Origin of the sequence: Enterobacter sp. ENT03, from assembly GCF_019218745.1 — a bacterium.
Taxonomy (GTDB): Bacteria; Pseudomonadota; Gammaproteobacteria; order Enterobacterales; family Enterobacteriaceae; genus Enterobacter_D.
In genome coordinates this window covers 1-57,671 of record NZ_JAHUXA010000013.1, presented here as the reverse complement: position 1 = coordinate 57,671, position 57,671 = coordinate 1, and the positions used below count along the sequence as shown (strand labels likewise).

Annotated in this window: 40 protein-coding genes and 2 pseudogenes (1 of these 42 running past the window's edge); 27 read left to right on the top strand and 15 right to left on the bottom strand. The window is 54.0% G+C overall.

What is annotated here, in order from left to right:
- The 8 genes from KW828_RS15900 to KW828_RS15865 all read left to right on the top strand — a co-directional run.
- Positions 1–4,174, top strand: partial view of an autotransporter outer membrane beta-barrel domain-containing protein gene (locus tag KW828_RS15900; RefSeq protein ID WP_256350215.1) — the 3' portion only. Its footprint begins 485 nt before the window's first position; 4,174 of the gene's 4,659 nt are visible here — the last part of the coding sequence; the start codon falls outside the window, past its left edge; the stop codon is at positions 4,172–4,174.
- A 177-nt stretch (positions 4,175–4,351) separates the two neighbouring features.
- Positions 4,352–5,644: an isochorismate synthase MenF gene (gene menF, locus KW828_RS15895; RefSeq protein WP_371316135.1), complete on the top strand. Its 1,293-nt coding sequence runs from the start codon at positions 4,352–4,354 to the stop codon at positions 5,642–5,644.
- An 88-nt stretch (positions 5,645–5,732) separates the two neighbouring features.
- Positions 5,733–7,403, top strand: coding sequence for a 2-succinyl-5-enolpyruvyl-6-hydroxy-3-cyclohexene-1-carboxylic-acid synthase (gene menD / locus KW828_RS15890; protein WP_218337280.1), 1,671 nt, complete (start codon positions 5,733–5,735; stop codon positions 7,401–7,403).
- Positions 7,400–8,161 (top strand): 2-succinyl-6-hydroxy-2,4-cyclohexadiene-1-carboxylate synthase, encoded by a 762-nt coding sequence (menH, locus tag KW828_RS15885; protein WP_218337279.1) that lies wholly within the window; start codon positions 7,400–7,402, stop codon positions 8,159–8,161. Before menD ends, menH begins: the two co-directional genes overlap by 4 nt.
- Positions 8,162–8,170: 9 nt before the next feature.
- Positions 8,171–9,028 carry a 1,4-dihydroxy-2-naphthoyl-CoA synthase gene (menB, locus tag KW828_RS15880; protein ID WP_218337277.1) on the top strand — a complete coding sequence of 286 codons (858 nt, stop codon included), beginning with the start codon at positions 8,171–8,173 and terminating at the stop codon, positions 9,026–9,028.
- Positions 9,028–9,993 carry an o-succinylbenzoate synthase gene (gene menC, locus KW828_RS15875; protein WP_218337276.1) on the top strand — a complete coding sequence of 322 codons (966 nt, stop codon included), beginning with the start codon at positions 9,028–9,030 and terminating at the stop codon, positions 9,991–9,993. The genes menB and menC overlap by 1 nt, the downstream gene beginning before the upstream one ends.
- A complete protein-coding gene (gene menE / locus KW828_RS15870) occupies positions 9,990–11,348 on the top strand; it encodes an o-succinylbenzoate--CoA ligase (RefSeq protein WP_218337275.1) in 1,359 nt (452 codons plus the stop codon). The genes menC and menE overlap by 4 nt, the downstream gene beginning before the upstream one ends.
- A 99-nt stretch (positions 11,349–11,447) precedes the next feature.
- Entirely contained in the window at positions 11,448–12,374 is a 927-nt protein-coding gene (locus tag KW828_RS15865) for an Rpn family recombination-promoting nuclease/putative transposase (protein WP_218337274.1), read from the top strand.
- Positions 12,375–12,418: 44 nt separating this feature from the next.
- On the opposite strand, the gene katA is transcribed toward KW828_RS15865, so the two are convergent.
- Positions 12,419–13,870: a catalase KatA gene (gene katA / locus KW828_RS15860; protein ID WP_371316133.1), complete on the bottom strand. Its 1,452-nt coding sequence runs from the start codon at positions 13,868–13,870 to the stop codon at positions 12,419–12,421.
- A gap of 249 nt (positions 13,871–14,119) precedes the next feature.
- On the opposite strand from katA, the gene KW828_RS15855 reads away from it, so the two are divergent.
- Together KW828_RS15855 and KW828_RS15850 are read left to right on the top strand one after the other, a co-directional pair.
- Positions 14,120–14,662: a YfaZ family outer membrane protein gene (locus KW828_RS15855; protein WP_218337272.1), complete on the top strand. Its 543-nt coding sequence runs from the start codon at positions 14,120–14,122 to the stop codon at positions 14,660–14,662.
- 92 nt (positions 14,663–14,754) lie between these two features.
- Positions 14,755–15,957 (top strand): nicotinamide mononucleotide deamidase-related protein YfaY, encoded by a 1,203-nt coding sequence (locus KW828_RS15850; RefSeq protein ID WP_218337368.1) that lies wholly within the window; start codon positions 14,755–14,757, stop codon positions 15,955–15,957.
- 192 nt (positions 15,958–16,149) lie between these two features.
- Here the strand turns inward: KW828_RS15850 and glpC are convergent, their stop codons facing one another.
- From glpC to glpA, 3 genes are read right to left on the bottom strand one after another with little or no spacing between them, the layout of a single operon-like run.
- On the bottom strand, positions 16,150–17,340 hold the full coding sequence (glpC, locus tag KW828_RS15845; protein WP_218337270.1) for an anaerobic glycerol-3-phosphate dehydrogenase subunit GlpC: 1,191 nt from the start codon (positions 17,338–17,340) through the stop codon (positions 16,150–16,152).
- Positions 17,337–18,593, bottom strand: coding sequence for a glycerol-3-phosphate dehydrogenase subunit GlpB (glpB, locus tag KW828_RS15840; protein WP_218337269.1), 1,257 nt, complete (start codon positions 18,591–18,593; stop codon positions 17,337–17,339). The genes glpC and glpB overlap by 4 nt, the downstream gene beginning before the upstream one ends.
- Complete coding sequence (gene glpA, locus KW828_RS15835) at positions 18,583–20,205, bottom strand: anaerobic glycerol-3-phosphate dehydrogenase subunit A (protein ID WP_218337268.1); 1,623 nt, start codon at positions 20,203–20,205, stop codon at positions 18,583–18,585. Before glpA ends, glpB begins: the two co-directional genes overlap by 11 nt.
- 262 nt (positions 20,206–20,467) lie before the next feature.
- Here glpA and glpT point away from each other — a divergent pair, with 262 nt between their 5' ends.
- The gene (glpT, locus tag KW828_RS15830) at positions 20,468–21,820 is read left to right on the top strand and encodes a glycerol-3-phosphate transporter (RefSeq protein ID WP_218337267.1); all 1,353 of its coding nucleotides are present in this window, start codon (positions 20,468–20,470) and stop codon (positions 21,818–21,820) included.
- Between the two features lie 342 nt (positions 21,821–22,162).
- Positions 22,163–22,600, top strand: a complete 438-nt coding sequence (locus KW828_RS15825) for a helix-turn-helix domain-containing protein (protein ID WP_256350213.1) — start codon at positions 22,163–22,165, stop codon at positions 22,598–22,600.
- Between the two features lie 150 nt (positions 22,601–22,750).
- Here KW828_RS15825 and yfaE read toward each other — a convergent pair whose 3' ends face one another.
- The 4 genes from yfaE to ubiG form a co-directional block, all read right to left on the bottom strand.
- Positions 22,751–23,005 (bottom strand): class I ribonucleotide reductase maintenance protein YfaE, encoded by a 255-nt coding sequence (gene yfaE, locus KW828_RS15820; RefSeq protein WP_218337266.1) that lies wholly within the window; start codon positions 23,003–23,005, stop codon positions 22,751–22,753.
- Positions 23,005–24,135 (bottom strand): class Ia ribonucleoside-diphosphate reductase subunit beta, encoded by a 1,131-nt coding sequence (nrdB, locus tag KW828_RS15815; RefSeq protein ID WP_088219240.1) that lies wholly within the window; start codon positions 24,133–24,135, stop codon positions 23,005–23,007. The genes yfaE and nrdB overlap by 1 nt, the downstream gene beginning before the upstream one ends.
- 106 nt (positions 24,136–24,241) lie before the next feature.
- A complete protein-coding gene (nrdA, locus tag KW828_RS15810) occupies positions 24,242–26,527 on the bottom strand; it encodes a class 1a ribonucleoside-diphosphate reductase subunit alpha (RefSeq protein ID WP_218337265.1) in 2,286 nt (761 codons plus the stop codon).
- Between the two features lie 349 nt (positions 26,528–26,876).
- Positions 26,877–27,605, bottom strand: a complete 729-nt coding sequence (gene ubiG, locus KW828_RS15805; RefSeq protein WP_218337264.1) for a bifunctional 2-polyprenyl-6-hydroxyphenol methylase/3-demethylubiquinol 3-O-methyltransferase UbiG — start codon at positions 27,603–27,605, stop codon at positions 26,877–26,879.
- 146 nt (positions 27,606–27,751) lie between these two features.
- On the opposite strand from ubiG, the gene gyrA reads away from it, so the two are divergent.
- Positions 27,752–30,388 carry a DNA topoisomerase (ATP-hydrolyzing) subunit A gene (gyrA, locus tag KW828_RS15800; protein ID WP_218337262.1) on the top strand — a complete coding sequence of 879 codons (2,637 nt, stop codon included), beginning with the start codon at positions 27,752–27,754 and terminating at the stop codon, positions 30,386–30,388.
- 113 nt (positions 30,389–30,501) lie between these two features.
- Here the strand turns inward: gyrA and KW828_RS15795 are convergent, their stop codons facing one another.
- The gene (locus KW828_RS15795; RefSeq protein ID WP_218337260.1) at positions 30,502–32,091 is read right to left on the bottom strand and encodes a PTS transporter subunit EIIC; all 1,590 of its coding nucleotides are present in this window, start codon (positions 32,089–32,091) and stop codon (positions 30,502–30,504) included.
- Positions 32,092–32,261: 170 nt separating this feature from the next.
- Between KW828_RS15795 and KW828_RS15790 the strand changes: the two genes are divergently transcribed.
- The 4 genes from KW828_RS15790 to rcsC all read left to right on the top strand — a co-directional run bounded on the left by KW828_RS15790 (position 32,262) and on the right by rcsC (position 38,561).
- On the top strand, positions 32,262–32,960 hold the full coding sequence (locus KW828_RS15790; protein ID WP_218337259.1) for a GntR family transcriptional regulator: 699 nt from the start codon (positions 32,262–32,264) through the stop codon (positions 32,958–32,960).
- A gap of 185 nt (positions 32,961–33,145) precedes the next feature.
- On the top strand, positions 33,146–34,498 hold the full coding sequence (locus tag KW828_RS15785; protein ID WP_218337257.1) for a 6-phospho-alpha-glucosidase: 1,353 nt from the start codon (positions 33,146–33,148) through the stop codon (positions 34,496–34,498).
- Positions 34,495–35,475, top strand: coding sequence for an aldo/keto reductase (locus tag KW828_RS15780; RefSeq protein WP_218337255.1), 981 nt, complete (start codon positions 34,495–34,497; stop codon positions 35,473–35,475). Before KW828_RS15785 ends, KW828_RS15780 begins: the two co-directional genes overlap by 4 nt.
- 239 nt (positions 35,476–35,714) lie before the next feature.
- Positions 35,715–38,561, top strand: a complete 2,847-nt coding sequence (rcsC, locus tag KW828_RS15775; protein WP_218337254.1) for a two-component system sensor histidine kinase RcsC — start codon at positions 35,715–35,717, stop codon at positions 38,559–38,561.
- A gap of 48 nt (positions 38,562–38,609) precedes the next feature.
- Here rcsC and rcsB read toward each other — a convergent pair whose 3' ends face one another.
- Both rcsB and rcsD read right to left on the bottom strand, forming a co-directional pair.
- Entirely contained in the window at positions 38,610–39,263 is a 654-nt protein-coding gene (gene rcsB / locus KW828_RS15770) for a response regulator transcription factor RcsB (protein WP_072569170.1), read from the bottom strand.
- 17 nt (positions 39,264–39,280) lie between these two features.
- Positions 39,281–41,947: a phosphotransferase RcsD gene (rcsD, locus tag KW828_RS15765; protein ID WP_218337253.1), complete on the bottom strand. Its 2,667-nt coding sequence runs from the start codon at positions 41,945–41,947 to the stop codon at positions 39,281–39,283.
- A gap of 841 nt (positions 41,948–42,788) precedes the next feature.
- On the opposite strand from rcsD, the gene KW828_RS15760 reads away from it, so the two are divergent.
- The 6 genes from KW828_RS15760 to mgtE all read left to right on the top strand — a co-directional run bounded on the left by KW828_RS15760 (position 42,789) and on the right by mgtE (position 50,124).
- Positions 42,789–43,919 (top strand): porin OmpC, encoded by a 1,131-nt coding sequence (locus KW828_RS15760; protein ID WP_218337252.1) that lies wholly within the window; start codon positions 42,789–42,791, stop codon positions 43,917–43,919.
- Positions 43,920–44,025: 106 nt separating this feature from the next.
- The gene (gene apbE / locus KW828_RS15755; RefSeq protein WP_218337251.1) at positions 44,026–45,078 is read left to right on the top strand and encodes an FAD:protein FMN transferase ApbE; all 1,053 of its coding nucleotides are present in this window, start codon (positions 44,026–44,028) and stop codon (positions 45,076–45,078) included.
- Positions 45,079–45,150: 72 nt separating this feature from the next.
- Positions 45,151–46,215, top strand: coding sequence for a bifunctional DNA-binding transcriptional regulator/O6-methylguanine-DNA methyltransferase Ada (gene ada / locus KW828_RS15750; RefSeq protein WP_218337250.1), 1,065 nt, complete (start codon positions 45,151–45,153; stop codon positions 46,213–46,215).
- Positions 46,215–46,862: a DNA oxidative demethylase AlkB gene (gene alkB, locus KW828_RS15745; protein ID WP_218337249.1), complete on the top strand. Its 648-nt coding sequence runs from the start codon at positions 46,215–46,217 to the stop codon at positions 46,860–46,862. The genes ada and alkB overlap by 1 nt, the downstream gene beginning before the upstream one ends.
- 70 nt (positions 46,863–46,932) lie before the next feature.
- Positions 46,933–48,576, top strand: coding sequence for a multidrug ABC transporter permease/ATP-binding protein (locus KW828_RS15740; protein WP_218337248.1), 1,644 nt, complete (start codon positions 46,933–46,935; stop codon positions 48,574–48,576).
- A 111-nt stretch (positions 48,577–48,687) separates the two neighbouring features.
- Positions 48,688–50,124, top strand: coding sequence for a magnesium transporter (gene mgtE / locus KW828_RS15735; protein WP_218337246.1), 1,437 nt, complete (start codon positions 48,688–48,690; stop codon positions 50,122–50,124).
- Here mgtE and KW828_RS15730 read toward each other — a convergent pair.
- Complete coding sequence (locus KW828_RS15730; protein ID WP_218337245.1) at positions 50,087–51,334, bottom strand: SulP family inorganic anion transporter; 1,248 nt, start codon at positions 51,332–51,334, stop codon at positions 50,087–50,089. The two genes, mgtE and KW828_RS15730, sit on opposite strands and share 38 nt — an antisense overlap.
- 215 nt (positions 51,335–51,549) lie before the next feature.
- Here KW828_RS15730 and KW828_RS15725 point away from each other — a divergent pair, with 215 nt between their 5' ends.
- The 3 genes from KW828_RS15725 (at position 51,550) to KW828_RS15715 (ending at position 54,841) form a co-directional block, all read left to right on the top strand.
- Positions 51,550–52,251 carry a GNAT family N-acetyltransferase gene (locus KW828_RS15725; RefSeq protein ID WP_218337244.1) on the top strand — a complete coding sequence of 234 codons (702 nt, stop codon included), beginning with the start codon at positions 51,550–51,552 and terminating at the stop codon, positions 52,249–52,251.
- A gap of 255 nt (positions 52,252–52,506) precedes the next feature.
- A complete protein-coding gene (locus KW828_RS15720) occupies positions 52,507–53,352 on the top strand; it encodes a DUF6387 family protein (protein WP_218337366.1) in 846 nt (281 codons plus the stop codon).
- A gap of 157 nt (positions 53,353–53,509) precedes the next feature.
- Positions 53,510–54,841, top strand: coding sequence for a DUF4062 domain-containing protein (locus KW828_RS15715; RefSeq protein ID WP_218337243.1), 1,332 nt, complete (start codon positions 53,510–53,512; stop codon positions 54,839–54,841).
- A gap of 167 nt (positions 54,842–55,008) precedes the next feature.
- Here KW828_RS15715 and KW828_RS15710 read toward each other — a convergent pair whose 3' ends face one another.
- The 3 genes and pseudogenes from KW828_RS15710 to KW828_RS21950 all read right to left on the bottom strand — a co-directional run.
- Positions 55,009–55,563 (bottom strand): SLATT domain-containing protein, encoded by a 555-nt coding sequence (locus KW828_RS15710; RefSeq protein WP_218337242.1) that lies wholly within the window; start codon positions 55,561–55,563, stop codon positions 55,009–55,011.
- Positions 55,556–56,413, bottom strand: a complete 858-nt coding sequence (locus tag KW828_RS21955; protein ID WP_371316134.1) for a hypothetical protein — start codon at positions 56,411–56,413, stop codon at positions 55,556–55,558. Before KW828_RS21955 ends, KW828_RS15710 begins: the two co-directional genes overlap by 8 nt.
- Positions 56,408–56,749, bottom strand: a pseudogene (locus KW828_RS21950) (nucleotidyltransferase); the annotation flags it as partial. The gene KW828_RS21955 and the pseudogene KW828_RS21950, both read right to left, overlap by 6 nt.
- Positions 56,750–57,348: 599 nt before the next feature.
- Here KW828_RS21950 and KW828_RS15700 point away from each other — a divergent pair.
- A pseudogene (locus tag KW828_RS15700) lies at positions 57,349–57,552 on the top strand (ISNCY family transposase); the annotation flags it as partial.
- Between the last annotated feature and the right edge of the window lie 119 nt (positions 57,553–57,671).

Below are 57,671 nucleotides of genomic sequence, written 5' to 3'. Positions count from 1 at the left end.
TACCGGCACGAAAGTGAATGGCGACGGCAACATCATTAATAATAAAGGTAACACTACCGCTGAGGGCACCGGCTCCACTGGCACCACCGTGACTGGTAACGACAACATCATCAATAACAGTGGGGCGAGCAGCATTACTGATGGTGCAACCGGAACGGACGTCAGCGGTAATAACAATACCCTTAACCAGAGCGGTAAAATGACGGTGGGTGATTTCGCCACCGGGGTTAATGTCACCGGGGATGCGAACAAACTCAACCTTACCTCAGAAGAAATGAACATCACCGGCCAGCAGGCGACCGGTGTTAATATCGCCGGGAATGCCAACACCGTAACCCTGAACGGGGATATGGTGGTGGATAAAGATCAGAAATCACCGCTGGCAAAAGACTATTTTTACACCCCTTCCACCGGTATTAACGTAGCAGGTAATAATAATACGGTGGTGCTGGACGGTCATCTGCAGGTTGTGATCGACGCCGAAATGGCGGACAGTTACATCTATGGACACGCGGATGGTTCACAGGAAATGATCAATGGCCTGATTGTCGAGGGGGATAATAATCGTGTCGATATTATGGGCGGCATAGAATCAACCGGGGAAATAAACCAGACTGGTGACAGTGATACAGCAAATAAGCGCACCGGTATGAGTGGTTCCAGCGTAATTAGCGTGAGCGGGAAATCATCCGTATATCTGCATGGTACATCATCTATAAATGGAGATCTGGGTCAGCCTTTCAATGGGATGTTTCAGGTTTTTGATGGTGGTTACCTTGAAATTGCGTCCGATGCAATTATTGATACTAATATAAATAGTCTGGATAGTTACCTGTATACAGCCAATTATTTGGGTATGTTAAATGGCAACAGCACTATGGTTAATAAGGGAAGTGTCAACCTGACCGACATGTCTTTTGGAATCGCATACTCAGGCTCTCATTTAATTAATGAGGCTGATCTTACTCTTGAAAAGAGCATGGTTTCAGGAGGAGATAATGGGGCGATCATAGAGGGATTAGCATCGCAGGGTACTGGCTCTGAAGTTCGCAACGAAGGTAATATTACTGGTCGCGTGCTTAACCGGGGCAGTGTCCTGCCATCCAATGGTCTCGTACCTTTAGGTAGGTTCAATAATAGAGTACGGTCAATCATATTAATGGGCTCTGTATCCGGTGCGAGCGCTGTTAATAATGGCACGCTGTCGCTGTATGGCCGGGGGGAAGTCATGCATACTGCCAGTGCAACGGCAGATAATTATGGTCAAATTACTACCGACGCACTGTGGGTGGCGGAAGATGATGAGACGACTTACGTGGAAGGGATTCCGTCACGGCGAGACGTCGATTTCGCCATTGGCATGGGTGTGGGCAACGAGTATTCCTCTGGAAGTAATGGCACTGCTATAAACCATGAAGGGGGTACCATCACCATTAATAACGCCGGGGTAGGTATGGCCGCGACGGGTAGCAGTAATACCGTGATTAACCAGGGCACCATTAACCTCAATAAAAACGAAAATTACACTGGTAATGAACCTTTAGTCGGGATGGCCGTATATAATGGTGGTCTTGCCATTAACGACACCACCGGCGTGATTAATATCAATGCTGAAAACGGGATGGCATTTTATTCAGACGGTAATGCGAATAACCGTATTATCAACCGCGGTCAGATTACTCTCGGTAGCGGTGTGCCGGAGAGCGCAGATAACAGTGATACCCTTGTGACGCCTGATTTTGCCAATGGCACTATCCTGAGCGGTATCACCACACTAAATGAAAACACGTTAATATTAGCCGGAAACACAGTCAGTAATACCGGCACAATTAATGGTAAAGGCGCTCTGGATGTCGATGGTACCTTTATTAACCAGAGCACGGGGATCATTGATACAGCGGTTACGGTTAGCGGGACAATGACGAACAGCGGCACCATTAACAGTAATGTGCAGTTAAACAATGGCGGCAGTATGACGAATACCGGCACCATGACTCACGGTACTGCGCTGAAAAACAGTGCTCGCCTTACTAACAGCGGCGAATTCACGCTGGGCAGTTCATCAGATAAATCGAATGCCAGCATGCTGGAGCTGATAAATAACAGCGTGTTTGAAAATGCCGCTGGCGGCGTACTGACGGGTGACAACAATAAAAATGCCATTCATCTGAATGACAACGCCACCCTGAAGAATGACAAGGGCGCGACCATGAATTTCACCGCCAGCAGTCATGCGTCGGCGATTAATCTGTGGAATCACGGGGTTGATTTTATTAATGATGGTACGGCCAACGCCACCGGCGTTACCCTGGTGGGTTCAGCCGGAAATGCTGATACCGGCAAAGCCTTCTTCTGGAACCAGGATGACGGGGTGGTGAACTTTACCGCCACCCACTCCGGCCAGAGCGCGGTCAGTCTGACCCACAGTAACTTTGCTGGTATCAATGATGGCACCATGAACGTCAGCGGCAACGGTGCCATCGGCATGAAGGGCAGCCAGAACGCCCAACTGGTCAACAACGGCACCATTAACCTTGGCAGCGAAGGCACCAGCGAGAGCGGCATGGTTGCCATGGAGCTGGATGCGAAGGCCACTGCCAACGCGGTGATTGAGAATAACGGCGCGATCAACATTTACGCCAAAGACTCCTACGCTTTCAGCAGGCTGGGCGCGAACGGGCGCATCGTTAACAACGGTACGGTAAATCTGGAAGGTACTGGCAGCGGGCTGGTGAAAGAGTCCGGTGTGGATGTGGCCGGGGTCGATGGCAATACGGCAGACAAGAGCGAGGTGCATTACGCAACTTACACCCTGCCGACCGATCCGACCGCACCGGTACAAAGCAGCGGCCTGCGCAGCAGCATCAGCCAGTACACCATCGGTACCAGCGCCGATGGCCGTGCCGGTACGCTCACGGCAAGTCATGCAGATATTAACGACGTGAATATCGACACCGGCTTTAGCGCCGGAACCGCCGACACCACAAAAACTTTCGACAACGTGTTTGTCGGGGAAGACATTCAGGGCGAGCAGAACATCACCTCCACCAGCGTGGTGTGGATGGCAGAAGGTCAGAAGGACGCGAACGGTAACGTCGACGTCACCATGACCAAAAACGCCTATGCGGATGTGGCGGGTGATGCGAGTGTGAACAGCGTAGCGAATGCGCTGGACGCGGCGTACACCAGTAACGAGCTGTACAACAGCCTGAACCTGAAAACCAGCGCCGAGCTGAACAGCGCCATGAAGCAGATTTCCGGAAGTAAAGCGACCGGGGTGTCCCGCGATGCGCGAATTCTGAGCAACCGCTTCGACATGCTGGCCGATACGGCACCGGAGCTGAACAACGGTCTGGCGTTCAACGTGGTGGCGAAGGGCGACAAACGTGCGGAACTGGGTAACGACACAAGCTACGACATGCTGGCGCTGCGTCAGAGCCTGGCGTTCGGTGACAACCAGACGCTGAGCATGGAGTACGGTATCGCGCGTCTGGACGGCAACGGCAATGTGACCACGGCGGGGGACAACGGTGTGACCGGCGGTTACAGCCAGTTCTTTGGTCTGAAGCACAGCCTGCCGCTGTCGGAAGACGGTCTGAGCTGGGATAACGCCCTGCGGTATGACGTGCATAACTTCGACAGCAACCGCGCGGTCCGTTACGGCGACGTGAACAAAACGGCGAATGCCGACACCCGCCAGCAATACCTGGAGTTCCGCACCGAAGGATCAAAAGCCTTTAAGGTGCAGGAAGCCCTGACGGTCACGCCGTTTGCCGGTCTGAAAATGCGTCACACCCTGGAGGACGGCTACCGCGAGCAAGGCGCGGGCGACTTCAACCTGAACATGAGCAGCAGCAGCGAAACGGCAGTGGACGCGGTGGTGGGCCTGAAGCTGAACTACGCCGGAGAAAACGGCTGGGCGGCGACGGTGTCGCTGGAAGGCGGGCCGAACCTGAGTTACGCGAAGAGCATCCGCACCGCGTCGCTGGCCGGGGCGAAAGGCCAGACGTTCAGCGTGGACGATGACCAGCAGGGCGGCGGCGTGAACAGCCAGGCGATGGCGGGCGTGAAGTACAGCGCCGGTAACATGCAGTTCACGGCGGATGCGTACCAGTGGCAGGAAGACGGCGTGAAGGATAAGGGCCTGATGGTCAACTACAAATATACGTTCTGATGGTTTGCCGGGTGGCGGCTGCGCCTTACCCGGCGGTTATAACCCTGTAGGCCCGTGCAAGCGAAGCGCCGCCGGGCAAATAACCTACCCATCAACACCTCGCTCCGGCGGGGTGTCTTTTTTTAAACAAACAACCACGTATAATGTCAGGGTTTTGGCAAACAGATGAGATCATTCGTGGCGTTTATCGATGAAGGGTTATGGCAGCTCAAAAAACAACTGGCGTATCTGCTGCCGGAGCTGCCCGGCCTGCGCCGTCTGTCGGTTCCGGTTGCATCCCCTGAGGCCCACGATCCCCTGGCCTGGCTTGCCGCTCAGCCCCATTTTCCGCAGTTTTACTGGCAGCAGCGTGGCCATGAAGACGAGGCTGCGGCGCTTGGCACGCTTCGTCGTTTTAGCTCGCTTGCCGATGCACAAACCTTTCTTCGGCACAGCGGTGATCCACAGTTGCGCATCTGGGGGCTGAACGCTTTCGATCCGCAGCACGGCGATCTGTTTCTGCCGCGCCTCGAATGGCGCCGCGAGGGTGCACAGACCTGGCTTTGTCTCACGCTGTGGAGTGACACCTCCCTGCGTGAAGATGCGCGTCACGCGGCGACATTTCTCGACCAGCTCCATCCCGCCACGCCGTTCTCCCCCTTGCCGCTGCAACTGACCAGCGAACAGCACAGCCCGGATCACGCCGGCTGGTGCCAGCGGGTGCGGCTTGCTACTCAGGCCATTGAACGGCAGGACATGGATAAAGTGGTGCTGGCGCGCGCCAGCGATTTACGCTTTAGCCAGCCGGTGAATGCCGCAGCGTTGATGGCTGCCAGTCGGCGGGTCAATTTCAGCTGTTATCACTTTTATATGGCCTTCAGTCCGCAGGATGCGTTTCTGGGATCGACCCCCGAACGGCTGTGGCGGCGCATTGGACCGGCACTGCGCACCGAAGCGCTGGCAGGTACCGTTGAAAACCATACCGACGATCATCGCGCCCGTGCACTCGGCCAGTGGTTGCTGGAAGATGATAAAAACCAGCGTGAAAATCAGCTGGTGGTGGACGACATCTGCCAGCGGCTTGAGCCGCTCGGCAACGGCTACGACATCCTCCCCGCGCAGGTGCTGCGCCTGAGAAAAGTGCAGCATCTGCGGCGCTGCATCTGGATGACGTTAAACACGCCCGATGACGCCCAGTGTCTGCGCCAGCTGCAACCCACGGCGGCGGTGGCGGGTCTGCCTCGCGAAGCGGCGCGTGAATTTATCCGCCAGCACGAACCCTTCTCCCGCGACTGGTATGCCGGATCCGCAGGTTATCTCTCTCTAAAGCAGACGGAATTTTGCGTGGCGCTACGTTCGGCGCGGGTCACGGGCGATACGGTGCGGCTGTATGCCGGCGCGGGGATTGTGGCGGGGTCCGATCCGCAACGGGAGTGGCAGGAGATCGAAAACAAAGCGGCCGGTTTGCGCTCCGTACTCCTGATGGATTAACACAGATTCGTGCATTACCGATTCATATCAAAAACTCATCGTTCAGGGTTCTTTATACTGTGTCGCAATATTGATACCGGACAAATTTATGTCAGTAAGCTCATTCAACCGACGCTGGGCAGAGGTCATTCTCGAAGCCTTAACCCGCCACGGCGTCAGACACGTCTGCATCGCGCCGGGCTCACGTTCGACGCCGCTGACGCTGGCCGCCGCTGCAAATAAAGCCTTTGTTCACCACACCCATTTCGACGAGCGGGGCCTCGGCCATCTGGCGCTGGGGCTGGCGAAGGTCAGCGGCGAGCCGGTGGCGGTGATCGTCACGTCCGGTACCGCGGTAGCCAACCTTTATCCGGCGCTGATTGAAGCGGGGCTGACCGGTGAGAAGCTGATCCTGCTGACGGCCGATCGCCCTCCGGAGCTGATCGACTGCGGCGCCAACCAGGCGATCCGTCAGCCCGGTATCTTTGCTTCCCATCCCTCACAGGCGCTGTCGCTCCCGCGCCCGACGCAGGACATACCCGCCCGCTGGCTGGTCAGCACGATTGATAATCTGCTCGGCTCCTTGCAGGGCGGCGCGGTACACATCAATTGCCCCTTTGCCGAACCGCTGTATGGCGAACTTGACGCGACTGGCCTCGACTGGCAGCGGCAGCTGGGCGACTGGTGGCGCAGCGATAAACCCTGGCTGCGGGAGAGCACCCCCCTGCAAAGCATCCGGCAACGGGACTGGTATTTCTGGCGGCAAAAGCGCGGCGTCGTGATCGCCGGGCGGATGAGCGCCGCCGAAGGTAAACAGGCCGCGGAATGGGCGCAGACGCTCGGCTGGCCGCTGATAGGCGATGTACTGTCGCAGACCGGACAACCGCTACCCTGCGCCGATCTGTGGCTGAGTAACGCCCGCGCGGTAACGGAACTGTCGCAGGCGCAGATTGTTATTCAGCTCGGCAGCAGCCTGACCGGAAAACGGCTGCTCCAGTGGCAGGCCGCCTGCGAGCCGGAAGAGTACTGGCTGGTGGACCGCCTGCCAGGACGCCTCGATCCGGCGCATCATCGTGGACGGCGGCTGGTTTCAAACATCGCCGACTGGCTGGATGCGCATCCGGCAGAATACCGTGCGGCCTGGTGCAGTGAGGTCCCGGCGCTGGCGCAACAGGCGTGGCAGGCGGTGGAGGCGCAGCGCGCATCCTTCGGTGAAGCACAGCTGGCGCACCGCCTGGCAGACTATCTGCCGGAGCAGGGGCAACTCTTTTTAGGCAACAGCCTGGTGGTGCGTCTGGTGGATGCGCTCGGGCAGCTACCTGCGGGTTATCCGGTGTACAGCAACCGCGGGGCGAGCGGTATCGACGGTTTACTCTCCACCGCCGCGGGCGTGCAGCGGGCCAGCGGTAAACCGACGCTCGCCATCGTCGGCGATCTCTCTGCACTCTACGATCTCAACAGCATGGCATTACTACGCCAGGTATCCGCGCCCTTCGTGCTGATCGTGGTGAACAACAATGGCGGGCAGATTTTCTCCCTGCTGCCCACGCCGCCGTCTGAGCGCGAACGTTTTTATCAGATGCCGCAAAACGTTTACTTTGAACATGCCGCCGCCATGTTTGGTCTGCATTACCATCGCCCGGAAAGCTGGCAGGTGCTGGATGACGCGCTGGCGGGGGCATGGCGCCTGCCGCAGACGACGGTGATCGAGCTGGTGGTCAGTGAAACCGAGGGGGCGCAGGCACTTCAGCAGCTGTTGGCCGGAGTCAGCCAGTTATGATCCTGCACGCGCGGGCCGAAACCGCCAACCCGGACCAGCCCTGGCTGGTCTTCCTGCACGGTTTTTCCGGCGATCACCGCGAATGGCAGCCAGTGGGCGAGCATTTCCGCGACTATTCCCGCTTGTATGTAGATTTGCCGGGGCACGGCGGCTCGGCAGAAATTCCGGCCACTGATTTTGCGCAGGTCAGCGTGCTGCTCAGTAATACGCTTCATAGTTACAACATACTCAGCTACTGGCTCATCGGCTACTCCCTCGGCGGTCGCCTCGGGATGTATCACGCCTGTGCGCAACCGCAGGGTCTGGCAGGGCTTATTGTCGAAGGGGCGCATCCGGGGTTGACCGATGCCGAAGCCCGTCGGCAGCGCGCGGAAAACGACGCCCGCTGGGCCGCCCGTTTTCACGATGAACCCCTTGAGGCGGTATTCCGCGACTGGTATCAGCAGCCGGTATTCGCGTCACTTAACGCCGACGCACGTCGCGCGCTGGTGACGCTGCGTGAGCACAATAATGGCGCGGCCCTTGCCGCGATGCTCAATGCCACCTCGCTGTCGCGCCAGCCGGATCTGCGTGCGGCGCTGCACGCCCGGACATTCCCGTTTTATTACCTGTGTGGCGAGCACGACGCGAAATTCCGCGCCATCGGCGATGAGCTCGCCGCGCCTTGCCTGTTAATTGCCGCCGCCGGACATAACGCCCACCGGGAAAATCCCGCTGCTGTGGCTGACCGTCTGGCGCATATTCTGCGTCTTCACTAAGGACACATTATGATCTATCCAGATGAAACAATGCTTTACGCCCCGGTTGAATGGCTCGACTGCTCTGAAGGCTACGCCGATATTCGCTATCACAAATCGACCGATGGCATTGCCAAAATCACCATCAACCGCCCCCAGGTGCGTAACGCGTTTCGTCCGCTGACGGTGAAAGAGATGATGCAGGCGCTGGCTGATGCGCGCTACGACGACAACGTCGGCGTGATCATCCTGACCGGCGAAGGCGACAAAGCGTTCTGTTCCGGCGGCGACCAGAAAGTGCGCGGCGACTACGGCGGCTACCAGGATGACTCCGGCGTACATCACCTCAACGTGCTGGATTTCCAGCGCCAGATCCGCACCTGTCCGAAGCCGGTGGTGGCGATGGTAGCGGGCTATTCCATCGGCGGCGGCCATGTACTGCATATGATGTGCGATCTGACTATCGCCGCAGAAAACGCCATCTTCGGCCAGACCGGTCCGAAAGTTGGCTCTTTCGACGGCGGCTGGGGGGCCTCCTACATGGCGCGCATCGTCGGGCAGAAAAAAGCGCGTGAGATCTGGTTCCTGTGCCGTCAGTACGACGCGAAAGCCGCGCTGGAGATGGGGCTGGTCAACACCGTGGTGCCGGTTGCCGATCTGGAAAAAGAGACCGTGCGCTGGTGTCGCGAAATGCTGCAAAACAGTCCGATGGCGCTGCGCTGCCTGAAAGCGGCGCTGAACGCCGACTGCGACGGTCAGGCGGGTTTACAAGAGCTGGCGGGCAACGCCACCATGCTGTTCTACATGACCGAAGAAGGTCAGGAAGGCCGCAACGCGTTTAACGAAAAACGCCAGCCGGACTTCAGCAAATACAAACGGAATCCGTAATGCGTCAGGCGCAGGTTTACCGCTGGCAGCTGCCGATGGATGCGGGCGTCGTGCTGCGTGAACAGCGTCTGAAAACCCGCGACGGGCTGCTGGTGCAGCTGCGTGACGGCGAGCGGGAAGGGTGGGGTGAAATCGCCCCCCTGCCTGGTTTTAGTCGTGAATCGCTGGTGGACGCAGAGCGCGCCGCCCTGGAGTGGGTAACCGACTGGCGGGCGGGCGATGACCCCGCCTGGCCGTCAGTACCTTCCGCCGCCTTTGGGCTGAGCTGCGCGCTTTCGGAGCTGCACGATGAGTTACCCGCCGCAGGTAACTATCGCGCCGCGCCGCTGTGTACCGGCGATCCCGATGAACTGATCGTCGCCCTTGCCGCCCTGCCGGGCGAAAAAGTGGCGAAGGTGAAAGTCGGCCTGTACGAAGCGGTGCGCGACGGCATGGTGGTGAATCTGCTGCTCGAAGCGATCCCGGAACTGCGGCTGCGCCTTGACGCCAACCGCGCCTGGACGCCGCTAAAAGCGCGGCAGTTCGCGAAATACGTAAATCCGGCGCATCGCCAGCGCATTGCTTTTCTCGAAGAACCCTGCAAAACCCGCGATGACTCCCGCGCCTTTGCCCGCGAAACCGGTATCGCCATCGCCTGGGACGAAAGCCTGCGCGACGACGATTTTAGCTTTATGGCAGAGGAGGGCGTGCGGGCGGTGGTGATCAAGCCAACGCTGACCGGTAGCCTCGAAAAAGTGCGCCAGCAAGTTGACGCGGCTCATGCCCTCGGCCTGACGGCGGTGATCAGCTCGTCTCTTGAATCCAGCCTCGGCTTAACGCAGCTGGCGCGCATCGCCGGCTGGCTGACGCCGGACACCATGCCGGGCCTCGACACGCTGAACCTGATGCAGGCGCAATTACTGCGCCGCTGGCCTGGCAGCGCGTTGCCTTGTCTGCAAATGGACGCCCTGGAGCCGCTGCTGTGATTTTCCACGACTGGCCCTGGCGACACTGGCGTGACCTGCGCCCGCAAGCGGTGGCGATCCGCCTCGGCGATGAGACGCTGAACTGGCAGACGCTGTGCGAGCGGGTGGACGCGCTGGCGAGCGGCTTTGCCGCCCAGGGCGTGCAATGCGGCGACGGGGTGATGCTGCGCGCCTGCAATCATCCGCGGACGCTGCTGGCCTGGCTGGCGTTAATGCAGTGCGGCGCGCGCATTCTGCCGGTGAATCCACAGCTGCCGGACACGTTACTGCGGCAACTGCTGCCGTCGATGACCTTGCGCCATGCGCTGGATCTGGCAGATGAGAGCGAATTTGCTGAACTTTCCCGGCTGGAAATGGGCGTCTTCTCCGGCAGTTATGCCGTGCCCTGGGACGCTCACCGGCTGACCTCGATGACGCTCACCTCCGGCTCTACCGGTCTGCCGAAAGCGGCGGTGCACACCCCTGACGCTCATCTGGCGAGCGCGGCGGGCGTGCTGTCGCTGATCCCGTTTGCGGCTCAGGACGACTGGCTGCTGTCGCTGCCGCTTTACCACGTCTCCGGGCAGGGGATTTTATGGCGCTGGCTGCTGGCCGGGGCGCGCCTCACCGTGCGTGAAAAAATCCCGCTACAGCAGGCATTGCAGGGCTGTACCCACGCCTCGCTGGTACCGACGCAGTTGTGGCGTTTGCTCAACGACAACGTCAGCGTGGCGCTGAAAGCCGTGCTGCTGGGCGGCGCGGCGATCCCGGTGGAACTCACCGAGCTTGCCCGCACGCGCGGGATCCGCAGCTGGTGTGGCTATGGTTTAACAGAATTTGCTTCAACGGTCTGCGCCAAAGAAGCCGACGGGCTGCCGGATGTGGGCCGGGCGCTGCCAGGGCGCGAGGTGAAAATCGTCGATGGTGAAGTGTGGCTGCGTGCGTCCAGCATGGCGGCGGGCTACTGGCGTGAAGGCAGGCTGGTGCCGCTGGTGAATGCCGATGGCTGGTTTGCCACTTGCGATCGCGGCGTGTTGCAGGGCGAGCGGCTGACCATTCCCGGACGCATGGATAATCTGTTTTTCAGCGGCGGGGAGGGGATCCAGCCCGAAGAGGTCGAGCGAATCATCGCGGCGCATCCGCAGGTGCGGCAGGTTTTTATCGTTCCCAAAGAAGACGCTGAATTCGGTCACCGATCCGTCGCCGTGGTTGATTTGCAGGAGGGGTACCCGTCGTCAGCGCTCGCCGAATGGTGCCGGGATAAACTGGCCAGTTTCCAGCAACCGATCCGCTGGCTGGCGCTTCCCGAACATCTGGCGCAGGGCGGTATCAAAATCTCCCGCCGCGCCTTACAGCACTGGGTGGCGACGGTGTAAATTTTTGCGAGGCATCTTCTGAGTTTGCAACCCCGGGCTGGCTGCATCAAGGGCTCATGATAGAGTCCCGTCTGATCTCACTTTCAGGCAAGGGATGCCATGCAAAAAAAGAGTAGTTCAACGCCGCACGATGCGCTTTTCAAACAATTTATGATGCACCGGGAAACCGCCCGGGATTTTTTAGCAATCCATTTACCGCCAGAACTGCTTAACTTCTGTCGTCTGGATACGCTGCAACTGGAATCCGGGAGTTTCATTGAAGAGCACCTGCGCGCTTATTATGCTGATGTTCTCTACTCGCTACGTATGACCGACGGGGATGGGTATATCTATGCCCTGATCGAACATCAAAGTACCCCGGACAGGCACATGTCGTTTCGCCTGATGCGTTATGCGATCGCCGCCATGCAACGACATCTCGATGCCGGGCACCATGATCTTCCCCTGGTGATCCCGATACTGTTTTATCAGGGTAAAACCAGCCCTTATCCCTGGTCTATGCGCTGGCTGGATGCATTCACCCGGCCAGCGCTGGCAGAGGCACTCTATACCGGCGTTTTTCCGTTAGTGGATATTACCGTTATGTCGGACGATGATATTATGCAGCATCGCCGCGTGGCGTTACTGGAACTCGTGCAAAAACATATACGTGCGCGGGATGTCACTCTTCTCGTCGACAAACTGGTGACGTTATTACTGTTGGGATACACTACCTCCGGGCAGTTGCGGGCGCTGATGCATTATTTACTGCATGCCGGTAATACCACCGCGCCGGTGGCTTTTATTCGACATCTGGCGCACCGTTCTCCTCAACATAAGGATACGTTGATGACTATTGCGCAAAAACTTGAAGAGCTGGGACGCCGTAAAGGGGTTCGGCAGGGGCGAAAGGAAGGCGAGAAAGATGGTCGGCAGGCAGAGGCGCGGCGGATAGCCCACGCGATGCTGCAAAGTGGGCTTGATCTCTCGCTGGTAAAAAAGATCACCGGTCTGACTGAGGGCGATCTTTCATTACCTTCGTCCTGACGCTTCAGGCCCGGCAGGCCTGCGCCGCCGGGCAGTTCATGACGTTATCGGGCGGCGTTGATAGCGCTCAGCGCGGCGGCGACACCAGCGCCGTACGCCGGATCCACTTCACTGAATAACCCAATTTGTCGCTGCTGGATAAACTCAGGCACATCTTTCATATCATCCGCGATACGGGCGAACATGCGCTGGCGTTCTTCTTCACCGATCAGGGCGAACAGTTTGCGGGGCTGGCTGAAATAGTCCGTATCTTCCCGATGATTCCAGTGATCGGCTGCACCTTCCACCGACAACGGCGGCTCGCTGAAGTCTGGCTGCTCCTGGAACACGCCAAAGCTGTTTGGCTCATAGGTCGGGCCGTTGCCACTGTTGCCGTCCACGCGCATTGCGCCGTCACGGTGATAGTTATGGAACGGGCAGCGCGGCTGGTTCACCGGGATCTGATGGTGGTTAACCCCCAGACGATAACGGTGCGCGTCACCGTAAGAGAACAGGCGGCCCTGCAACATACGATCCGGTGAAAAACCAATGCCCGGCACGACGTTCGCCGGGGACATCGCCACCTGCTCAACTTCCGCAAAGTAGTTATCCGGATTGCGGTTCAGTTCCAGCACGCCCACTTCGATCAGCGGATAATCGCCGTGTGGCCACACTTTTGTCAGATCGAACGGGTTATAGGGTATCTGTGACGCTTCGGCTTCCGGCATGATCTGCACATAAAACGTCCAGCGCGGGAAATCCCCGCTTTCAATGGCGTTAAACAGGTCGCGCTGCGAACTTTCACGATCTTCCGCCACCAGGCGTTTCGCTTCGTCATCCATCAGGTTATCAATACCCTGTAAGGTTTTAAGGTGGAATTTCACCCAGAAGCGTTCGTTATTGTGATTGATAAAGCTGAAAGTGTGGCTGCCAAAACCGTGCATATTACGGTACGAGCGCGGCAGGCCGCGGTCGCTGAAATCGATGGTTAACTGATGCAGCGTTTCCGGCAGATGGGAGAAGAAATCCCATTTGTAGGTCGGGTTGCGCAGGTTAGTGCGCGGATCGCGTTTCACCACGTGGTTAAGATCCGGGAACTTGAGCGGATCGCGCAGGTAAAACACCGGCGTATTGTTACCGACCAGATCCCAGTTCCCCTCCTCGGTATAGAACTTGATGGAGAAACCGCGAATGTCACGTTCGGCATCGGCGGCGCCGCGTTCACCGGCAACGGTGGAGAAGCGCAGGAAAAGATCGGTTTTTTTACCCGGTTCTGAAAACAGTTTCGCACGGGTATAGCGGGAAATATCCTGGGTAACGGTAAACGTCCCGTAGGCGGCTGAGCCTTTAGCATGCATGCGGCGTTCCGGGATCACTTCGCGGTCAAAATGCGCCAGCTTTTCCAGAAACCATACGTCCTGTAACAGCATTGGGCCACGCGGCCCGGCGGTCATCACGTTGTTATTATGGGCGACCGGTGCGCCGGCAGCGGTGGTTAATCCTTTTTTACTCATCATCTTTCTCCAGGTGGCAATCAAAAAAACGGCTGTGTATCTGTCAGACGTCAGCAATCACTGTAGGGATTGTTTGTACCGGGAGTCTTGATCGCGGGCAATCTGGCTCTGGCTATCAAAGAGATACTCAAAAGCATTGAGGAGATAACGAGGCGGTAAAACCATTTTTCGTGCAGAGAGTTATGGCAAAGCCCTGTACACTGACGCCGCTTTTCAGGACATCTAACGATAATTTACGTGGATATGTGGACAATGAAAAAAAGTACATTATTAGCGCTGACCAGCCTGCTGTTTATTTCAGCCGGTGCAAATGCCATTAGCATCAGCGGTCAGGCCGGGGAAGATTACACCAACATTGGCGTGGGAATGGGCACCGAAAGCAGCGGCCTGGCATTGAGCGGTAACTGGGCGCATAACGACGACCACGGCGATATTGCGGGTCTTGGCCTCGGGCTAAACCTGCCGCTGGGGCCCTTTATGGCTACCGTGGGCGGTAAAGGCGTTTACCTGAATCCGGACGAAGGCGATGAAGGTTACGCGGCCGCAGTAGGCGGCGGTCTGCAATTGCCGATTGGCGAGAGCATTAAGCTGTTTGGTGAATATTATTACTCCCCTGATTCCCTCTCCAGCGGCGTGAAAGATTTCACCGAAGCTAACGCTGGCGCGCGTATTTCGGTGCTGCGTCCGCTGAGCGTCGAGGTCGGTTACCGCTATATCGATCTGAGCGGCAAAGACGGCGACCGCGACAGCAAAATGGCTGATGGCCCGTACGTGGGTGTGAGCGCCAGCTTCTGATCGTCCGGCGCGGCCCTCCGCCGCGCCAGTTTCCCTCCTGCATTCCCCCGCCATGCGTTATAGTGTTTTGACCGCTAATGCTGGAGAAAATGATGTTAAACGTGGAGATGCTGTCAACCGGCGATGAAGTGTTGCACGGACAAATCGTGGACACGAACGCCGCGTGGCTGGCTGATGTTTTCTTTAATCAGGGATTACCCTTAACGCGCCGCCAGACCGTTGGCGATGATCTCGACAGTCTCGTCGCCATGCTGCGTGAGCGCAGCGAACATGCCGATGTGCTGATCGTAAATGGCGGTCTCGGGCCGACCAGCGACGATCTCAGCGCGCTGGCTGCCGCCACGGCAGCGGGTGAGGGGCTGGTGCTGCATGAGGCGTGGCTTGCGCACATGGAGCGCTTTTTCTCTGAGCGGGGCCGGGTGATGGCGCCGAGCAACCGCAAACAGGCGGAGATCCCCGCCAGTGCTGAGATGGTCGATAACCCGGTCGGCACCGCCTGCGGTTTTGCCATGCAGCTTAACCGCTGCCTGATGTTTTTCACGCCGGGCGTTCCCTCCGAATTCAAAGTGATGGTCGAGCGCGAAATTCTGCCGCGCCTGCGCGAGCGCTTTACGCTCCCCTCGCCGCCGCTGTGCCTGCGTCTCACCACCTTTGGCCGCTCCGAAAGCGACCTTGCCCAGAGCCTTGAACACCTGCAACTGCCCGCGGGCGTGGTGATGGGGTATCGCTCCTCGATGCCGATCATTGAACTCAAGCTCACCGGCCCGGCAGAGGCGCGTGAACAAATGGAGGCGCTGTGGCCGGACGTGCAACGGGTGGCGGGTGAAAGCCTGATTTTTGAAGGCACCGAAGGGTTGCCCGCGCTGGTCACCCGTCAGTTGCGGGAGCGACAGCTCAGCCTGACGCTGAGCGAGCAGTTCACCAGCGGGCTGGTGGCTTTGCAGCTTTCCCGCGCAGAGGCGCCGTTGCTGGCGAGCGAAGTGCTGCCGTCGCAGGCGGAAAATCTTGAGCAGTCAGCGCGCTGGGCCGCAGCGTTACGCGATCGTCATCTGGCCGGGCTGGCGTTATTCGTTGGCGGAATGGATGATGAGCACCTGAATTTCGCGCTGGCAACGCCGGACGGTATTCATGCGCTGCGGGTGCAGTTCAGCACCAGCCGCCACAGCCTGACGGTTCGCCAGGAGGTGTGCGCGATGATGGCGCTGAATATGCTGCGCCGCTGGCTGCTGGGGAAAGATGTCGCCAGCGAGCACGGTTGGATCAATGTTGTTGATACGTTGGTTACGGCCGGGTAATTTGCCGGAAAACGTCGGAAAACGCCGGGTGGCGGCTACGCCTTACCCGGCCTACAAAACCCCCATATACCCATATCTCATTATCACGAGACTGCGACACCATTGTAGGCCCGGCAAGCGCAGCGCCGCCGGGCAAGGTCAGTTCAATCCCGTGCCAGAACCCGCAAGCCTGAACCGCCGGGCAAGGTTAGGTTAACCCAGCGCCCGCGCCAGCAACGTCACCGGATGTTCACAGCGCAGGCTTGTGGACATCTCGATCTGCCATTTACAGGTTTCACAGTCCGAGATCACCAGATCCGCGCCGCTCTCCTCAATCTGCCGGAACAGCGGCGCGCCAATCGCCTGTGAGGTCGGATAGTTCTCCGCTTTAAACCCGTAAGTGCCGGCAATACCGCAGCACTGCTGTTCCAGCACCGTCAGTTCCAGTTCAGGAATATTGCGCAGCAGCTCAAGCGTGTAATGCGTCCAGCCCATTTTTTCCATATGGCAGGGCGTGTGATAAACCACTTTCAGCGGTAACGGACGCAGCGGCAGCGTGCGACCCTCTTCCAGTTTGCGCCACAGCCAGCGCGTCGCCAGATCGATATGCGGGCGCAGCGCGCTGTTGTCGACATCCAGCAAATGCGGGTATTCGTCGCGCAGAGTAAAGGTACAGGTAGACGAGGTGGCGATCACCGGCAGGCCGTTTACGCCGATGGCGCGCTGCAATGAGGCGATATTAGCGTTGGCCTGTTTTTTCGCTTTCTCAATAAAACCGTTGGCGATCAGCGGCACGCCACAGCATTTTTCGCCTTCCAGTAGCTGTACGCCAATCTGCATCGCATTCAGTACCCGAACCAGATCTTTTCCCAGTTGCGGATGGTTGTAATTGACAAAACAGCCGTGGAAAAAGGCCACCTGCTCGTTAAAGGCCGCCTGCGCAGCCGCCTGTTTGCGATACCACTGGCGGAAGGTGCCGTGGGAGTATTTCGGCAGGGTACGGCGATGATCGATTTTTAACGCTTTATCCAGTAATAGCCGCACCGGTTTCAGTCCGGTGGCGGCATTGACCAGCGGCGCCACCGGGGTAGACAGCGTGCCCATCAGATCGGTATGGCTGAGGATCGCGTTTCGCAATGAGGGTTTGCGCGGCGCGAACTGGCTGCGGGCGCGCTGGATAATATCGCCAATTTTCACACCGGACGGGCAGGCGGTTTCGCAGCGTTTGCAGTTGGTACAGTATTTCAGCGCCTCATCATACAGCGTGCCGTCTTTCAGGCGCAGCCGTTCGCCATCCGGCCCGGCCTGTTTCGGACCAGGATAATCAGGATTAACGCGACTCACCGGACAGGCGGTAGTGCAGATGGTGCATTTGATACAGCTGTCAAACTGGGTGGTGGTCATTGTGAACCTCCCGGCGCGCAGATCTGCTGCGCGGCATGTAACGCGGTGACGGCACAAACGCCGCCACCGCAGCCCTGGGCAATGGGATCAAAGCCGCCAAGCACCGAACCGATAACGTATAAATTTTGCAGGGTTTCACCCTGTAGCCGCCCGCGCAGCGTGGCATCGGTGCGCACGCCAAACTGCTGCCACGGCTGCGCATCAAACACGTTATCGCGATACCAGCTGGCGCGATCGGGGTTGTGCAGCACGTCGAGGCCAAACACTGTTTCCCGTACGCCGTTGCGATCCGCCACCAGCCCATTACTGAAAAAGCTGCCGCTGGCGAGCACCACGTGCCTGGCGCGCAGTGGAATGTCTTCGTGCTTGCGGGTCCACAACTGGCTGACCACGCCGTTATCCACGGTGGCGCGCAGCACTTCATCCCCCGGCATCCAGGTGCCGCCGCTGCGGATAAACTGCTGCTGAAGCCGGGTCTGCATCCGCATGCCCGGCACCGACGGGGGCAGGGTGGGCAGCAGGTGCAGCGGGCAGGAAAGTTCAGCGTTAAGCCGCGTGTAAACGTCATCGTCCGTCAGGCCGAAACAGGCCGGAAACCAGAGGGCGTCGTGCGATTCGCTCAACGGGCGCAGGGCGGCGCAGAGTTCAGCGAAATGCATGTCCTGGTCCAGCTGGCGGGCAATGTTGGCCGCGCGGAATTCGCTGGGGTTATCCCGCAGCTTGTCGAGCGCCGGCAGATCGATTTCTGTTGCCGTCACGCGAAATCCCTGTTTACGCAGCGCTGCCGCCGCCAGATGCGGCTGAAAATCAGCAAAACCGTTGATGCCGACCACACAGATGCGCGAGCCTTTGCGCGGCGACACCGGTATTTCCGGCGGGCTGAGCCATGCCAGGCGCTGCGTGCCGAGCGGGGTGACGCGCTGGTGCGGTGCGGCGGCGTCGCCCTGAAATTTCAGCCCGCATGCGGCCAGTAAAGTTTGCGCTTCGCGGGCGTACTGGTAGACGCGCCCGGCACCGATCAGGCTGTAAGGATGTTCCGGGGCGAGGGTCTCAAGCGCCGTCAGCCCGGCGGCGGTGTCGTACACCGCGGAGCCATCCGGCAGACGTGAGAGCAGATCCAGCGAGCCGGAGGAAAAATTCAGCGCGCTCTGCCCGCGACTGACCATCGCGCAGCGCTGCCCGCGTTGGCTTAGCGTGATGCCGCACAGCAGACCTGCCAGCCCGCCGCCCACAATCACCGTATCAAAATTCATCTGTCGTCTCCTTTTCCAGACCGCATAATCCCTGGTACACCCAGCGGGTAAACTCGCTTTCCCGCAACGCATCGCCCCAGGCAACAGGGCGGATGCCTTTCCAGCGCTCATTTAAAAATGCGGAGAGCTGGGCAATGGACTGCGCTTCGCTGGTGACGTTCAGGCGATGCAGCAAACCTGCCGCCCGGCAGGCGCACAGCTCGCCTTGACAGGTGCCCATACCGACGCGGGTGCGGCGGCGTAAATCGAGCAGGGAACGGACGTTGAGATTATCGACCGCGTACTCAATTTCCCCGGCGGTGACGGCTTCGCATTCGCAGATCAGACTGCGAGAGTGACGCGCGTTGCCGAGCCATTCCGGGGTGCGATCGCCATGCCGCCATACCGCCGAGCCGCGCAGTGGGGCCGACAGGGAAACCACTTTTTGCAGCGTCCGATCGGTGGATTCGCGCGAACCCGGCAGCGGTTCGCTGGCGGTACGGCAGGGCGCGGTATGGTTGAGTTTGCGGCACACGGCGTCGGTGGCCCATTCCGCCATCAGCCGGTAGGTCATCAGCTTGCCGCCGGTAATGGTGATAAAACCTTCCATGCCGTCGCGTTCAGCGTGATCCATCAGCACAATGCCACGGCTGACGTTGCGCCCGGTGGGATCGTCATCGCTGGCTACCAGCGGCCGCACGCCCGCGTAGGCACGCAGAATGCGCGAGGTCGCCATGACCGGCGCCAGTTTTTCACCCTCGCGCAGCAGCACCTCGACCTCTTCCGGCGTGACGCGGGTGTTATCAATATCGCGGTAATCAATGTGCGTGGAGGTGGTGCCAATCAGCGAGATGGTGTCGCCCGGCACCAGAATATCGGCATCCGCAGGTTTGCGGCAGCGGTTGATCACCTGCTGGTTGATGCGGTGATCGAGGATCAGCAGTGCGCCTTTCGCCGGGAACATGCGGATGCTGAGATCGGCATATTCCGCGATGCGCTGTCCCCAGATCCCCGCGGCGTTAACCACCACCGGCGCATACAGCGACTGGACTGCCAGCGTTGAGGGATGGCGGATCTGCACGCCCTTTACCCGCTCGTTATCACGTAACAGGCCGATCACTTCATGGCCGGTTAAGATCACCGCGCCGTGCTCGCGGGCATCCAGCATGTTGGCTGCGGTCAGGCGAAAGGGATCGATGGTGCCGTCCGGCACCTGCACCGCGCCGATAAGCGCGGGATTCACGCAAGGTTCGATGCGCCGTGCCTCTTCTGCCGACAGCGGTTGTGCCGCGATCCCGGCACGGGTACAGGCGCTGATAAACTGCTGCTGCCAGGTCAGATCGTCTTCCGGCAGCGTAATAAACAGGCCGCCGGTGGCTTCAATACAGTGACGGGCAACCCGGCGCAGGATCTGGTTTTCGCTGATGCACTCTCGCGCCGACTCTTCATCCGTTACCGCATAACGCGCGCCGCTGTGCAGCAGGCCGTGGTTACGCCCGGTGGCGCCGGTGGCGATGTCGTGGCGCTCCAGCAACACCACGCGCAGCCCGCGCAGTGCGCAGTCGCGGGCGATCCCCGCCCCGGTTGCGCCGCCGCCAATAATGATGACGTCGTACTCAGTCGCGTTGCGCATTTTCGCTTCCCTCTATTCCAGTGAGCTTTATGACACATTTAGCCACACTTCTGGTGTGGTTTGTTTGATTACGCGCATATACGCGCATGAAACGAAAATAAATGAACATTTGTTGCGTGAAATGAGCGCTTTGTCATATTTCTGTAACATTCAACGCGACTTTTGCTGCGTTAACGTCCAGGCTTCACCCGCCGCACCCTTTTGAGGCGGCGTAACGTTCGTTTTCACTCATTACGAAACAACAAATGCCACGGAGGCTTTTATGTTGAGCATCTTTAAACCTGCCGCGCATCAACCCCGGTTACCGGAGCAGCAGATCGATCCGTATTACCGGCGTTTACGCTGGCAGATTTTCATGGGCATTTTCTTTGGCTACGCGGCTTACTACCTGGTGCGGAAAAACTTTGCGCTGGCGATGCCGTTCCTGGTGGAACAGGGTTTTTCCCGCGGCGATCTGGGCTTTGCGCTGTCGGGCATTTCCATTGCCTACGGTTTTTCGAAATTCATCATGGGGTCGGTGTCGGATCGCTCGAATCCGCGCGTCTTCTTACCGGCCGGGTTGATCCTTGCCGCCGCCGTGATGCTGTTTATGGGCTTTGTGCCCTGGGCGACGTCCAGCATTGCCGTCATGTTTGTGCTGCTGTTTTTATGTGGCTGGTTCCAGGGGATGGGCTGGCCGCCGTGCGGACGCACCATGGTGCACTGGTGGTCGCAGAAAGAGCGCGGCGGGATCGTGTCAGTGTGGAACTGCGCGCATAACGTTGGTGGCGGTATTCCGCCCCTGCTGTTCCTGCTCGGTATGGCGTGGTTTAACGACTGGAAAGCGGCGCTTTATATGCCGGCGTTCGCGGCTATCGTCGTGGCGTTCATTGCCTTTGCGCTGATGCGCGATACTCCGCAGTCCTGCGGATTGCCGCCTATCGAGGAGTATAAGAATGACTATCCGGACGACTACAGCGAGAAAACCGAAGAAGAGCTGACGGCAAAGCAGATCTTTATGCAGTATGTGCTGCCGAATAAATTGCTGTGGTATATCGCCATTGCGAACGTATTCGTCTATCTGTTGCGCTACGGCATTCTTGACTGGTCGCCGACCTATCTGAAAGAAGTGAAGCACTTCGCGCTGGATAAATCCTCGTGGGCCTACTTCCTTTATGAGTACGCCGGTATTCCAGGCACGCTGCTGTGCGGCTGGATGTCGGACAAAGTTTTCAGAGGCAACCGTGGCGCAACCGGCGTGTTCTTTATGACGTTGGTCACCATCGCAACCGTGGTCTACTGGCTTAATCCGCCGGGCAACCCGACGGTAGATATGATCTGCATGATCGTCATCGGCTTCCTGATTTACGGCCCGGTGATGCTGATTGGTCTGCACGCGCTGGAGCTGGCACCGAAAAAAGCGGCAGGAACGGCGGCAGGCTTTACCGGCCTGTTTGGTTACCTCGGTGGCTCGGTCGCGGCCAGCGCCATTGTCGGTTACACCGTCGATTTCTTCGGCTGGGATGGCGGCTTTATGGTGATGATTGGCGGCAGCGTGATCGCGGTATTGCTGTTGCTGGTGGTGATGATCGGTGAGAAAAGACATCACGAGGCGTTAGCCCTTAAACGCGGGTAAGTTCGTCCCGATGCCTCTCCATCCGGAGGGGCATTTTTTTGCGCGAATTTTACGCTTAGCATTTTATGCTGCAAAAAAGCCACAAATTGATATTTAAAGTTAATGATCCGGATAGCGATCACATTGCTGGCGATTGGACTTTTTATAGTCCATTTCGCACGGATAAATGCTTAATATTCTGCTTAGGTTGTGTAAATATTTTGTCGACCTGTGTTGGCTTATGCGAAAATTACCCTCTCCCTGTATGTTGAAACTAATTCCCATAGCCATATAATCGACCTCATTGACAGTATGGCCTATGAACAGGAATAAAAAAGGCAATCCTTGCAAGTTTCCAAACAAATGAGCAACGACACGATGGGTTATCGGCTGTACGGCTACGTGATAGGCAAAGAAGTTCACTTCGAAATTGACAACGGAAGGCTGTACCGGCTTCCGCAGGGAAGTACTGAGAAATATTTTATGTTCGGCTCAGTCTTATTTAATCATACGATGTTGCAGCTATTTATCTATTTACTCCAGCATGGGCGGCAGAACATCGTGACCAAGGAAGAACTCCTGCGCGTGGTGTGGGAGGAGAACGATCTGGTCCCGTCAACCCAGCGGCTTTGGCAGGTACTGAAGAATCTCAATCGGCGTCTGAGCTTACTGGGACTGCCAGAGGATTTTATCACCAGCGTTCGCGGAAGTGGCTACTGCATCAATTATGTCGATATTACACCTATTTATTATCGGGTGAATGAACTCCATCAGCATCCGCAAGAAATAAAGGAGAGCTAGTTATTCCTGTGTGAGTGATGTCAACCAGGATTTTAACCCTGAGCAGTTGTGTTCAGGGTTTTTTTATATTATTTCCGGACCCCAGAGAAGTGCCGTCAGGCAGAAATAATAAATCCGTGAAATTAATTATTTTGCGGCAATTCTGATGCGCTATAACTCAATTTCAATGTCGCCACGGGCGCGGCAACAGCAGGGAAGGATTTCACCGGCGGATATAAAGGCCAGCGGCTCGGTCAGCCAGTCAACCTGGCCGGCCACCAGCCGCGTGCGGCAGGAGCCGCAGTAGCCTTCACGGCATTGATATTCCACGGGGACCTGGTGAGATTCCAGCGCCGCCAGCAACGACGGGTGTTCATCCTGGCACAGCAATTCTGTGCCAGTGATGCGTAGCGTGACACGGCTCATCAGAGCTGGAAATCACTCAGATCGTCGGTATTCACTTCGGAATCGATCTGACCGACCAGATAAGAGCTGACTTCTACTTCCTGCGGTGCCACCTGCACGTTGTCCGACACCAGCCAGGCGTTGATCCACGGAATGGGGTTCGAGCGGGTCTGGAACGGCAAATCAAGGCCCACGGCCTGCATGCGGATGTTGGTAATGTAGTCCACATACTGACAAAGGATGTCTTTGTTCAGGCCGATCATGGAGCCGCCCTGGAACAGGTATTCCGCCCACTCTTTTTCCTGCTCCGCCGCCAGCACGAACAGGTTGTAGCAATCCTGTTTGCACTCTTCGGCGATCTCGGCCATTTCCGGATCGTCCACGCCGCTGCGCAGCAGGTTCAGCATGTGCTGTGTACCGGTCAGGTGCAGGGCTTCGTCGCGGGCGATCAGCTTGATGATTTTGGCGTTGCCTTCCATCAGTTCGCGCTCGGCGAAGGCGAAAGAGCAAGCGAAGCTGACGTAGAAACGGATCGCTTCCAGCGCGTTCACGCTCATCAGGCACAGGTAAAGTTTCTTCTTCAGTTCGCGCAGGTTCACGGTCACGGTTTTGCCGTTGACGTTGTGCGTGCCTTCGCCCAGCAGATGCCAGTAGCTGGTCAGCTCGATCAGATCGTCGTAGTAGTGAGAGATACCTTCGGCGCGTTTGAGGATCTGCTCGTTGGTAACAATATCGTCAAACACGACCGCGGGATCGTTGACGATATTGCGAATGATGTGGGTGTAGGAGCGGGAGTGGATCGTTTCTGAAAACGCCCAGGTTTCAACCCAGGTTTCCAGCTCCGGAATAGAGATCAGCGGCAGCAGCGCGACGTTCGGGCTGCGTCCCTGAATGGAATCCAGCAGCGTCTGGTATTTCAGGTTGCTTAAAAAGATGTGCTTTTCGTGTTCCGGCAGCGCCTGGAAATCGATACGGTCACGGGAGACGTCAACTTCTTCCGGACGCCAGAAGAAGGAGAGTTGTTTCTCGATCAGCTTTTCGAAGATGTCATATTTTTGCTGATCGTAGCGCGCAACGTTTACCGACTGGCCGAAGAACATCGGTTCCAGAAGCTGATTATTTTTCGTTTGTGAAAAGGTGGTGTATGCCATGCGAGTGTTTCCTGTCCTGCCATTATACGCCGGGTGGCGCTTCGCTAACCCGGCCTACAAAACCTAATCCGTAGGCCCGGCAAGCTTTGCGCCGCCGGGCAATTTATTAAATCTTACACGCGCCGCTTTCGCAGCCATCATCCTGAATGGACGGCACCATATCATCCTGTGAATCTTCAGCACCGTCGCGGGTGTTCTGATAGTACAGGGTTTTCACGCCAAATTTGTAGGCGGTGAGCAGGTCTTTCAACAGCTGCTGCATCGGGACTTTACCTGACGGGAAGCGCGTCGGATCGTAGTTGGTGTTCGCAGAGATCGACTGGTCGATAAACTTCTGCATGATGCCCACCAGTTGCAGATAACCGTCGTTATTCGGCATATCCCACAGCAGTTCATAGCTGTCTTTCAGGTGTTCATAATCCGGCACGACCTGACGCAGAATGCCGTCTTTCGACGCTTTGATACTTACGTGGCCGCGCGGCGGTTCAATACCGTTGGTGGCGTTAGAAATCTGCGACGAGGTTTCAGACGGCATCAGCGCAGAGAGCGTGGAGTTACGCAGACCGTGCGTTTTAATGGATTCACGCAGCTGCTCCCAGTCGTAATGCAGCTCTTTGGTGACAATCGCGTCGAGATCTTTTTTGTAGGTGTCGGTCGGCAGAATACCTTTCGCATAGGTGGTTTCATTGAACCACGGGCAGGCACCTTGCTCTTTCGCCAGTTCGTTAGAGGCTTTCAGCAGGAAGTACTGAATAGCTTCAAAGGTTTTGTGGGTCAGGTTGTTGGCGCTGCCGTCGGAGTAACGCACGCCATGCTTCGCTAAATAGTAGGCGAAGTTGATCACGCCAATACCCAGCGTACGGCGGCCCATGGCACCGCGTTTAGCAGCCGGGATCGGGTAATCCTGATAATCCAGCAGCGCATCAAGGGCACGCACCGCGAGGGTCGCCAGCTCTTCCAGCTCGTCCAGCGAGTTGATGGCACCGAGGTTAAAGGCAGACAGCGTACACAGGGCGATTTCGCCGTTTTCGTCGTTCACGTCCAGCAGCGGTTTGGTCGGCAGGGCGATTTCCAGGCACAGGTTGGACTGGCGCACAGGAGCAATAGCCGGATCGAACGGGCTGTGGGTGTTGCAGTGGTCAACGTTCTGAATGTAGATACGGCCCGTGGAGGCACGTTCCTGCATCATCAGCGAGAACAGTTCTACCGCTTTCACGCGCTGTTTACGGATGCTGCTGTCTTTTTCGTACTGGGTGTACAGACGCTCGAATTCGTCCTGATCGGCGAAGAACGCATCGTACAGGCCTGGCACGTCGGACGGGCTGAACAGGGTGATGTCTTCACCTTTCAGCAGACGGGTGTACATCAGTTTGTTGATCTGTACGCCGTAGTCCATGTGACGCACGCGGTTGCCTTCCACGCCACGGTTGTTTTTCAGCACCAGCAGGCTTTCCACTTCCAGATGCCACATCGGGTAGAACAGCGTCGCCGCACCGCCGCGCACGCCGCCCTGAGAGCAGGATTTCACCGCAGTCTGGAAATGCTTATAGAACGGAATACAGCCAGTGTGGAAAGCTTCGCCGCCACGGATCGGGCTGCCCAGCGCACGGATGCGACCGGCGTTGATGCCGATACCGGCGCGCTGGGAAACGTATTTCACAATGGCGCTGGAGGTGGCGTTGATAGAATCCAGGCTGTCGCCGCACTCGATCAGGACGCAGGAGCTGAACTGACGGGTCGGGGTGCGCACACCGGACATGATCGGCGTCGGCAGGGAAATCTTAAAGGTGGAAACCGCGTCATAGAAACGCTTCACGTAGTCGAGACGGGTTTCACGCGGGTAGTTCGAGAACAGACACGCGGCCACGAGGATATACAGGAACTGCGCGCTCTCGTAGATTTCGCCAGTCACGCGGTTCTGCACCAGGTATTTACCTTCCAGCTGCTTCACGGCAGCGTAGGAGAAGGTCAGGTCGCGATCGTGTTCGATAAACGCGTCCATCTGGCGGAACTCGTCTTCGCTGTAGTCTTCCAGCAGATGATGATCGTATTTGCCCAGTTCAACCATTTTCAGTACATGGTTGAACAGCGTCGGCGGCTCAAACTGGCCGTAGGCTTTTTTACGCAGATGGAAAATCGCCAGGCGTGCGGCGAGGTACTGATAGTCTGGCGCGTCGCGAGAAATCAGATCGGCGGCAGCTTTGATGATCGTTTCATGGATGTCGGAGGTTTTAATGCCGTCATAAAACTGAATGTGCGAACGCAGTTCAACCTGAGAGATCGAGACGTTATTCAGCCCTTCTGCCGCCCAATCCAGTACGCGGTGGATTTTATCCAGATTGATGCGCTCAGTACGACCATCACGCTTTGTCACCAGCAGACTCTGATTCATGTGGGATTTACCTGTCCGTGAAATAGAAAAAATATCCCCCGATTATCCACAAGTCCGCGCTGTGGCTAACTCTGTGGATAAATACTACATATAGGGGGTTTGCGATAAGAGAAACGCTATATGGTGAGTATTCTAGTTGGGATTCTTTTGAGTACAAGAGTTGATTTTGGCGTTAATTTAAGGTTGCGAAAAGGTAAGAATCGCTAAGTCCCCGAACTGTAAGGCCTCCAGGGGAAGTCAATCATTTGCAAAAAAAATAAGAAATTTGATCGAGTGCTGATTTCTTCATCGGCGTAAGAAAATTGCGTAACGTCCTGTCACGCAATCCTCATAACAATTGCGTATAACGTTAATCGTTTTGTGCTTTTGTATGCAGCATATAGTTAACGTCAACGCCCGGCGCGAGCTTGAATTTGTCGGTCAGCGGGTTGTAGTGCAGACCGGTGATGTGGCATTCCTTCAGGACGGTTTCATCGACCCAGCCCAGCAGTTCTGCCGGTTTGATGAACTTTTTCACGTCATGCGTGCCTTTGGGCACCATGCGCAGCACGTATTCTGCGCCGACGACCGCCATCAGCCAGGCTTTCCTGTTGCGATTCAGCGTGGAGAAGAAAACGTGACCGCCGGGTTTCACCAGTTTTGCACAGGCATTCACAACAGATTGCGGATCGGGAACGTGCTCCAGCATCTCCATGCAGGTCACCACATCGTACTGCTGCGGGTAGGTCGTGGCGTGTTCTTCGACCGTGCGCTGCACGTAATCAACGTTTACGCCGGATGCCAGCGCATGCAGGCGCGCAACCTGTAGCGGTTCAAAGCCCATATCCAGCCCGGTGACGGTAGCGCCTTCACGCGCCATGCTCTCCGCAAGAATGCCGCCACCGCAACCGACGTCCAGCACGGTTTTGCCAAACAGGCCACCGGTGCGCTCAGCAATATAGCCAAGGCGCAGCGGGTTAATGCGGTGCAAGGGTTTAAACTCGCCTTCCAGATCCCACCAGCGGGAAGCGACCGCTTCAAACTTCGCGATTTCATCGTGGTCAACGTTGTGAGCCACCGACGGTTTTTCGGCATTCATGGGCGCTTTTACTCCTTTATCAACAAGACCGTGGAGTATATCAGGCCGCGGGCGTGAATAAACGGTATTGGTTTACCCCTGACACATTGACTGTGTTATAATTTGCGACCTTTGAATCCGGGATACAGTAGAGGGATAGCGGTTACATGAGCGACCTTGCGAGAGAAATTACACCGGTTAACATCGAGGAAGAGCTGAAGAGCTCCTATCTGGACTATGCGATGTCGGTCATTGTTGGCCGTGCGCTGCCGGATGTCCGCGATGGCTTAAAACCGGTTCACCGTCGCGTACTATACGCCATGAACGTATTGGGCAATGACTGGAATAAAGCCTACAAAAAATCTGCCCGTGTCGTCGGTGATGTCATCGGTAAATACCATCCTCATGGTGATACCGCGGTATATGACACTATCGTTCGTATGGCGCAGCCATTCTCCTTACGTTACATGCTGGTCGACGGCCAGGGTAACTTCGGTTCGGTAGACGGCGACTCCGCCGCTGCGATGCGTTATACGGAAATCCGTATGTCGAAGATCGCCCACGAACTGATGGCCGATCTGGAAAAAGAAACCGTCGATTTTGTGGACAACTATGACGGCACGGAAAGAATTCCGGACGTTATGCCCACCAAAATCCCCAACCTGCTGGTCAACGGGGCATCCGGTATCGCCGTAGGTATGGCGACCAACATTCCGCCGCACAACCTGACGGAAGTGATCAACGGCTGTCTGGCCTATATCGACGATGAAAATATCAGCATCGAAGGCCTGATGGAGCACATCCCAGGGCCTGACTTCCCGACGTCCGCCATTATTAATGGCCGTCGTGGTATTGAAGAGGCCTATCGTACCGGTCGCGGCAAAATCTACATTCGCGCCCGCGCGGAAGTAGAAGCCGATGCGAAAACCGGTCGCGAAACCATTATCGTGCACGAAATTCCGTATCAGGTGAACAAAGCGCGCCTGATCGAGAAAATCGCCGAGCTGGTAAAAGAAAAACGTCTGGAAGGTATCAGCGGCCTGCGCGACGAGTCCGACAAAGACGGTATGCGCATTGTCATTGAGATCAAACGCGATGCCGTGGGCGAAGTGGTACTGAACAACCTCTATTCGCAGACCCAGATGCAGGTGTCCTTCGGTATTAACATGGTGGCACTGCACCATGGTCAGCCGAAGATCATGAACCTGAAAGATATACTTTCTGCGTTCGTGCGTCACCGCCGTGAAGTGGTGACGCGTCGTACCATTTTCGAACTGCGTAAAGCCCGCGACCGTGCGCACATTCTTGAAGCGCTGGCGATTGCGCTGGCGAACATCGATCCGATTATCGAGCTTATCCGCCGTGCGCCGACCCCGGCCGAAGCGAAAGCCGGTCTGGTGGCGCGCTCCTGGGAACTGGGCAACGTCTCTGCCATGCTGGAACGTGCGGGCGATGACGCTGCGCGTCCTGAGTGGCTGGAGCCAGAATTCGGCGTGCGTGACGGTCAGTACTATCTGACTGAACAGCAGGCCCAGGCGATTCTGGATCTGCGTCTGCAGAAACTGACCGGTCTTGAGCATGAAAAACTGCTCGACGAATACAAAGAACTGCTGGAACAGATCGCTGAACTGCTGCGCATTCTGGGCAGCGCCGATCGTCTGATGGAAGTGATCCGCGAAGAGCTGGAACTGGTTCGTGAACAGTTTGGCGATGCGCGTCGCACCGAAATCACCGCGAACACCGCCGATATCAACATCGAAGATCTGATCAGCCAGGAAGACGTGGTCGTCACCCTGTCTCACCAGGGCTACGTGAAGTATCAGCCGCTGACGGATTACGAAGCGCAACGTCGTGGTGGTAAAGGCAAGTCGGCTGCCCGTATTAAAGAAGAAGACTTTATCGATCGTCTGCTGGTGGCGAACACCCACGACACCATCCTCTGCTTCTCCAGCCGTGGCCGTCTGTACTGGATGAAAGTGTACCAGCTGCCGGAAGCGAGCCGTGGCGCGCGTGGACGTCCTATCGTCAACCTGCTGCCGCTGGAAGCGAACGAACGTATCACCGCTATTCTGCCGGTACGCGAGTACGAAGAGGGCGTGAACGTCTTTATGGCGACCGCCAGCGGTACCGTGAAGAAAACGGCGCTGACCGAATTCAGCCGTCCGCGTTCTGCCGGCATCATCGCGGTGAACCTGAACGAAGGCGACGAGCTGATTGGCGTTGACCTGACATCCGGATCTGACGAAGTCATGCTGTTCTCTGCCGCCGGTAAAGTGGTGCGCTTTAAAGAGAACGCCGTCCGCGCCATGGGTCGTACCGCGACCGGCGTGCGCGGTATCAAGCTGGCCGGTGAAGACAAAGTCGTGTCGCTTATCGTACCTAAAGGTGAGGGCGCTATTCTGACCGTCACCCAGAACGGCTACGGTAAACGTACGGCGGAAACGGAATACCCGACCAAGTCCCGTGGTACGCAGGGCGTTATCTCCATCAAAGTCACCGAGCGTAACGGCTCCGTGGTGGGTGCGGTGCAGGTTGCCGACAGCGATCAGATCATGATGATCACTGATGCCGGTACGCTGGTGCGTACGCGCGTGTCTGAGGTGAGCATTGTGGGTCGTAACACCCAGGGCGTGATCCTCATCCGTACGGCGGAAGACGAGAACGTGGTGGGTCTGCAACGTGTGGCTGAACCGGTGGATGAAGAAGATCTGGACGCCATCGACGGCAGTGCAGCGGAAGGCGACGATGAAATCGTGCCGGAAGCGGATACCGATGATGATGTCGCGGACGACGCTGAAGAATAATATGGCACTTTGACTATGGTGCAGAAGGGAGGCTTAGCCTCCCTTTTTTATTGCCATAAGGGTGAGGTGAGGATCCCTCGAACGCTAAAGGCTGTGCAACTAACGGACAACGATTAATTCAACATGGCCAGCACGTCATTAACCTCTTGCCGCACTAACGCAACATGACTTCCGAAGATGATTTGTATGTTCTGCCCATTGCGCACCAGCCCCAGCGGATTCGCTTCCTGAATAATAGATTCATCAACCCGTTCTGGATGCCGAATTTCTACCCGTAGGCGGGTATAGCAGTTCTGCACATCAACGATGTTCTCTTTGCCTCCCAGGCCTTTAATAATGGCTGCCGAGTTATATTTACCCATCACGTTATTAATAGTGGCGACAACGGGTTCAGCCGCTTTTTTCGCTTTGTAATCTGCTTTCGTATGCAATTTCATTTCAGCGTCACCACGGCCCAGCGTTTTCAGGTTCAGCTTCATTATCAAAAGACGGAAAACAACATAATACGTCGCACATTGAGCAACGCCGAGCAGCAAATAGTAAGGCCAGTCGGTCTTCGCCACGCCGAGCGGGATGTTGTACATAATCAGGTCAATCAGGCCGCCTTTACCGATGGTGACAATATCAAAGACAGAGACCAGTAACATAAATGCACCGCAGAGGATGGCATGAACAACAAAAAGAAGTGGTGCAACGAACAGGAAAGAAAATTCGATGGGTTCTGTTACCCCAACGAGTATTGAAGAGGCCACGGCAGGAACCAGGATAGCTTTAACATGAGATTTTTTGGACTCATCAGCACAGTGATACATCGCCAGTGCAGCCCCCGTTAACCCGAATATTTTAACCAGCGAGCGGGCATCATAAACCACCGTGCTGGAAAGACGGGTAATCGTAGGGTCTGTCATTTCTGCCAGGAAGATGTTTTCAATGCCGCAATAAGTCTGACCCGAGACGTCAGCGCAGCTGCCGACTTCAGTGAAATGAAGCGGGATCCACAATAAATGGTGGAGGCCGGTAGGAATAAGAATACGTTCCAGAAAGCCATAAATGCCAACACCGATGTGACCTGATCCCATGATGTGGGAGCCTGCGTCCTGAATGGCGTGTTGCACTGGAGGCCAGATATGCGTGAAAGCAATGCTCAGGAACATGGCGACCGGGATCATGATCAGTAAGACGAGACGAGATTCACCGTATAGCGCTAACGCTCCCTGAATGACTTTTTGACTGTATTTGTTATGCACCGCTGCGTTGAGGATGCCGAGCAGCATGCCAACGAAAATTCCCGTATCGACGACCTGTAAACCCAGCACATTACTTTGACCGGTGCCTCTTAGTTCGCCCTGAATTAAAAGGCCGTTGATACTCATGTAAGTATTCATTGAGTAAAGATAAACAAAGTACAAAATCAGCGCGTTAAAACCGGCTAAGTGCTTATCTTTTTTTGCTAAGCCCATCGAGAGACCGACGGCGAAGATAATATGTAAATTTATCAGGACAGAAAGCGTTCCCCATTTTAAAATCTTTCCCGCTCCGGCAAAAAAGGCGTTATCAAAAAAAGGGATGAAACTAACAATGGAGGGATTGGTGACCGCCGCACCGATAGCAATCGCCAGACCTACCATGGGAAGGACATAAATGGGCGCCAGCATCGCACGTGATAAATCGCTCAGGTAAGCGGTTACAGCTTGTTTATTCATATTTTTGTTCCATAAAAATAATCAGTGAATATTACTGGATTTATTCTGCCACTTTATTCTTTTATCTTAACATGACAACTTTAAGAGGTTTGTTTTGTGATTTATGATCTATTTTCATTAAATACGTCATGTTATCATAATAAAAATATGACCAATTAAGCGAGGAGAGCATGTTATATATAAAAATCATGGACGATCTTAAAGAAAAGATTAATACCGGTGTCTATGAGATTGGCGCAGCGCTGCCGACAGAGAAAAAGCTCATCGAGGAATATAACGTTAGCAGGATCACCATCCGAACCGCCGTCGAGGGGCTAGTAAAACTCAATCTGGTGGAAAAGCGCCGTGGCTCTGGCACCTATGTCCGGGGCAAGCAATATTCCCACGAAATGCGCGGTCTGGCTGGCACGACTGAAATTCTGGTTGGCTGTAATAAGACTGTGAAATACAAAGTCTTTCAGTTCAGCTTGATGACAAACAATGTCTCGGTTCACAAGATGCTTGAGCTGCCGGAAGGCGAGCCGCTTTACTATATCCGGCGGGTGAAATATGTCGATGACAAACCCCATATTGTTGAAGACAGCTACATGCCTGTTTTTTTATTCACGGACTTAAATATTTCAACTCTGGAGAAATCCAAGTTTGATTATGTTGAGCGCGATAAGGGGATGAAAATTCAGGGAAGCCGTCAGGAATTTACCGCAGTTGAACCCGATACAGTGATTATGAAAATGCTGAACATGGAGAAAACCTACCCTGTTATGAATTTACGATCGGTTTCCAATTTGGTCGATGGGCGGCGTTTTGACTTTACCGAAGCCTGGTTTCATCCTGATGCGCATAAATTAGCAATCTATCTTCCGCGCTGAAAGTAGTATTATATTTTGACGGGATATATAACCTATTTTAAAAATAACCAGTGAAGGATCACAGAATCTATTTCGACTATTTGTCATGCCGTCTGGTATCGATACGATGCAACCAATTTACCAAAGGTTATAAAGAAGATGACCTTTGATATTACTGGTTTATCTCGAATGGATTGAGGATGGCTATGAACAAACAAGCACAAATTATTGCAATTGCAGGCGGCGGCTCAACATATACCGCAGGTATTGTGAAAGCACTGCTTATGAAAGGCGCAGACTTTCCCGTTGCGGAAATTCGCCTGTATGACATTGATAAAGCGCGCCAGAATAAGGTGGCGGTTTTGGTCGATTACGTGGTCAAAACCCACGCTCCCCAGGTGAAATTAATCGTCACAACCGAACCAGAAGTCGCCTTTTCACAGGCTGATTTTGTTTTTGCTCAAATTCGCGTGGGTCAGTACAAAATGCGTGAATTTGACGAAAAAATCCCGCTGCGCCATGGATGCGTGGGTCAGGAAACCTGTGGGGCGGGTGGGCTGGCTTATGGCATGCGCACGATCTTTCCGATGATCGCGTTAATTGACTATATGGAACGCTTTGCGAAAGCGACATGCTGGATGCTGAATTATTCCAACCCGGCGGCTATCGTTGCGGATGCCGTCAACCGCCTGCGGCCAAATGCGCGCGTACTGAATATTTGTGATATGCCGGTAGCTATCCAGCGTAACCTGTCCAATATTCTGGGCGTAAACCGTTATGAACTGGATGTGGAGTATTTTGGGCTTAACCACTACGGTTGGTTCACCTCAATTAAAGTCAACGGCGAAGAAAAAATTCCCCAGTTACGGGCGCATATCCAGAAGTTTGGAATGCTGACTGAGCAGGAGGTTGAAAACGCGTGCCACTCAGAGCCTTCGTGGATCAAAACCTTCAAGAATACTCAGCCCTTGATGCAGATGTTCCCGGAATACATCCCCAACACCTACCTGCAGTACTACCTGATGGCTGATGCGATTGTTGCGCAATCCAACCCGGATCACACGCGTGCCAATGAGGTGATGGAAAGTCGCGAGAAGAAAATGTTCGATATGATCGAGCAAATTAAACTGGCCGACGGTAAGGTCGAAGATAAATTCCATGTCGGCGTGCACGGTGAATTTATTGCCGATGTGGCGATGTCAATGGCTTACGACCTGCGGCAAAAATGGCTGGTTATTATCCCCAATAATGGGCTGATCAAAGGACTGCCAGACGATGCGATGGTCGAAGTTCCTGCGCTCCTTGGCCACGATAAAGTGTATCCAATTCAGGTCGGCGAAATATCGCACTTCTACCTGGGAATGCTTCAACAACAGCTCATGTCGGAGAAATGCCTGGTGGATGCGGCGCTTGAAGGCTCTTATGACAAAGCGCTTCAGGCATTCACGCTGAACAAAACCATTCCATCGGCGAAAGTCGCAAAGCAAATCCTTGATGAAATGATTGAGGCGAATAAAGGCTACTGGCCAGCGCTTAAAAAACAGGACGTTGCGCTATGAAAATCAAGCACATTAAAGATCTCAACGCCTCTGCAGTAGGTTTTGGCTGCTGGGCTATCGGTGGGACATGGAATAATGTTACGGACGACGAGTCGATTCGTGCCATTAAAGCGGCAATTGACGGGGGGATTAACTTTTTTGACGTAGCCCCTGTTTATGGCAAAGGCCATGCCGAAACGGTGCTGGGCAAAGCGTTGCAACATGAAAAACGCCATGAGGTGATTATCGCCACCAAGTGTGGTCTGCCCTGGTCGCAGGATCTGCGCAAAAAAACGCGTAAAGACTTAAGTAAAGCGAGCATATTTAAGGAGATTGATGACTCCTTAATGCGGCTGAAAACGGATTATATTGATTTGTACCAGGTACACTGGCCCGATCCGAATACGCCAGTCGGTGAAACGGCGGCGGCTCTGGCTGAATTAAAGACGCAAGGTAAAATCCGTCATGTCGGGGTCTCAAACTACTCTCTGGAAATGACGCGCGAAATGATGGCTGGTACAGAGGTGGCGACTTTCCAGGGCTTGTACAATCTGCTTGAGCAAAATCCTGAGCATTACCACACTATTCCTTTGCAATACCGCGCCCGCGACGAGGCGCTACCGTTTTGTAAAAAACACGGTATCAAGTACTTGCCTTACTCACCCTTAATGCAAGGTCTGCTAACGGGGACGTTAGATCGCGCAGGTAACTGGGACGAAAACGATGACCGGCGGAATAACCCTAAGCTCAACGGCGAGGCGTTCGAGCCTTACTTCAACTGTGTCGAAGATCTTAAAGCGCTTGCGGCTGAAGCCAGAGTTTCACTGACGCATCTGGCCATCCAATGGCTGGTGGCGCAGGACGAGATCGGGCCTGTGATCGCCGGGGCGTACACTGTTGCACAAGTTCGTGACAACGCGGCCTCTCTACACGCGTCTGTCAGCGCCGAACTGCTCCGTCGTGCCGAAAGTATCGTTGCAAAGTGGCATCTGGAATAAGCCAGTTCCGGCTAATAAATCCCAACCGACTGGCGTTGGGATTTATCGGTTTAGCGGGATGAACACATTCTTCCCGGCCCCGGCGGGCCTTTTTTGGGCAATTCATGCGTCACGACAGGCTGGAAAACTGTTTCTCAGCGTGTTTACGTGCGCCAGCACAGAGAGAACATTGCGACGCGGGGCTTTTACCGCTACTTTATCCACATTCTTTTTACATTCTGCGGCGGAGCTTCGCCCCCTTGAAATACCTTGTTTCTTTCCGCACCACTCTCAAAGTTTCACGATACCTGTTCCGGGCGCTGGCGTTACTGCTCTGGCTGTTAATTGCCCTGTGTTCCGTGTTTTATATCGTCAACGCTTTGCAGAATAAAGAGTCAGAAATTCGCAAAGAACTTAATCTCAGTTCTGAGCAGGCGCAACGCTACGTACAGCGCACCTCAGACGTCATGAAAGAGCTTAAGTACATCGCCGAAAATCGTCTTACCGCTGAGAACGGCATTATGGCGTCGCGGGGACCCAACGCCCGCAATGACGTTCCGGAGTTTGCGCCGCTGTTTGCCGATTCCGACTGCTCGGCCATGGGCAATACCTGGCGCGGCTCGCTGGAATCACTGGCGTGGTTTATGCGCTACTGGCGGGATAATTTCTCGGCGGCTTATGAACTCAACCGTGTCTTCCTGATTGGCAATGAATCGCTGTGTATGGCGGACTTCGGCCTGCGCAACGTGCCGCTGGAGCGCGAAACGGCGCTGAAGAGTCTCCATGAGCGCATTCTTAAATACCGCAATGCCCCGCAGGAAGAACGCGGCAATAACATCTTCTGGATGAGCCAGGGCCCGCGTCCGGGCATCGGCTACTTTTATGCGTTAACACCCGTTTATCTGGGCAACCGCCTGCAGGCGCTGCTGGGTTCTGAGCAGACTATCCGTATGGATAATTTCTATACGCCGGGTACGTTGCCGGTGGGCGTCACCATTCTCGATGAAAACGGTCATGCGCTGATTTCCCTCACCGGTGCGGAAAACCGCGTGGAAATTGATCCGGACTGGCTACAGGAGCGCGCCTGGTTTGGTTACTCTTCCGGCTTCCGCGAACTGGTGCTGAAAAAGAGTCTGCCGCCGTCGTCCCTGAGCGTGATCTACTCCGTGCCGGTCGATCTGGTGCTGGAGCGCGTGCGCATGCTGATCCTCAACGCGGTATTGCTGAACGTACTGGTGGGTATTGCGCTCTTTACCCTGGCGCGCATGTATGAACGGCGGATTTTTATTCCCGCCGAGGCGGACGCCCAGCGTCTGGAAGAGCATGAGCAGTTTAACCGTAAGATTGTCGCGTCCGCGCCGGTCGGCATCTGTATCCTGCGCACCATTGACGGCACCAATATCCTCAGTAACGAGCTGGCGCATAACTACCTCAATATGCTCACTCACGAGGACCGGCAGCGGCTGACGCAGATCATCTGTGGGCAGCAGGTTAACTTTGTTGACGTGCTGACCAGTAACAACACCAATTTGCAGATCAGCTTCGTCCATTCGCGCTATCGCAACGAAAACGTGGCGATTTGCGTGCTGGTGGACGTCAGCGCGCGCGTCAAAATGGAAGAGTCGTTGCAGGATATGGCGCAGGCGGCCGAGCAGGCCAGCCAGTCGAAATCGATGTTCCTCGCCACGGTGAGCCATGAGCTGCGTACGCCGCTGTACGGCATCATCGGTAACCTTGATCTGCTGCAAACGAAAGAACTGCCGAAGGGCGTGGATCGTCTGGTGACGGCGATGAATAACTCTTCCAGTCTGCTTTTAAAAATCATCAGCGATATTCTCGACTTCTCCAAAATCGAATCGGAGCAGCTGAAAATCGAACCGCGCGAGTTTTCACCGCGAGAGCTGATGAGCCATATCACCGCCAATTACCTGCCACTGGTGGTGCGTAAACAGCTCGGCCTGTACTGCTTTATTGAGCCGGACGTGCCGGTGGCGTTGCAGGGGGATCCAATGCGTCTGCAACAGGTGATCTCTAATCTGCTGAGCAACGCCATCAAGTTCACCGACGTCGGCTGCATTATTTTGCATGTCGAGCGCGCCGGGGATTATCTGCGTATCCGGGTGCGGGATACCGGCGTGGGTATTCCGGGTAAAGAAGTGGTGAAGCTGTTCGATCCCTTCTTCCAGGTGGGAACCGGCGTGCAGCGTAACTTCCAGGGGACAGGCCTGGGGCTGGCGATTTGCGAGAAGCTGATCAGCATGATGGACGGCGATATTTCGGTTGATACCGAGCAGGGCATGGGTAGCCAGTTCTCGGTGCGTATTCCGCTTTATGCCGCCCAGCCCGCGCAGCCGCTGGACGTGGACGGCCTGAAGAAAACCACCTGCTGGCTGGCGGTGCGCAACGCAGCCTTGAGCGCATTTGTGGATTCGTTGCTGACGCACAATGGTATCCGCGTGCTGCGTTACGACGGACAGACACCGGGGGCGAACGACACCTTAATCACTGACGATGAGCTGGATGCGCCGTGGCCGGGCCGCGCCACGATTACCTTCTGCCGCCGCCATATCGGTATTCCGCAGGAGCGGGCGGCGGGGCAGTGGGTGCACAGCGTCGCCTCGCCCCATGAGCTGATCGCACTGCTGGCGCGTATTTACAGCATCACCGTAGAAAACAATGACGCTTCGCGCGCGTTGCAGCTGCCGGATTCGCTGGTCGCCAGCAATGACGACATGATGATCCTGGTGGTGGATGACCACCCGATTAACCGTCGCCTGTTGGCGGATCAGCTCGGTTCACTGGGCTATCAGTGCAAAACCGCGAACGACGGGATTGATGCCCTCAATGTGCTGAGCAAAAACCACATCGACATTATTTTAAGCGACGTGAACATGCCAAATATGGATGGCTATCGCCTGACGCAACGGATCCGTCAACTTGGGCTTACGCTGCCGGTCGTTGGCGTAACGGCGAATGCGCTGGCGGAAGAGAAGCAACGCTGTCTGGAATCGGGGATGGACAGCTGTCTGTCGAAACCGGTAACGCTTGATGTGATCCAGCAGACGCTGGCGGTCTATGCAGAACGGGTGAGAAAAGCGCGGGGCTAAAGCAGGATATGACGTTACCTCGCCGGGCGGGGTAACGTCATTAAGGATTTACTCTTTGGTATCCGCGGCGCTCAGGGTCACGGACGAGAGGTAGTTGAGCAGGGCAATGTCGTTTTCCACACCCAGCTTCATCATCGCCGACTTCTTCTGGCTACTGATGGTTTTGATGCTGCGGTTCAGCTTCTTGGCGATTTCCGTAACCAGGAAACCTTCTGCGAACAGACGCAGCACTTCACTCTCTTTCGGAGACAGACGTTTATCGCCATAGCCACCCGCGCTGATTTTCTCCAGCAGACGGGAAACGCTCTCCGGGGTAAATTTCTTCCCTTTCTGCAACGCCGCCAGCGCTTTTGGCAGATCGGTTGGCGCGCCCTGTTTCAAAACAATCCCTTCAATGTCCAGCTCCAGTACGGCGCTTAAAATAGCAGGGTTGTTATTCATGGTCAGCACAATCACTGACAGATTAGGGAAGTGGCGCTTTATATATTTAATCAGGGTGATCCCGTCACCGTACTTGTCGCCTGGCATGGAAAGATCGGTAATCAGTACATGGGCATCAAGCTTGGGGAGGTTATTGATCAGCTGTGTGGAATCTTCAAATTCACCGACTACATTCACCCACTCGATTTGTTCGAGTGATTTGCGAATACCGAACAGTACGATCGGATGGTCATCGGCAATAATTACGTTCATATTGTTCATGTATAAGGCTACCTTGCTTACAGCAAGCTTTTGACATAATCGTCAATGTCGCTGATGTATTTTTCTATGCCTGGAACATCGTTCTCATGAATGACATGTTCCAGCGTTTCACATAACTGTTTGCCGGGTACCAGGTTAAGCATGGCAAACACCCCTTTCAGGCGGTGCGCCGTCTGCGCCAGCGCTGCTACGTCGCGTGCGGCCGATTCAGTATACAACCTCTTAACATCGTCGGGTACTGTATCAACAAACAGCGCATAATAGCCGCTGGCATGGAGTTCGGCATTTTCGTTGCCCCCGTGCGGGGACTCCGGAACATCTTCCTGTGCCAGTTGCTCTTCAATGAGCTGCAATATCGCTTCCTGCATTGCATTACTCATATTAAAGTTCACGCGCCACTGACCGGGGCCGATTTTACGCGAGCCGGGCTCATCATCGCTTAAAAGCAAGCCCGCGGCAGTAAGATTAGACGGATTATCCGTTAAAAAGAGATCATATTCTTGACTCGCCAGGCGTTCGTCCGGAGTAATGCAGCTTGCGCCCCAGTTTTCCAGCTGGCGTACCACGATATTACGAATATCACTGGAGGTAATATCAATCATGGCGACGACATCATCCAGTAACTTCTCTTCTTCATCCTCTGCCTGTGGGCGTACATCCATTTTAACGTGTAAAGAATAGCGTGTTCCTAAACTTTCACGCGCTTTAATATTCAGATGTCCGCCAAGTTTCCGCGCTAACTGATCGCACAGCCAGAAGGTGAGGGCATTGGCTTTGCCAAAGCGATCTTCCTGGGTGTCGTTCAGGAACGGGAAGTGCAGATTGTCCACTTCGCTCGCCGTGACGCCTTCGCCCGTATCCAGGATACGGAACGTCAGGCGATCGCCTGCGGATTCATCGGCGTCCACTTCGAGTGTGATTTTACCGATCTGCGTCGTGGTCACCGCATACTGAATGAGCATGGTCAGAATGCGCAGTAATGCTTCACGATCGCCGTAACGTTGTTCATTGGCCGGCAGAGGGTTGTTGATCAGCAACTGTAGCCCTTTGCGCTTCACGATGGGCAATACTGCCGGAACCACTTCATCGATCAGATCCTGAATGGAGAACTGCGTAGACGCGCTCTTCCAGCCATCGTTTTCCAGCTGGTTAGCGAGCTGGATCTCGTCCACCAGCCGCACCAGTTGGTCGGCCTGCTGCGCCAGCTTCTGACCTTCTTCGTTATTTACCGTCGCCGCCTCTTGCGCCAGCTTTTTCGCCGGCAGCGTCAGCGCTTCGCCAATATGCTGCATAAAGGCGGCGCGGCCATGCTGGTTTTTCTCATACAGACGCTGCGCCTGTTTGAGCTTTTTATTAACCAGCACTTCACGGTCCTGATCGCGGATAACAAAAATCTGCGTGCGTGGCGACACCTGGCTGCGGAACTGACGGATCTCGTAGAGTTCGTTGTTCACCGTTGCCTGGATGACGCCCTGATGCTGATCGGCCATGCTGGTGATGTTCTGCAAATTCAGGTGCGGCAGCAAATGGTCGGCGATCTTATTGCTGATCACCGTGCGGTTGGCTTCCTGATCGTGCACCAGCAGCCCCAACGGCAGCACTGAAACAATCTCTTCATTAATGGCCCGCAGCATGCGCAGCTCATTGTTCGCACCGGGCAGGGCGGCATTTTCACTCAGACGCCCCGGCTGGTGGCGGAAAGTGGTATAGCCAAACAGCGCCAGCGCCAGCAGACCAATATTCAGCAACAGCGGCAGCAAAATGTTTTGCAGCGTATCCAGCAGCAGCGTGCCAAACGGCACTTCCCACACCAGCCGCATGCCGGTGGAGTTGAGCGACGACGAGATCTCAATCTGCGAGCTGTTGAAATTCACCGAGGCGCTGTCGGCCATCTCTTTATCTGAGGTACGCAGCGTGTTCTGCGAGGCATCGGTTTCCAGACGGAAACTGTCCAGCACCATATCCGGCGGGATCAAATCGTTAATCGGCAAATCAAAGGCGACCACTGTCGCCAGATGCCCCGGCTGGTTAAAGGTGGTGCGCAGCGTGAAGTAGTGACCGTTCTGCCAGGTCAGACGACGTAACGGCGAGAAGCTCTCGCGTTCATCAAGGGCGTTGGCCTGTTGCAGCATTTCAGCGCGGCGGGCATCGACAATAGTGCCAATGGTTGATTCTTTAAAGCCGGACGACAGATCTTTAAGCGGCAGCGTCGACACCAGGATCATGCTGTTGTCCTGGCCGTTCAGATAATACATCGACCAGGGTACGGTTTCCGCGCCCCAGAGGGTATCCAGATAGGTTGAAATGCGCTGGGTCATCTCCAGCGTCGTGCTGTCATGGGAGCCGAAAATCAACGCTTCCGTTTTACGCCGCGGCTTCTCCAGATAGTAAACATCCTGCTTTAAACGGGTTTCCTGCAGACCATCCGCCGGTAACGCAGGAGCGGCGGCGATGTTGTCGTAGATCTGCCAGGTGGCATAGCGCCAGGTGTCGATACGCTTATGCATGGCATGGGTTATATCAACTACCTGATAGCTTTTATCCTTCAGCCACGCATTTACTGCGCTTTGCACCATTACGCCCATGGTGACCAGCAGTACGATGATCAACAGAAGAAAGAAACGGGTAATGCTGCCCGGTATCAGGGAAAATTTTCCAGGGATCATTGTGTCAGATCGACTCATTAGTGTGTGTAACCCGTTATGACAACACGCGAAGAAAAAGCCATTTAGCGCCTTTCGTAAGACTAAGACAGGTGACTACCGCGCCGTTCGCGCGCGCGTCGGGCTTGTAGTTGTTATGTTACACGGCAGTGTACAGCAGGCAGTATAAAGCCTAATGAATGAATTTCCAGACTCTCGTGCAGGTAAAGGTCGCGGTGTGGGGCGAAAAGGGGGAAAGCGATGACAACGCGCTAACGCATGTATGGATTAGCGTCACGCGTCTGCTTATTCAATTGTTAAAGCCAGTATATAGCACTTTTAATCAAGAAATGAATCGACTTATTATTAGAAAAGGCCGTTTCGCTATCGTTAAGTGATTAATTAATAGTCATTATAATTTACCTGCGGTATCGCTTTACGGCAGGTTTGCAAAAAATGGCGCAAAAAAAAACCGAATGCAGAACATTCGGTTGTAATAGGGGTAAACAGTCATTCGAAGCCGAATGAAGGTAATAAATAAAAGTTAATGATGATAGCCAGATTATTTTAGTCGTGGTTTGATTTTTTGTTTTATCATTCAGTGCTATCAATATTCATTACGGTAAATGATTGATATTTATCAATTAATAATATTATTTGATTTTGCGTGCGCTATTTTTAAGCTTTTAGTGCTAAAAAAAGTTCCCCTAAATTTACATATTGAAACATCTAAGCGGCAAAATGAAACACCTTTAGAATTTTCGTATCATAATCTTATTGGATTATTCTGTATTTTTAGGGAAAATGAACTTGCCGACTGATTTGCAGGTTAATCAGTAAGCAGTGGCATATAAAAATAAGCATATAACAGAGGGTTAATAACATGAAACGCAAAGTCCTTTCCCTGGTCGTGCCTGCTCTGCTCGTAGCAGGCGCTGCAAATGCAGCTGAAATTTATAACAAAGACGGCAACAAATTAGATTTGTACGGCAAAGTCGACGGCATGCACTATTTCTCTGATGATAATGGCAGCGACGGCGACCAGACTTACGTGCGTTTCGGCTTCAAAGGCGAAACCCAGGTTAACGATCAAATCACCGGTTTCGGCCAGTGGGAATACAACGTTCAGGCAAACGAAGCTGAAGGCGCCAGCGATCAGGCATGGACCCGTCTGGCCTTTGCCGGTGTGCGTTTCGGTGATGCCGGTGCTTTCGATTACGGTCGTAACTACGGCGTGATCTATGACGTGACCTCCTGGACCGACGTACTGCCGGAATTCGGCGGCGACACCTATGGCGCAGACAACTTCATGCAGTCCCGTGCTAACGGCGTTGCGACTTACCGTAACACCGACTTCTTTGGTCTGGTGGATGGTCTGAACTTTGCCCTGCAGTATCAGGGTAAAAACGGCAGCACCAGCGGTGAAAACGCCGATGGTCGTAGCACGCTGAAGCAGAACGGCGACGGCTACGGCATGTCCCTGACCTACGATCTGGGCGAAGGCTTCAGCGTGGGTGGTGCCATGTCTTCCTCTAAACGTACCGCTGACCAGAACGTGGCAGACGCTTACGGTAACGGTGATCGCGCCGACGTGTACAGCGGCGGCCTGAAATACGATGCCAACAACGTCTATCTGGCAGCGCAGTTCTCCCAGACTTATAACGCGACCCGTTTCGGTACCTCTAACGGTTCAAGCCCGACTCAGGCCTGGGGCTTTGCTGATAAAGCGCAGAACGTTGAAGTGGTTGCACAGTACCAGTTCGACTTCGGTCTGCGTCCGTCCATCGCTTACCTGCAGTCCCGCGGTAAAAACATCAGCAGCGCTAACGGTCAGGACTTTGGCGATCAGGATCTGCTGAAATACGTTGATGTGGGTACGACTTACTACTTCAACAAAAACCTGTCTACCTTCGTTGATTACAAAATCAACCTGCTGGACGACAATACCTTCACCCGTCAGGCCGGTATCGGCACGGATGATGTTGTCGCTGTGGGCATGGTTTACCAGTTCTAATCGACTGACGCCGTTACAAAAGGGGCCGCGCAGGCCCCTTTTTTGTTAGCTACAAACCCTGACTTTTAGTGTACCCTTGCGCGCATTCAGCAAGGGGAGAATGAACATGGATCTGATTTTTCTTCGCGCCGCGATGCTTGCGGCCACCATTTTCTTAGCGGGCTGTGACGCCGCATCCAGTACGCCACCGGTCCCTTCTGCGGTAACGGTACTTGAAGGCAAAACCATGGGCACCTCCTGGCGCGTTAGCGTGGTGAACATGGATAAACCGCGCGCCAGCGAACTACAGCAAAAAATTCAGGCGCAGCTTGATGCCGACGATCAGTTAATGTCGACCTGGAAAAAAGACTCTGCGCTAATGCGTTTTAACGCGTCATACAGTCTCACCCCCTGGCCGGTGAGCGAAGCGATGGCAGACATCGTTACCACCTCGCTGCGCATTGGCAGTAAAACCGATGGCGCGATGGACATTACCGTCGGCCCACTGGTCAATCTGTGGGGATTTGGCCCGGACAAACAGCCGGTGACCATTCCCTCACAGGAACAGATTGACGCCGCGAAAGCGCGCACGGGCCTGCAACATCTGACGGTCACGCAGGAGGCCGGGCGGCAGTATCTGCAAAAAGATCTCCCGGATCTGTTTGTCGACCTCTCCACCGTCGGCGAAGGGTACGCCGCCGATCATCTGGCGCGGCTGATGGAGCAGGAGGGGATCCCGCGTTACCTGGTGTCCGTCGGCGGGGCGCTTGCCAGCCGCGGCATGAACGGCGACGGCAAGCCCTGGCGCGTGGCGATCCAGAAGCCAACCGATCGCGAAAACGCCGTGCAGGCCATCGTTGATATTAACGGTCACGGCATCAGCACCTCCGGCAGCTACCGCAACTACTATGAGCTGAACGGTAAACGCCTCTCTCACGTTATCGATCCGCAGACCGGGCGTCCCATTACGCACAACCTGGTGTCGGTGACGGTGATTGCCCCGACCGCGCTGGAGGCCGATGGCTGGGACACCGGGCTGATGGTGCTTGGGCCACAGCAGGCCAAAGAAGTGGCGCGCCGGGAAGGGCTGGCGGTATACATGATGACCAAAGAGGGCGATAAATTTGTGCCCTGGATGACGCCGCAGTTCGCCGCTTTTCTGGTCAGCGAAAAAAATTAAAACGCAAGATTGCGGGTGCGAACGTTTCCGGTGTCGCTCATCCTCAGGCTACACTTAAGCGAGGAGCCCGCCATGTCTGAACTCATTTTACAAACCGATGCGCACCGCTGGCAGGCGGTGCTGGATCGCCATCCCGACGCCGATGGCCGTTTCATTTTTGCCGTGATCACTACCGGTATCTTTTGCCGCCCGTCGTGTCGTGCGCGTCACGCCCTGCGGGAGAACGTGCGTTTTTATCCGGATGCCGACAGCGCCCGCGCAGCGGGTTTCCGGCCCTGCAAACGCTGTCAGCCGGATCAACCTGTCGCCGGGCAGCACCGCCTCGATAAAATCGAAAAAGCCTGTCGCCTGCTGGAACAGGATACGCCCGTCACCCTTGACGCGCTGGCGCAGCACGTGGCGATGAGCCCCTGGCATTTCCATCGTCTGTTTAAAGCCACCACCGGCATGACGCCCAAAGCCTGGCAACTGGCATTCCGCGCGCAGCGGTTGCGCCAGACGCTGGCAGAAGGCACCAGGGTGACCGATGCCGTGCTGGCCGCCGGATTCCCGGACAGCAGCAGCTATTACCGCCACGCGGATCGGGCGCTGGGGATGACGGCGCAGCAGTACCGCAGCGGCGGCAGGGAAACCACCGTTCGCTATGCGCTGGAAAACTGTACGCTGGGACGCTGCCTGGTGGCGGAAAGCGAGCGTGGGATCTGCGCTATTCTGCTGGCCGACAGCGACGAGCAACTGCTTGCCGAACTGGCGCGTTGTTTTCCGCACGCCCAGCGAGGGGAGGGCGACGACGAATTCACCCGGCGGGTACAGCAGGTGATCGCAGTGCTGGATAACCCGCGTAATACGCTGGCGCTGCCGCTGGATCTGCGCGGCACGGCTTTTCAGATGCAGGTATGGCAGGCTTTACGCCAGATCCCCGTCGGGGAAACCGTGAGTTATCAGCGACTGGCGGATGCCATCGGTAACCCCCGCGCCGTGCGCGCCGTCGCCAGCGCTTGTGCCGCCAATACGCTCGCCGTGGTGATCCCCTGTCACCGCGTGCTGCGCGTCAACGGCGCGCTTTCTGGCTACCGCTGGGGAGTGGCGCGCAAGGCACAACTACTGGCCCGTGAAGCAGAGCAGGAGGAGACGTAATGCTGGATTTATTTGCCGATGAAGAACCCTGGCAGGAGCCGTTAGCCCCCGGCGCGGTGATCCTGCGCCGTTTCGCCACGGGCCATGCGCAGGCGCTGCTGGATGGCATTGCGCACGTGGCGGCGCAGTCGCCGTTTCGCCATATGATCACCCCCGGCGGCTACACCATGTCGGTGGCGATGACCAACTGCGGCACACTCGGCTGGGCCACCAATGCACGAGGGTATCTGTACGCAGAACATGATCCGCTCACCCAACGCCCGTGGCCAGCGATGCCGGAGGCGTTCCGCGCGCTGTGCGATTGCGCCGCGCAGGCGGCAGGCTATCCCGATTTCACCCCCGATGCCTGTCTGATTAACCGCTATGCGCCCGGCGCGAAGCTCTCTTTGCATCAGGATAAAGACGAGCCTGATCTGCGCGCGCCGATTGTGTCCGTTTCGCTGGGACTGCCTGCGGTTTTCCAGTTTGGCGGTCTGAAGCGTAACGATCCCGTGGCGCGGGTGATGCTGGAGCAGGGGGATGTGGTGGTATGGGGCGGCGCATCGCGGCTCTTTTATCACGGCATTCTGCCGCTGAAAGCCGGGCATCATCCGGACACCGGCGAGTACCGTTACAATCTGACGTTCCGCCAGGCGGGCTATAAATAAGAATTATTCTTGATTCAACGCGAGAGCCGTTTACACTGCACGCTGTTTTTTCTCTGTGCGGAACGTGTTTATGCCACTTCTTCTTCTCGTCTGGCGACAATATCGCTGGCCTTTTATTGCCGTACTGGCGTTAAGCCTTGCCAGCGCCGCGCTGGGGATCGGGCTGATTGCCTTTATCAACCAGCGACTGATTGAAAACGTTGATATGTCGCTCGCCGTGCTGCCGGAATTCCTCGGGTTGCTGATCCTGTTGATGGCGGTCACCCTCGGCTCGCAGCTGGCGCTCACCACCCTCGGTCACCATTTTGTTTATCGCCTGCGCAGCGAATTTATCAAGCGTATCCTGGATACCCATGTCGAACGTATCGAGCAACTCGGCAGCGCCGCCCTGCTGGCGGGGCTGACCAGTGACGTGCGTAATATCACTATCGCCTTTGTGCGTCTGCCAGAGCTGGTGCAGGGGATTATTTTAACCGTCGGCTGTGCCGCCTACATGGGCTGGCTGTCCGGCAAAATGCTGATGGTCACCGCCGTGTGGATGGCGATCACCATTTGGGTGGGATTCGTACTGGTGGCGCGGGTATACAAACACCTCGCGACGCTGCGTGAAACGGAAGACAAACTGCATAACGATTACCAGACGGTGCTGGAAGGGCGGAAAGAACTGACGCTCAACCGCGAACGTGCCGAATACATCTACGACCAGCTTTATCTGCCGGATGCGCGGGAATACCGCCACCATATTATCCGCGCCGATACCTTCCATCTCAGCGCAGTGAACTGGTCGAACATTATGATGCTGGGGGCGATTGGCCTGGTATTCTGGATGGCGAACAGCCTCGGCTGGGCGGATACCAACGTCGCGGCGATCTTCTCCCTCACCGTGCTGTTCCTGCGCACGCCGCTGCTGTCGGCAGTGGGCGCGCTGCCGACGCTGCTCAGCGCGCAGGTGGCGTTTGCCAAGCTGAACCAGTTTGATCTCGCACCTTATAAAGAAGAATTTCCGCGTCCGGTGTCGTTACAGGGCTGGCAGACGCTTGAAATGCGCGATGTCACCTTTACCTATCAGGACAACGCTTTTACCGTCGGACCGCTGAATCTGACGCTGCACCGGGGCGAACTGGTGTTTCTGATTGGCGGCAACGGCAGCGGCAAATCAACGCTGGCGATGCTGCTCACCGGGCTGTATCAGCCGGTGTCCGGGCAGATCCTGATCGACGGCAAACCGCTGGCGGCAAACAAACCGGAAGATTATCGCCAGCTGTTTTCAGCGGTGTTTACCGACGTCTGGCTGTTTGATCAGTTGCTTGGCCCGCAGGGCAAGCCTGCCGATCCCGCGCTGGTGGATAAGTGGCTGAATCAGCTGAAGATGGCCCATAAGCTGGAGCTGAAAGACGGCAAAATCCTTAACCTGAAGCTCTCGAAAGGGCAGAAGAAGCGCGTGGCGCTGCTGCTGGCGCTGGCGGAAGATCGTGACATCATCCTGCTGGATGAGTGGGCCGCCGATCAGGATCCGCACTTCCGCCGCGAGTTTTATCAGGTGCTGCTGCCATTGATGAAAGATATGGGTAAAACCATTTTCGCCATCAGCCATGACGATCATTACTTTATTCACGCTGACCGTCTGCTGGAGATGCGCGACGGCAAACTGACAGAACTGACCGGCGCGGAGCGCGATGCGGCCTCCAGAGATGCGGTTTCCCGCACTGCCTGACTAAAAAAAGCCCGGCCTGTTGCGCCGGGTTTTTTTATTCATTCCATTTATTTATCTCACCTGCCGCTATGCTTTACCCTGTCATCATGATCAAGAATGCAGGGATGTCCCATGTCAGTCATACCAAATAACAGCGCCCGGGTGCGCGATGAAGAGCGCGCGCGCCTGATCTGGCTACTCACTACCGATAAAGCCATTACCTCCACGTTACTCAACAAGCTGACGCTTGCTGAACAGTACGATGTTGGTTCGCTGGCGGAAAACATGGCGGAAGTGGGGGCGCTGGTGGCGCATTTGCCGCCACCGGACCTGGCCGATACGCTGGAAGCGTTGCCCGCCGATGCGCGTCATGCCGTCTGGCAGCTTATCGATCACACCAAACGCGGCGAAGTGCTGCTGGAAGCTTCCGAAAACGTCTGGGACGATCTGATCGAGGGCATGAGCGACAAAGCGCTGCTCGATGCCCTGAAAACCCTCGACATTGACGAGCAGATTTACCTTGTTCAGCGCCTGCCGCGTAACCTGACCGGGCGGCTGGTCGCCTCGCTGCCGGCGGGGGAGCGTGCGCGGGTACATCAGGTGATGCATTACCCGAAAACCAGCGTCGGCGCGAACATGGAGTTTGCTGTGATCACCGTGCGCCCGGATGTGACGCTGGCGACCGTGCAGCGCTTTTTGCGTCGTCTTGACACCATGCCGGACAACACCGACAAACTCTTTGTCACCGGCCGCGATAACGTGCTGCTGGGCGAGCTGCCGTTGCAGACCATCCTGCTCAATGTCGGGTCGGTGCGGGTCAGTGACGTCATGGAAAACGATCCGGTCACCTTCTCGCCGGAAGACGATGCCGAAAAAGCCGCCCGCACCTTTGAGCGTGACAACCTGCTCAGCGCCGCAGTGGTGGATACCACCGGCACGCTGATGGGGCGTCTGACCATTGATGAGATCGTTAACGTGGTGTATGAAGAAACCGATAACGATATGCGTCTGATGGGCGGTCTGAGCGCCGAAGAAGACGTTTTTGCGCCGGTCAGCAAAGCGGTGCGTACCCGCTGGGCGTGGCTGGCGATAAATTTATGTACCGCGTTTATCGCTTCGCGGGTGATCGACGGCTTCGAACATACTATTTCGCAGCTGGTGGCGCTGGCGTCACTGATGCCGATTGTCGCCGGGATCGGCGGTAATACCGGCAATCAGACCATCACCATGATCGTGCGCGCGCTGGCGCTGCAAAAGATCCATCCCGGCAACTTCCGCTTTTTAATTTTTCGTGAAATGGGGGTGGCGCTGATCAATGGCCTGGTATGGGGCGGGATCATGGGCGGCGTCACCTGGTGGTTGTACGGTGACATGGCCCTTGGCGGGGTGATGACCCTCGCCATGGTGCTGAACTTGCTGGTGGCCGCGCTGATGGGCGTGCTGATCCCAATGATTATGGTCAGGCTGGGGCGCGACCCGGCGGTCGGCTCCAGCGTGATGATCACTGCGCTCACCGATACCGGCGGCTTCTTTATTTTTCTTGGTCTGGCGACGCTGTTTTTGCTTTAGCGTCGGCCGCGCGTTGTCGGCGGCCTGGCAGCACAAACATCAGCGCCACGCCGGCGGCGACGCCAATCGCCAGATTACCGGTGCTGACGGTGGCTATCACCGTCACCAGCATCACCAGGGTTTCCGCCACCGGTGCCTGCTTCAACGCGGCCGGATGGACGCTGTGCCAGCTGAAGGTTTTCACCCCCACAATCACCATAATACCCGCCAGTACCGCCATCGGGATTTTTGCCATCACCTCGCTGAGGGCGGTGACTAACAGCAACAGCACCAGACCTGCCGCCACGGTGGAGATACGGCTGCGGCCTTTGCCCATTTCCACGTTGACGATGGTCTGGCCGATCATCGCGCACCCGGCGATGCCGCCGTACAGTCCGGCAAAAATATTGGCGATACCCAGACCGGTACTTTCCCGACGCTTACTGGAGCGCGTGTCAGTGAGATCGTCCACCAGTTTGGCGGTCAGCAGGGATTCCATCAGGCCGACAAAGGCAATACTCAACGCGCACGGCCAGATGATACTCAGCGTATGCAGGTCAAATGGCACCAGCCACTGCGTGAAGCCCGGCAGGCCGCCCTGCATTGGGCCTTCGTCACCCACCGTCGGCAAAATCTGCCCGGTCGTCACGGTAAACACCGTCAGCAGCACAATGGCCACCAGAGGAGAGGGAATGCTTTTCACCCAGCGTGGCAACCACAGCACAATCAGCAGCGTCAGGCCGAACAGCCCGACGATCAGCGGTTCGCGGCTCCAGAAATGCGGCACCTGGGCGAAGAAGATCAGGATGCCGAGGGCGTTAACGAAGCCGGTCATCACGCTGTGCGGAATAAAGCGCATCAGGCGTGCCATGCCCGCCAGACCGAAAACGATCTGGATAAGCCCTGCCAGCAGCACTGCCGGCAGAATGTACTCCACGCCGTGCTGATGAACCATCGGGCCTATCACCAGCGCGACGGAACCCGCCGCCGCCGTGACCATTGCCGGACGACCGCCGAGCACCGACATCGACAGGCACAGCACCACAGAGGCAATCAGGCTGACTTTCGGATCGACGCCGGCGATGACCGAAAACGAAATCACTTCCGGGATCAGCGCAAGGGCGGTGATCACCCCGGCGAGGGTTTCGCGCAGCAACAGCGAGGGAGAGCGAAGAACAGTACTTACACGGCCGTCATGGTTGGCCGTTACAGATGACATTGGATCAGGCATAGGGTTTCGCAGATAAGGCGCGCCGCCAACAGGGCGGGCAGACAGGCATCCATGCGGTTAAACAAAGCGCAAAATAGTAGCCGCCACGCGCTGCAGATACCAGTTTTATTATCATTGTCGCAACATCAACTTTTAAACCGGCCGGTTATTGTTACTCAGATAAATCTTATGCCATGATAAAAATGAGGATCTCAATCGCAGAGCAGGGGGACGGTATGCAAACTCAGAACCGCTACGGACAAGCCTTAGGAAGAGAAGTAAAAGAGTGGTCGCCACGACCGCATCCTGAAAAAGTTACCTTGCAGGGGAATTACACCATTATTTGTCCACTGGCCCCGGATCATGCCGAAGATCTGTATCGCGAATGGCAAAGCATCGACGATGATCGGGACTGGACCTACCTCACTGCGACCAAACCGGCGACCAAGGAAGCCTGTTATCAGTATTTCAGAGACCTGAGTGCAGAGCCGAAAACCTTACATTTTTCCGTGAAAGATAAGACGAACGGCATCGTTAAAGGCATCTTCTGCATTACGGGACTGGATTATGAGAACGGCGGGTTTCATATCGCCGACATTAACTGGACCCCGCCGATGAAGCGAACCCGCATAAGTACGGAAGCGCTTTTCCTCGTGCTGGAGTACTTCTTTGATAAATTAAAATTCCGCCGCTGTGAGTGGCGCACCAATATTAACAATCTCACCTCCATCGCCTCGGCTGAGCGTATCGGCTTTAAGAAAGAGGGGGTGCTGCGTGATAAAAAGGTGACCAAAGGCCACACCGAGGACATTGCTGTTTTCTCCATTACCGCCGTGGACTGGCTGGAAATTTCACCCGCGATGAAGGCATGGCTGCGCAAAGAAAACTTTGATGACCGGGGAAGACAGGTGAAGAAGCTGAGTGAGTTCTACAGCTGAAATAAAAAAAACAACCTTAACAGGCTGGTTTTTCTGAGGTTTCTTGGTCGGCACGAGAGGATTAAATAAAATAATGTAATTTATTGATTTTCATGAGTTTGTGTAAGTGTTGTTTATCTGTGTATGCCTAAGCGTATGCCTAAAAGTGAAAATCATCGCACCAGCGAAAAACTGTCCCGGGCCCCAACGTTTCAAGCGATAATAGTATTACTGTAAGCTAAAATGATTAAAATCGCTTTTAGAAGGAAAGGGATGATGAAAAACTGGTCAACGGAACATACGAAAGAGATCAAATCTTGGCTCGACATTGATACTTACCGCAAATTCGAAGAGCTTACGCTTATACGGTTCTATCATGAGCTATGGGCAAGGACGTTGTTCTTCAAAAGTTACAGAGAAAATTTTGAGAGCAAAGCTCTTATGGGATACTTCTCGAAAATCTTTAGTGGGAATCCTTTTCTTATAGAAGAGGAAAAGCTTGGGTATATGACTCCCGAAAACAAGTTGTTTCAACCTCCTCATTTCTTGCTTACTACAACAGATGATATTGCTCGATTAAGCATACTTTCTTTGAAAAGAGAAATGTATTTCTGGAGTGGCGGGGATGGGTATGCTGTAAATAAAGAGTTTGAAGAAAAACCTGTCTCTGAGAGTATGCCAGATCAGTTTCCCCGGACAGTTATGTTTGAAATAGATTTAGCAAGTGGGACTGACGAGGAAATTGCTGAATCACTTAAGGCTGCACTACCGCAATGGCGAAAAATTAAGGGTATAGAAGAAAATCCCCTGGAGTCAGTTCGGTTTGGGTATGGAACTATCAAGAAACTGATCAACTATCGTGTAATACCTATGCTGGATATTCTGGTCTGGGCCGCCATTAAAAAGATCCGTGTCTCTGACGACAGACTATCCAGGTTGCTATATACAGATGATGACGCAGAAAGTGAAATGAGACTACCCCAGCAGATCAAGGATACTGACCGACCTCTTGCCCTTAAAGCCTCAACAATTGACTTCATCAGGCAGTTTCATTTTTTTATAAACAAGAACAATCATTTGAAAAAAATGAAAATTTCTGATGTAATTAAACTTACAGATTAATGTTAATATAACATACCTTTATGTTTGGATATGACAACCTCAACTGGTTGTTTCTATTATAAAAATGTTCTTTTGGTTTTCGCTGGCTTACTATGAAATTTAAAATACGTAATTAATGCTCAAAAAGTATAGCAATTAAGAGAAATGCGAGGTTATCTTGGAATCTACTAAATATCAAGTTTTCCTGAGTTCCACATATTCTGACTTAGCAGAAGAAAGAGAAAGTATTATAAAAGCTATTTTGGAAATGTATCATATCCCTATTGGGATGGAGATGTTCAGTGCTGAAGATGAAGACCAGTGGGAAATTATCAGACGAACGATTGAAGTTAGTGATTATTATATTCTTGTTTTAGGTTTAAGATATGGTTCAAAAACATCAGATGGCATTAGTTTCACACAAAAAGAATATGAGTATGCCTTAGAAAGAAAGATACCTATTCTTGCGTTTGTCATGAAAGACAATGTGCCTCTACCAATAGATAGAAGGGACGATGATCTCTCAGAAATTAATGGATTTAGAGAATTGGTGTTAAGAAATTCAAAAATGGCTCAATTTTGGGAGACAAAAGACCAGCTTATAAAAAGCGTATCAATTTCATTGATGAAGCAGATCATGCAGAAACCTGGGATAGGATGGATTCGTGGTGATAAGGCAGATATAGATGGAGCTCTTTCAAAAGAGTTAACATCTTTGAGTAAAGAAAACAGAGAGTTACGAAAAAGAGTTTTGGATCTTGAATCAAAAATTTCATTTAGAAAGCCATCGATCGATGTTTCCATAAATAAACCGACTATCGATGAAAATTTCAATTCATATGAAATCCTAACGATGCCTGATGTTTTGAGGTTACAAAATGTGCCATCACATTTACATGAGTATATCTCTGAAGATGACATAGAGAAATATAATAGGGAGATTCCAAGTCAAAATGAATTATTTAATTACAATAAAGAAATTGAAAGATTTTATAAGATAAATAATTATTCCTCAGCACTTGAAATATTAGTGTCTAATATAGGAAGTATAAAAGCAACTAATGTATATATAGATATCGAATTTCCTGATGCTTTTTTCATTTATGAGAATGACGACACATTCAGTGAGCCTGAATCGCCTCTTCCAGTTAATCCTATAATTCGAGCGAAGTCGGAATATAGTAAAAATAAATATATGCAAAATTCTGCATTATCCCGTTTACAGACACAGTTAGGTGGTGGTTATAGTGTGATGGATCGTTTTCCATCTTTGAATAATAATCTATCATTTCTGAGTAAAATTCCACCTATTAATCAAAAGTGGTGGACAAAACTTGATGGAAGAAAAATTACGATAAAAATTGATAATTTATTACACACGAGAGAGTCATCATTTGATGATGAATACATGATAGTTCCTTTAACAACAGGAAAGCATATAATTGAGGTCAGGATTATATGTGAGGAATATGAAGAAATAGAAACTAGATATATTGAAATTGATATATAAAAAATTCATGTGACTAATAGTGTACACCTGATCCGACAGAAACTTGTAGAAATAATCGGTAACTGCCAGGTCAGGTCTAAAACAGCTGAATTAGTGAAATTTGTCAAGCAGAGTATTAACTATCATATCTTATAATTCTCACTCATGTTAAGTTTTAGGCTATAAGTTCAAGACCGCTTTAATTCTTTTGGTAAAAAGGCATCAATTTCACTATCTGAAAAAGTCATATCCTCCAGTTCCTTTAGAGCCTTTTGCGCGGCTATATAAGCTTTGTAATTTGTGCTCGGAGAACCTGCGTATACAGACTGTAATTCTTTTGTAAGTTTATCTCTTTTTTCTCTTATTTTATCAAGGGATATATCCCCAATACGAATATCAGTCAACAATGAAAGATATTCTTCTCTTATAATCCATAGATCACTGCCAGCTTGCCGATGCTTTTGAGCTAGTTCTCCTAAATCATAATTTTTTGTATATGTATTTAAAATCAAAAGGATGGTTGAGAGGACAACACTGATAATAGCGCTAACGTTGCCCTTGTCAAAGAAAGTTGAAACTATTCCACCTGTAACTAATGCTGACACGACTATTTGCCATAATTTTATGTTTTCATGCTTACGGATAAGTATGTCAGCACATTTTTCATGAGTTTTATGGGAGTAAACGACCCGTCCGTAACATTCTCTTATCTGCCCTTCAAGGATTAAACGGTCTTCATTCATCACGATTCCCCTCGATTACTATTGGTACATGAATTCTATCTTTTGCAACGACAACTCCGTCTTTAACACAATAGCATTCGACAATGTGATCCCCACGAAAATTGGTGGACTCTATTTTCTGTCTCATCCCTGCATCAGCAACTATTTGTCCTCGAATATTATTTTTCTTCTTTGCCACTTCACCTCTATTCAATACTTTCCAGTATATATCATAAGGTTGTATAACTGAAATCTCTTTCACCTCAAACCTTAAATCCTTTTTATTTCGTAGAGGAATATGTCTTGAGATCATATCACGCAGAAAAAACTCTCGAAAACCATTTTGTTTCACTTCACAATCAATTTTTATATTTTCCTTAATATCAACAGGGAATTTATCTTCGATAAATTCTTCTGTGTTTTTCCATGTTGCGTGGGTATGGATCGAAAGGGATGCCTTTGATACAGTTTCAGCTTTCGGGAACGGGCGACCATAGACCTTTTTCCATTTATCATTTTCATTCGATTGACCGTTAGCATCAATTGCTTCAAGACACAGATGGTATGCTTTTTTAGCTTTCTTTTGAAATTTTTTCTTAACTTTCACTCGTTGACGACTGCCAGGGGCTGAATACTCAGTTTGTTCTTCAAGTTCATGAATATACTTGAAAAAATCTCTACTTAACCAATCATAATAGTGATAGCTTTTATCATCATACTCAGTTGTTGAGTTTAGAAAATTGTATACCAGAGTATCAATCAGAAGCCCTCCCATAGCTAAGCCATGTTTGTTACGCCATGCTCTTATCATTTTACATAGCCGGCGGAGGTTGCTATTTTTGTTTGCGTCAAGGTTATTTATAGCTGTCATTTCAGCTCTGGGCTTCGTTATTTTCCAACTGCCACCGTTATTCGTGTCAGGATATTTATAACTACAATCCTCTTGTTCAAAAACAGGCTGAACTTCAAAATGGAAATTGGTATAAGTTACAGTAACAACAAGTCTGTCCACACGAACCTTCGTCGTCGGATACCTTTTTAATATCGCTGATTTGACATCTTGAAGTAGTTCTAATTGTTTACCGTCTTTGTAATTATCCCATTTTGATTTAGGCATAATATATAGCATATCTAGATCTGAAATACCTCTGATTCCCGTTTTTCTCCCAAATGAACCCACTTGTAAAGTATTTGCTATATTAGATTCGGTATCTCTGAACTATTTGTTTAAAGCAGTGGTTAATTCACCATAGCGAGAGCTGATTGTTTCTGCATTATTGATAGATAAATTTGATATAAACCCTGAAAACATTTCAGATATAGTCATCGAATAAACTCCTCACTCTTAGATTTTTTGTTTATGTACGCTAAGGGTTTGCTACAACTTCACTTTGGATTTATGCTGTATGAATAAACAGTTATCTTAGCATAACTTATTCGAACGTTCAGGTGTTTATTTTTATTCATTAACATAATGATCTATAGTTATTTTTATGTAATATGCCCTATGATCCTACTTGGCGGCACTCCCTACAGAAAAGGTATCAAAGCAGGAATCAAAGCGACATTTCGGTTTTTTTCGTGGTTGCCGTATTTACATCAACGAAGGAAAGAACGCAAGTTAATCAATCTGTATCTACTTGATTAACATAGAATATGTCATCAACTTCCGCTTCTGGCAGAAAGCTGCCATATACAATAAGTTGAAGGGACGCTGTGAGTGAGAAGCGGAAGCTCACAATTGTCGCTACAGCCGATAGGGGCACTACTAGCATTGGCGTATCGTATTGAAAGGGGACATGTCACCTCGGACGTACACTTGAATTTATTAAACTGGTTCAGGATAAGCGCGACAATAATCGTTCAGAGGCAATACCTGCCGTTGATGGCCCATCACGGCGACGTAGAAAACCAGCAGAAAAGAAATCCCAACGTTCGCTGAATGGTGACGATATGCTCGATGCGTTGAAGACATTACAGTCACGTTCTGAGGAAATGTTTGGTATGAAGTGGTTTACTGAATTTGGCCACCTGAACAGAGGTGATATGCTCACCTCAGAACAACACAGGTGCTCCAATGAAAAGAAGAAATTTCAGTCCTGAATTCAAACGCGAATCCGCTCAACTGG

Bases quoted from the DNA above. Each gene is read 5' to 3' on its own strand.
- menD (WP_218337280.1), top strand. From the start codon at position 5,733: ATGTCAGTAAGCTCATTCAACCGACGCTGGGCAGAGGTCATTCTCGAA.
- menH (WP_218337279.1), top strand. From the start codon at position 7,400: ATGATCCTGCACGCGCGGGCCGAAACCGCCAACCCGGACCAGCCCTGG.
- menB (WP_218337277.1), top strand. From the start codon at position 8,171: ATGATCTATCCAGATGAAACAATGCTTTACGCCCCGGTTGAATGGCTC.
- menC (WP_218337276.1), top strand. From the start codon at position 9,028: ATGCGTCAGGCGCAGGTTTACCGCTGGCAGCTGCCGATGGATGCGGGC.
- KW828_RS15865 (WP_218337274.1), top strand. From the start codon at position 11,448: ATGCAAAAAAAGAGTAGTTCAACGCCGCACGATGCGCTTTTCAAACAA.
- katA (WP_371316133.1), bottom strand. From the start codon at position 13,870: ATGATGAGTAAAAAAGGATTAACCACCGCTGCCGGCGCACCGGTCGCC.
- KW828_RS15855 (WP_218337272.1), top strand. From the start codon at position 14,120: ATGAAAAAAAGTACATTATTAGCGCTGACCAGCCTGCTGTTTATTTCA.
- KW828_RS15850 (WP_218337368.1), top strand. From the start codon at position 14,755: ATGTTAAACGTGGAGATGCTGTCAACCGGCGATGAAGTGTTGCACGGA.
- glpC (WP_218337270.1), bottom strand. From the start codon at position 17,340: ATGACCACCACCCAGTTTGACAGCTGTATCAAATGCACCATCTGCACT.
- glpB (WP_218337269.1), bottom strand. From the start codon at position 18,593: ATGAATTTTGATACGGTGATTGTGGGCGGCGGGCTGGCAGGTCTGCTG.
- glpA (WP_218337268.1), bottom strand. From the start codon at position 20,205: ATGCGCAACGCGACTGAGTACGACGTCATCATTATTGGCGGCGGCGCA.
- glpT (WP_218337267.1), top strand. From the start codon at position 20,468: ATGTTGAGCATCTTTAAACCTGCCGCGCATCAACCCCGGTTACCGGAG.
- KW828_RS15825 (WP_256350213.1), top strand. From the start codon at position 22,163: ATGAGCAACGACACGATGGGTTATCGGCTGTACGGCTACGTGATAGGC.
- yfaE (WP_218337266.1), bottom strand. From the start codon at position 23,005: ATGAGCCGTGTCACGCTACGCATCACTGGCACAGAATTGCTGTGCCAG.
- nrdB (WP_088219240.1), bottom strand. From the start codon at position 24,135: ATGGCATACACCACCTTTTCACAAACGAAAAATAATCAGCTTCTGGAA.
- nrdA (WP_218337265.1), bottom strand. From the start codon at position 26,527: ATGAATCAGAGTCTGCTGGTGACAAAGCGTGATGGTCGTACTGAGCGC.
- ubiG (WP_218337264.1), bottom strand. From the start codon at position 27,605: ATGAATGCCGAAAAACCGTCGGTGGCTCACAACGTTGACCACGATGAA.
- gyrA (WP_218337262.1), top strand. From the start codon at position 27,752: ATGAGCGACCTTGCGAGAGAAATTACACCGGTTAACATCGAGGAAGAG.
- KW828_RS15795 (WP_218337260.1), bottom strand. From the start codon at position 32,091: ATGAATAAACAAGCTGTAACCGCTTACCTGAGCGATTTATCACGTGCG.
- KW828_RS15790 (WP_218337259.1), top strand. From the start codon at position 32,262: ATGTTATATATAAAAATCATGGACGATCTTAAAGAAAAGATTAATACC.
- KW828_RS15785 (WP_218337257.1), top strand. From the start codon at position 33,146: ATGAACAAACAAGCACAAATTATTGCAATTGCAGGCGGCGGCTCAACA.
- KW828_RS15780 (WP_218337255.1), top strand. From the start codon at position 34,495: ATGAAAATCAAGCACATTAAAGATCTCAACGCCTCTGCAGTAGGTTTT.
- rcsB (WP_072569170.1), bottom strand. From the start codon at position 39,263: ATGAACAATATGAACGTAATTATTGCCGATGACCATCCGATCGTACTG.
- rcsD (WP_218337253.1), bottom strand. From the start codon at position 41,947: ATGAGTCGATCTGACACAATGATCCCTGGAAAATTTTCCCTGATACCG.
- KW828_RS15760 (WP_218337252.1), top strand. From the start codon at position 42,789: ATGAAACGCAAAGTCCTTTCCCTGGTCGTGCCTGCTCTGCTCGTAGCA.
- apbE (WP_218337251.1), top strand. From the start codon at position 44,026: ATGGATCTGATTTTTCTTCGCGCCGCGATGCTTGCGGCCACCATTTTC.
- ada (WP_218337250.1), top strand. From the start codon at position 45,151: ATGTCTGAACTCATTTTACAAACCGATGCGCACCGCTGGCAGGCGGTG.
- alkB (WP_218337249.1), top strand. From the start codon at position 46,215: ATGCTGGATTTATTTGCCGATGAAGAACCCTGGCAGGAGCCGTTAGCC.
- KW828_RS15740 (WP_218337248.1), top strand. From the start codon at position 46,933: ATGCCACTTCTTCTTCTCGTCTGGCGACAATATCGCTGGCCTTTTATT.
- mgtE (WP_218337246.1), top strand. From the start codon at position 48,688: ATGTCAGTCATACCAAATAACAGCGCCCGGGTGCGCGATGAAGAGCGC.
- KW828_RS15730 (WP_218337245.1), bottom strand. From the start codon at position 51,334: ATGCCTGATCCAATGTCATCTGTAACGGCCAACCATGACGGCCGTGTA.
- KW828_RS15725 (WP_218337244.1), top strand. From the start codon at position 51,550: ATGCAAACTCAGAACCGCTACGGACAAGCCTTAGGAAGAGAAGTAAAA.
- KW828_RS15720 (WP_218337366.1), top strand. From the start codon at position 52,507: ATGAAAAACTGGTCAACGGAACATACGAAAGAGATCAAATCTTGGCTC.
- KW828_RS15710 (WP_218337242.1), bottom strand. From the start codon at position 55,563: ATGAATGAAGACCGTTTAATCCTTGAAGGGCAGATAAGAGAATGTTAC.
- KW828_RS21955 (WP_371316134.1), bottom strand. From the start codon at position 56,413: ATGACAGCTATAAATAACCTTGACGCAAACAAAAATAGCAACCTCCGC.